Origin of the sequence: Pseudoclavibacter sp. JSM 162008 (genome assembly GCF_041366455.1) — a bacterium.
In the GTDB taxonomy this organism is placed as follows: Bacteria; Actinomycetota; Actinomycetes; order Actinomycetales; family Microbacteriaceae; genus Pseudoclavibacter.
Genome location: NZ_JBEWYX010000022.1, coordinates 1 through 53,735 on the forward strand (window position 1 = coordinate 1; position 53,735 = coordinate 53,735).

Annotated in this window: 51 protein-coding genes; 27 read left to right on the top strand and 24 right to left on the bottom strand. The window is 68.9% G+C overall.

The annotated features are described in order from the left end of the window. Positions 1 to 476: 476 nt before the first annotated feature. From ABVF28_RS15290 to ABVF28_RS15310, 5 genes are all read left to right on the top strand, one after another. Positions 477 to 1,115 carry a hypothetical protein gene (locus ABVF28_RS15290; protein ID WP_371031146.1) on the top strand — a complete coding sequence of 213 codons (639 nt, stop codon included), beginning with the start codon at positions 477 to 479 and terminating at the stop codon, positions 1,113 to 1,115. Between the two features lie 27 nt (positions 1,116 to 1,142). After that, positions 1,143 to 1,457, top strand: coding sequence for a hypothetical protein (locus tag ABVF28_RS15295; RefSeq protein ID WP_371031147.1), 315 nt, complete (start codon positions 1,143 to 1,145; stop codon positions 1,455 to 1,457). 8 nt (positions 1,458 to 1,465) lie between these two features. Then, positions 1,466 to 1,828, top strand: a complete 363-nt coding sequence (locus ABVF28_RS15300; protein WP_371031148.1) for a hypothetical protein — start codon at positions 1,466 to 1,468, stop codon at positions 1,826 to 1,828. 381 nt (positions 1,829 to 2,209) lie between these two features. Next, complete coding sequence (locus ABVF28_RS15305) at positions 2,210 to 2,428, top strand: hypothetical protein (protein WP_371031149.1); 219 nt, start codon at positions 2,210 to 2,212, stop codon at positions 2,426 to 2,428. Between the two features lie 4 nt (positions 2,429 to 2,432). After that, positions 2,433 to 3,653 (top strand): MFS transporter, encoded by a 1,221-nt coding sequence (locus tag ABVF28_RS15310; protein ID WP_371031150.1) that lies wholly within the window; start codon positions 2,433 to 2,435, stop codon positions 3,651 to 3,653. A 12-nt stretch (positions 3,654 to 3,665) separates the two neighbouring features. Here the strand turns inward: ABVF28_RS15310 and ABVF28_RS15315 are convergent, their stop codons facing one another. Next, positions 3,666 to 4,289 carry a TetR/AcrR family transcriptional regulator gene (locus ABVF28_RS15315; RefSeq protein WP_371031151.1) on the bottom strand — a complete coding sequence of 208 codons (624 nt, stop codon included), beginning with the start codon at positions 4,287 to 4,289 and terminating at the stop codon, positions 3,666 to 3,668. Positions 4,290 to 4,452: 163 nt separating this feature from the next. On the opposite strand from ABVF28_RS15315, the gene ABVF28_RS15320 reads away from it, so the two are divergent. The 4 genes from ABVF28_RS15320 (at position 4,453) to ABVF28_RS15335 (ending at position 11,748) form a co-directional block, all read left to right on the top strand. Next, entirely contained in the window at positions 4,453 to 7,953 is a 3,501-nt protein-coding gene (locus tag ABVF28_RS15320) for a glycosyl hydrolase (protein WP_371031152.1), read from the top strand. A 245-nt stretch (positions 7,954 to 8,198) separates the two neighbouring features. Further along, positions 8,199 to 9,263 (top strand): NADPH:quinone oxidoreductase family protein, encoded by a 1,065-nt coding sequence (locus ABVF28_RS15325; protein WP_371031153.1) that lies wholly within the window; start codon positions 8,199 to 8,201, stop codon positions 9,261 to 9,263. Positions 9,264 to 9,344: 81 nt separating this feature from the next. After that, positions 9,345 to 10,508, top strand: coding sequence for a Gfo/Idh/MocA family protein (locus ABVF28_RS15330; RefSeq protein WP_371031154.1), 1,164 nt, complete (start codon positions 9,345 to 9,347; stop codon positions 10,506 to 10,508). A gap of 10 nt (positions 10,509 to 10,518) precedes the next feature. Beyond that, entirely contained in the window at positions 10,519 to 11,748 is a 1,230-nt protein-coding gene (locus ABVF28_RS15335) for an MFS transporter (RefSeq protein WP_371031155.1), read from the top strand. A 62-nt stretch (positions 11,749 to 11,810) separates the two neighbouring features. On the opposite strand, the gene ABVF28_RS15340 is transcribed toward ABVF28_RS15335, so the two are convergent. Beyond that, positions 11,811 to 12,755, bottom strand: a complete 945-nt coding sequence (locus ABVF28_RS15340; RefSeq protein WP_371031156.1) for a DMT family transporter — start codon at positions 12,753 to 12,755, stop codon at positions 11,811 to 11,813. A gap of 245 nt (positions 12,756 to 13,000) precedes the next feature. Between ABVF28_RS15340 and ABVF28_RS15345 the strand changes: the two genes are divergently transcribed. The 4 genes from ABVF28_RS15345 (at position 13,001) to ABVF28_RS15360 (ending at position 15,776) form a co-directional block, all read left to right on the top strand. Further along, positions 13,001 to 13,765 (top strand): DUF429 domain-containing protein, encoded by a 765-nt coding sequence (locus ABVF28_RS15345; protein WP_371031157.1) that lies wholly within the window; start codon positions 13,001 to 13,003, stop codon positions 13,763 to 13,765. Then, a complete protein-coding gene (locus ABVF28_RS15350) occupies positions 13,762 to 14,457 on the top strand; it encodes an esterase/lipase family protein (RefSeq protein ID WP_371031158.1) in 696 nt (231 codons plus the stop codon). Before ABVF28_RS15345 ends, ABVF28_RS15350 begins: the two co-directional genes overlap by 4 nt. A gap of 37 nt (positions 14,458 to 14,494) precedes the next feature. Continuing rightward, complete coding sequence (locus tag ABVF28_RS15355) at positions 14,495 to 15,268, top strand: class I SAM-dependent methyltransferase (RefSeq protein ID WP_371031159.1); 774 nt, start codon at positions 14,495 to 14,497, stop codon at positions 15,266 to 15,268. A gap of 70 nt (positions 15,269 to 15,338) precedes the next feature. Further along, positions 15,339 to 15,776 (top strand): VOC family protein, encoded by a 438-nt coding sequence (locus tag ABVF28_RS15360; protein WP_104310568.1) that lies wholly within the window; start codon positions 15,339 to 15,341, stop codon positions 15,774 to 15,776. A 15-nt stretch (positions 15,777 to 15,791) separates the two neighbouring features. On the opposite strand, the gene ABVF28_RS15365 is transcribed toward ABVF28_RS15360, so the two are convergent. The 3 genes from ABVF28_RS15365 to ABVF28_RS15375 are packed head-to-tail and all read right to left on the bottom strand — an operon-like array spanning position 15,792 to position 17,399. Continuing rightward, positions 15,792 to 16,403, bottom strand: a complete 612-nt coding sequence (locus ABVF28_RS15365; RefSeq protein ID WP_371031160.1) for a hypothetical protein — start codon at positions 16,401 to 16,403, stop codon at positions 15,792 to 15,794. A gap of 47 nt (positions 16,404 to 16,450) precedes the next feature. Next, positions 16,451 to 17,065, bottom strand: coding sequence for a hypothetical protein (locus ABVF28_RS15370; RefSeq protein ID WP_371031161.1), 615 nt, complete (start codon positions 17,063 to 17,065; stop codon positions 16,451 to 16,453). Then, positions 17,031 to 17,399 (bottom strand): winged helix-turn-helix transcriptional regulator, encoded by a 369-nt coding sequence (locus tag ABVF28_RS15375; RefSeq protein ID WP_371031162.1) that lies wholly within the window; start codon positions 17,397 to 17,399, stop codon positions 17,031 to 17,033. Before ABVF28_RS15375 ends, ABVF28_RS15370 begins: the two co-directional genes overlap by 35 nt. Positions 17,400 to 17,577: 178 nt before the next feature. On the opposite strand from ABVF28_RS15375, the gene ABVF28_RS15380 reads away from it, so the two are divergent. After that, the gene (locus tag ABVF28_RS15380; protein WP_371031163.1) at positions 17,578 to 18,222 is read left to right on the top strand and encodes an NAD(P)-dependent oxidoreductase; all 645 of its coding nucleotides are present in this window, start codon (positions 17,578 to 17,580) and stop codon (positions 18,220 to 18,222) included. Between the two features lie 123 nt (positions 18,223 to 18,345). On the opposite strand, the gene ABVF28_RS15385 is transcribed toward ABVF28_RS15380, so the two are convergent. The 4 genes from ABVF28_RS15385 to ABVF28_RS15400 form a co-directional block, all read right to left on the bottom strand. Further along, complete coding sequence (locus ABVF28_RS15385) at positions 18,346 to 19,371, bottom strand: NAD(P)-dependent alcohol dehydrogenase (protein WP_371031164.1); 1,026 nt, start codon at positions 19,369 to 19,371, stop codon at positions 18,346 to 18,348. Further along, on the bottom strand, positions 19,368 to 20,021 hold the full coding sequence (locus ABVF28_RS15390; RefSeq protein WP_371031165.1) for a hypothetical protein: 654 nt from the start codon (positions 20,019 to 20,021) through the stop codon (positions 19,368 to 19,370). Before ABVF28_RS15390 ends, ABVF28_RS15385 begins: the two co-directional genes overlap by 4 nt. Before the next feature lie 41 nt (positions 20,022 to 20,062). Next, on the bottom strand, positions 20,063 to 20,725 hold the full coding sequence (locus ABVF28_RS15395; RefSeq protein WP_371031166.1) for a GAP family protein: 663 nt from the start codon (positions 20,723 to 20,725) through the stop codon (positions 20,063 to 20,065). 291 nt (positions 20,726 to 21,016) lie between these two features. After that, entirely contained in the window at positions 21,017 to 22,348 is a 1,332-nt protein-coding gene (locus ABVF28_RS15400) for an aspartate aminotransferase family protein (RefSeq protein ID WP_371031167.1), read from the bottom strand. Between the two features lie 235 nt (positions 22,349 to 22,583). Between ABVF28_RS15400 and ABVF28_RS15405 the strand changes: the two genes are divergently transcribed. From ABVF28_RS15405 to ABVF28_RS15415, 3 genes are all read left to right on the top strand, one after another. After that, on the top strand, positions 22,584 to 23,633 hold the full coding sequence (locus ABVF28_RS15405; RefSeq protein WP_371031168.1) for a phosphotransferase enzyme family protein: 1,050 nt from the start codon (positions 22,584 to 22,586) through the stop codon (positions 23,631 to 23,633). A gap of 82 nt (positions 23,634 to 23,715) precedes the next feature. Then, positions 23,716 to 24,969, top strand: a complete 1,254-nt coding sequence (locus tag ABVF28_RS15410; RefSeq protein WP_151424981.1) for an ammonium transporter — start codon at positions 23,716 to 23,718, stop codon at positions 24,967 to 24,969. Between the two features lie 121 nt (positions 24,970 to 25,090). Continuing rightward, entirely contained in the window at positions 25,091 to 25,429 is a 339-nt protein-coding gene (locus ABVF28_RS15415; RefSeq protein WP_104254769.1) for a P-II family nitrogen regulator, read from the top strand. A gap of 106 nt (positions 25,430 to 25,535) precedes the next feature. Here the strand turns inward: ABVF28_RS15415 and ABVF28_RS15420 are convergent, their stop codons facing one another. Continuing rightward, entirely contained in the window at positions 25,536 to 26,081 is a 546-nt protein-coding gene (locus tag ABVF28_RS15420; RefSeq protein WP_371031169.1) for a CGNR zinc finger domain-containing protein, read from the bottom strand. A gap of 38 nt (positions 26,082 to 26,119) precedes the next feature. On the opposite strand from ABVF28_RS15420, the gene ABVF28_RS15425 reads away from it, so the two are divergent. After that, positions 26,120 to 27,133, top strand: coding sequence for a DMT family transporter (locus tag ABVF28_RS15425; protein WP_371031170.1), 1,014 nt, complete (start codon positions 26,120 to 26,122; stop codon positions 27,131 to 27,133). Positions 27,134 to 27,308: 175 nt separating this feature from the next. Here the strand turns inward: ABVF28_RS15425 and ABVF28_RS15430 are convergent, their stop codons facing one another. From ABVF28_RS15430 to ABVF28_RS15440, 3 genes are all read right to left on the bottom strand, one after another. Then, a complete protein-coding gene (locus ABVF28_RS15430) occupies positions 27,309 to 27,938 on the bottom strand; it encodes a 2'-5' RNA ligase family protein (protein ID WP_371031171.1) in 630 nt (209 codons plus the stop codon). A 145-nt stretch (positions 27,939 to 28,083) separates the two neighbouring features. Then, the gene (locus ABVF28_RS15435; RefSeq protein ID WP_258067802.1) at positions 28,084 to 28,977 is read right to left on the bottom strand and encodes a dihydrodipicolinate synthase family protein; all 894 of its coding nucleotides are present in this window, start codon (positions 28,975 to 28,977) and stop codon (positions 28,084 to 28,086) included. After that, the gene (locus ABVF28_RS15440) at positions 28,970 to 29,668 is read right to left on the bottom strand and encodes an NUDIX domain-containing protein (RefSeq protein WP_104310137.1); all 699 of its coding nucleotides are present in this window, start codon (positions 29,666 to 29,668) and stop codon (positions 28,970 to 28,972) included. Before ABVF28_RS15440 ends, ABVF28_RS15435 begins: the two co-directional genes overlap by 8 nt. Before the next feature lie 170 nt (positions 29,669 to 29,838). Here ABVF28_RS15440 and ABVF28_RS15445 point away from each other — a divergent pair, with 170 nt between their 5' ends. Both ABVF28_RS15445 and ABVF28_RS15450 read left to right on the top strand, forming a co-directional pair. After that, the gene (locus ABVF28_RS15445; RefSeq protein ID WP_179555724.1) at positions 29,839 to 30,420 is read left to right on the top strand and encodes a nitroreductase family protein; all 582 of its coding nucleotides are present in this window, start codon (positions 29,839 to 29,841) and stop codon (positions 30,418 to 30,420) included. A 124-nt stretch (positions 30,421 to 30,544) separates the two neighbouring features. Beyond that, entirely contained in the window at positions 30,545 to 31,324 is a 780-nt protein-coding gene (locus ABVF28_RS15450) for an isocitrate lyase/phosphoenolpyruvate mutase family protein (protein ID WP_371031172.1), read from the top strand. 105 nt (positions 31,325 to 31,429) lie between these two features. On the opposite strand, the gene ABVF28_RS15455 is transcribed toward ABVF28_RS15450, so the two are convergent. Next, positions 31,430 to 31,957: a hypothetical protein gene (locus tag ABVF28_RS15455; protein ID WP_371031173.1), complete on the bottom strand. Its 528-nt coding sequence runs from the start codon at positions 31,955 to 31,957 to the stop codon at positions 31,430 to 31,432. 100 nt (positions 31,958 to 32,057) lie between these two features. Next, positions 32,058 to 34,229 (bottom strand): ATP-dependent Clp protease ATP-binding subunit, encoded by a 2,172-nt coding sequence (locus tag ABVF28_RS15460; protein ID WP_179555721.1) that lies wholly within the window; start codon positions 34,227 to 34,229, stop codon positions 32,058 to 32,060. Between the two features lie 188 nt (positions 34,230 to 34,417). Between ABVF28_RS15460 and ABVF28_RS15465 the strand changes: the two genes are divergently transcribed. Further along, positions 34,418 to 34,969 carry a methylated-DNA--[protein]-cysteine S-methyltransferase gene (locus ABVF28_RS15465; RefSeq protein WP_371031174.1) on the top strand — a complete coding sequence of 184 codons (552 nt, stop codon included), beginning with the start codon at positions 34,418 to 34,420 and terminating at the stop codon, positions 34,967 to 34,969. Positions 34,970 to 34,972: 3 nt separating this feature from the next. Here the strand turns inward: ABVF28_RS15465 and ABVF28_RS15470 are convergent, their stop codons facing one another. After that, positions 34,973 to 36,061 (bottom strand): substrate-binding domain-containing protein, encoded by a 1,089-nt coding sequence (locus ABVF28_RS15470; protein WP_371031185.1) that lies wholly within the window; start codon positions 36,059 to 36,061, stop codon positions 34,973 to 34,975. 240 nt (positions 36,062 to 36,301) lie between these two features. Here ABVF28_RS15470 and ABVF28_RS15475 point away from each other — a divergent pair, with 240 nt between their 5' ends. After that, a complete protein-coding gene (locus ABVF28_RS15475; RefSeq protein ID WP_371031175.1) occupies positions 36,302 to 41,704 on the top strand; it encodes a fibronectin type III domain-containing protein in 5,403 nt (1,800 codons plus the stop codon). A 131-nt stretch (positions 41,705 to 41,835) separates the two neighbouring features. Beyond that, entirely contained in the window at positions 41,836 to 42,729 is an 894-nt protein-coding gene (locus tag ABVF28_RS15480; protein ID WP_371031176.1) for a hypothetical protein, read from the top strand. Between the two features lie 11 nt (positions 42,730 to 42,740). On the opposite strand, the gene ABVF28_RS15485 is transcribed toward ABVF28_RS15480, so the two are convergent. Next, positions 42,741 to 43,691: a hypothetical protein gene (locus ABVF28_RS15485; protein WP_371031177.1), complete on the bottom strand. Its 951-nt coding sequence runs from the start codon at positions 43,689 to 43,691 to the stop codon at positions 42,741 to 42,743. A gap of 145 nt (positions 43,692 to 43,836) precedes the next feature. Between ABVF28_RS15485 and ABVF28_RS15490 the strand changes: the two genes are divergently transcribed. Then, positions 43,837 to 44,616, top strand: a complete 780-nt coding sequence (locus ABVF28_RS15490) for an L-threonylcarbamoyladenylate synthase (RefSeq protein WP_371031178.1) — start codon at positions 43,837 to 43,839, stop codon at positions 44,614 to 44,616. 87 nt (positions 44,617 to 44,703) lie between these two features. Further along, positions 44,704 to 46,041 (top strand): alpha/beta hydrolase, encoded by a 1,338-nt coding sequence (locus ABVF28_RS15495; RefSeq protein WP_371031179.1) that lies wholly within the window; start codon positions 44,704 to 44,706, stop codon positions 46,039 to 46,041. A 31-nt stretch (positions 46,042 to 46,072) separates the two neighbouring features. On the opposite strand, the gene ABVF28_RS15500 is transcribed toward ABVF28_RS15495, so the two are convergent. The 6 genes from ABVF28_RS15500 to ABVF28_RS15525 form a co-directional block, all read right to left on the bottom strand. Then, positions 46,073 to 47,200 (bottom strand): zeta toxin family protein, encoded by a 1,128-nt coding sequence (locus ABVF28_RS15500; protein WP_371031180.1) that lies wholly within the window; start codon positions 47,198 to 47,200, stop codon positions 46,073 to 46,075. Then, on the bottom strand, positions 47,197 to 47,484 hold the full coding sequence (locus tag ABVF28_RS15505; RefSeq protein ID WP_179555714.1) for a hypothetical protein: 288 nt from the start codon (positions 47,482 to 47,484) through the stop codon (positions 47,197 to 47,199). The genes ABVF28_RS15500 and ABVF28_RS15505 overlap by 4 nt, the downstream gene beginning before the upstream one ends. A 44-nt stretch (positions 47,485 to 47,528) precedes the next feature. Continuing rightward, a complete protein-coding gene (locus ABVF28_RS15510; RefSeq protein WP_146080676.1) occupies positions 47,529 to 47,855 on the bottom strand; it encodes a hypothetical protein in 327 nt (108 codons plus the stop codon). Positions 47,856 to 48,003: 148 nt separating this feature from the next. Further along, the gene (locus ABVF28_RS15515) at positions 48,004 to 49,560 is read right to left on the bottom strand and encodes an aminoglycoside phosphotransferase (protein WP_371031181.1); all 1,557 of its coding nucleotides are present in this window, start codon (positions 49,558 to 49,560) and stop codon (positions 48,004 to 48,006) included. A 94-nt stretch (positions 49,561 to 49,654) separates the two neighbouring features. Next, complete coding sequence (locus ABVF28_RS15520; RefSeq protein ID WP_371031182.1) at positions 49,655 to 50,770, bottom strand: class I SAM-dependent methyltransferase; 1,116 nt, start codon at positions 50,768 to 50,770, stop codon at positions 49,655 to 49,657. Positions 50,771 to 50,772: 2 nt separating this feature from the next. Further along, complete coding sequence (locus ABVF28_RS15525) at positions 50,773 to 51,213, bottom strand: pyridoxamine 5'-phosphate oxidase family protein (RefSeq protein ID WP_371031183.1); 441 nt, start codon at positions 51,211 to 51,213, stop codon at positions 50,773 to 50,775. Positions 51,214 to 51,365: 152 nt separating this feature from the next. Between ABVF28_RS15525 and ABVF28_RS15530 the strand changes: the two genes are divergently transcribed. Then, positions 51,366 to 51,614, top strand: a complete 249-nt coding sequence (locus tag ABVF28_RS15530) for a DUF6458 family protein (RefSeq protein WP_104310118.1) — start codon at positions 51,366 to 51,368, stop codon at positions 51,612 to 51,614. A gap of 35 nt (positions 51,615 to 51,649) precedes the next feature. Here the strand turns inward: ABVF28_RS15530 and ABVF28_RS15535 are convergent, their stop codons facing one another. Further along, positions 51,650 to 53,026 carry an NAD-dependent succinate-semialdehyde dehydrogenase gene (locus ABVF28_RS15535; RefSeq protein ID WP_104310564.1) on the bottom strand — a complete coding sequence of 459 codons (1,377 nt, stop codon included), beginning with the start codon at positions 53,024 to 53,026 and terminating at the stop codon, positions 51,650 to 51,652. A gap of 189 nt (positions 53,027 to 53,215) precedes the next feature. Between ABVF28_RS15535 and ABVF28_RS15540 the strand changes: the two genes are divergently transcribed. Beyond that, positions 53,216 to 53,735: aldehyde dehydrogenase family protein (locus tag ABVF28_RS15540; protein ID WP_371031184.1), on the top strand; the 520-nt coding region annotated here is incomplete at its 3' end.

Consider the following 53,735-nt stretch of genomic DNA (forward strand, 5'->3'; position numbering starts at 1 on the left):
GAGGGTAGCGTTACGCATGTCGAGGTCTCTCGGATGGGTGTGTAGGAACTTCCATCATGGGAGACCTCGACCTCTACCAGCGCAACGACGCACTCCCCCACTCCTACACTCTCAAACGCGATGAGCCAGATTCCTCGGGCAAATTTCGATTCCGAGTGCGGGGTTTCTATTAAAGTTCAGTCATGGGTTGGTTGTTGCCCGGGTCATTAGATGTCGAATTCTGCCTACTGTCGCGCGACAATACGGATTGTTGACAGCAATGTTCATGCTGGCGAGTTCCGTCGGGGCCACGCGTCCACTACGATCCAAGAAATCGTTACCGAGCGGGAAGAGGATTCATGCGTCGAGTTTCGTTCATTGTCAATGGTGATGATTCAGAAGGTTCCAGGGTCAGGCTGCGAATCGCAGCAGTTTCATTCATCTGTCTTATGGCTGGCCTAGTGGCTCCTTCGCCTGCATTCGCGGAGGAAGAGCCTGTGGCTCCGACTGAGCCTGAGGCGGTAGCGGCTATCGAGGCAGTCGCACCCGAGGTCTTCGAGGGTACTCACCCAGACCTGGTCGTCGAAGGTGAGCAAGTTACAGGTGTCGTTGAGGATCCACTCACTGGCGAATCGAACGGCGTCATCACGCTCGACGCCGACAATGCGACAGCAAGCGTTCAAGGTGTTCTGGGGCCAGAGGTCACACTCGAATACCAGGTTGTCGAACCTGCAACGACGGCCATCACCGAGAATGCTGAACTCGTCGTAGAGAACGCTACCGGTGTAACTACAATCAGTAATGTCACCGACGACGCCTCAGTGAGAGTCACTTCCACAATCGCGTCTCCTGAGTCAGACCACGTCATCCCCTACGCGTTTTCGGCCGACGGCATGACGTCAATCGTCGAGATCGAAGGAGGGTCGCTCCTTTTCCTGGACGAGAACGAAGAGATGATCGGTGGAGTCGCGCCGGCCTGGGCGCTCGACGCAGCAGGCGTGTCCGTCCCCACACGGTACGAGATCGACGGCCTCAACGTGACGCAGGTGGTCGACGTCTCGGCAGGCAGCTTCGAGTACCCAATCGTCGCTGACCCGCTCTGGGGGACGAACCTGTTCAGTATCGTTGATTACTAATGGGCACCCGATTCCAAGCACTACCTGGTGAAGTCTGGCTGGGGCCAATCCGTGCACGCGGGTGTGCCCGTTGGAGCCACCCTGCAGTGGGGAATCACGGTCCTGAGCAACCAAGGCTGGGCGGAGTTCGTTTACCGCTCCCCGGTTCAGTCGTTGATCTTCCACACCGTTCGACAGCAGTACTACTGCCACTCGGGCTACGGCCTCGGGAACCTCGGCGGACCGAGCTGGGACCTCGAAATCCGACGCGTTGAGCGCACCGACCCCATCGCCGTTTACCTGTCGCCCGCTTACATCGCGGGACACCAGTGCAACTGGGACACCCCCAACATGCCGTGGTAGAAAGTCTTATGCCAAAGACCAAACGTCTCGGCCTGTTAATCGGAGCTTCTGCTCTCGTATTAGCGGGTTGCACCCCAGCTTGGAACGTCAATCTCAACCTGATTTGGGACACCGAAGCAAGCGATGTGCTGACGAATCAGCGCGACGCTACCAGCGAGATTTGCGGTATCTCGTCGGAGTGCACTCAGGCGCTGAGCTCCGATCAGGGAACGATACTTAAGTTCGACTCCGCTGAAAAAGCTTCTTCCGAAGCAGAGGAGACGGATCAGGTGGTCCGGGAAGTTTTTCTGTTCCGGTGGGACGCCGAGACTCCGCAGCTTGATCGAGAGATCGTCGTCGAGGTGCTCAACGCTACTGAGCGCTCGGCCTAACGTTGACGAGGCAACCCTCGGATCATTGCGATCCGAGGGTTGCCTCGTGTGTGCGCGCCACCGCGCTACTGCGGCACTGAATTCGGGTACTTCCCCCGTGTCAGATCTTCGTCGTTTATGTCCTAAAGACGGGCTATCGGAACCGTGAGTCCATGCAAGGCGGGAGGGTGCGTCCCTCCCGTGACCTCGGGTGGTTCGGCTGCCGGTGGTTCGGCGGCCCGCAAGCGCCGGTAGAGCGTTGCGTGTGAGAGGCCGAGGTTGCGGGCGACTTCGGCCACCGGTATGTCGGCTGCGACCAGGTGCGCGGCGTTGCTCAGTTGGCTATCGCTGATCTTCCGGGGGCCTCCCCCGAGATTCGCGACAGCCATCGCGCGGCCCGCCTTGGCCGGCGACGTCGACGCCGCGCGCGCAGCATCCAACCGCCACCAGCCACTCTGGGATGCCCTCGCGAAGCACGGCAGCCTGCGCGTCACGGCCGCGATCGCCGAGCATCTCGGGCTCGTCACCAGGAGCAGCCTGCCCCGCCCGATCCTCGGTCTCAGCACCGAAGAGCGCCTGGACGTAGCGAAACTCGTCACAGACCTCGGCCTCCAGAACTGACGCGATGACCGACGACACCTCCGCCGCGCGTCCGAGATGGGGGCTGACCCGCTACGTCACCGCCGCCACGCTCGCCGGCAGCGCCGACGGCGGGGGCGTCGTCGCCATCGTGCTCATCGTCACCGCGAGCGGCGCCCCGGGCTGGCTTGCAGGCGTCCTCGGCGCGAGCCTGACTGCCCCGCACCTGCTCGGCCCGCTCATCGCCCGCCGCCTGGATACGGCGCGCGATGGCCGAAACGTCATCGCAATCGCCTGCGTCGTCCACGGCGCAACGCTCGCAGCCGCCGTGCTCCTGTATCCGCTGACCTGGGCCATCGTCCCCGCGGGGCTCCTGGCGATCTCCGGCCTCTTCGGCCCTTTCCTCACCGGTGGCATCAGCAGCCGCCTCCCCGCGATCGCGGGGGTGGATCGGGTGAGCCAGCGACGCGCCCAAGGATGGGATGTGGCCACCTACGGTCTCGGTGGCACGCTCGGGCCCAGCGTCGTGGCGGCCATCGCAGCCTGGTCGACGCCGACCGCGGCCGCGCTCGTGCTCGCCGCTGGCACGTTCGTCGCGGCAGTGCTCGTGCGATTCCTCCCACCTGCGCCCGCAGCCGGTGCAGGAGCAGATGTCCCCCGGCCATTCCGGACCCTCCGCCTCATGCTTTGGTCCGGCCGACTCCGCCGCAAGCTCTCGCTGACCGTGATCGTCGCATTCTCCGTCGCGACCCTGCCGATCGTCGCGGTCGCCAGCACGGCCACCCTCGACACCGCGGCCTCCGCAGCCGCAGTCCTCACCGCCGCGTACGGAGTCGGCAACCTTCTGGGTTCCGCCGGCGTGACGATCCGCCCCCTGCGAGGGGAGGCGGATGCCCTCCTGCCAAAGCTCGCCGCAGCGACCGCACTCGGTCTGCTCGCCGTGATGCTGTCGCCCAGCTTCTGGTTCTCGGTGGCCGCGTACGCCGCGGTCGGCGTCGCGAATGCCTGCTTCTTCGCGGCGACGCTCGCAGCCCGGAGCGAGTACTCGCCACCGGAGGCCCGCGGCCAGGTGTTCGTCTGGGTCGGTGCGCTCAAGATCACCGCCGGATCGGCTGGGACGGCCGCCACGGGAGCCATCATCGGGGTTGCCGCGGCGCTGCCGCTGCTCGGCATCATCGTGGCCATCTTCGTCGCCAGCGCCGTCGCGGTGCTGGAACGGGTCCGGGAGTCACGTCGCGGCCTGCGCGCCGGCCACGGCGCCGCCTGAGCGAGTCCGACCTCAGAGTCGTTCGGTCACGTACGACTGCAGCTGCACGCGGAATGCTGCGACCGCATCCACCTCGGGCGCCAGGAGCCACTGCTGCGTCAGCCCTGCCCTGAGGCCGGCGATCTGGACGGCCGCGAGCTCCAGCGGAACGTCGGCGCGAGCGTAGAGCCCCTTCTCCTGCAGGTCCGTGAGCGCGTCGAATGCCGTCGAGCGCAGGAACTCGTACCAGCGCGCTATCGAGGCGTGTGCTGGATGCGTGGGCGCCAGGGCCTCTGCGGACACGATGCTGAACATGAGAACCCCCTCCGGCTTCTCGACGTCGCGAGTGGCGAGCGCGAGCAGTCCTCTGAGGTAGGAGACCCCGGTGGAGAAGTCGAGGCCGACCTCCGCGGCGGCGCGCTGGCCGCGGCGCTCGAGGAGCGTCTCGAGTAGCACGGCCTTGTCGGGGAAGTGGTGGAGCACGCCGGTGTGGGACATGCCAGCCTCGACGGCGATCTCGCGGATCGATGCCGCGTTGAAGCCCTTGACCGTGAACACCCGAGTCGCCGCATCCAGGATCTCGTCGCGTCGCGGATGCGGGGTGATGTCCCGTCTCGAGTACCGCGGTATGGAGGTGTCGCTGGGGCCTGGAGGCATGTCCTCATTGTCTCTTGCCGCGTTCCCTAACACGTGTTAGGTTCACCCGTGAATCGATTCAATCGAAGCGATTCGCGCCGCACACCGGAGCTATCCCCCACGGTGCGCACCCGCGCGACAGTTCACACCCCGTCATTGGCAACGATGCCAGAGAGGTCCAAAGATGAACGATCAACGAAGAAGAGGGCGACGGGCGCTTGCGCTCGGGGCGGCCTTCTCCGTGGCCTGCACGCTCGCGGTCGCGGGCCCCGCCATCGGAGACGAGCACTCCACGACGACCAGCGCCATCGACCCCACCGAGTTCGCCGAGCCGGGCGTCGACTTCCGGCCCGGCGTGCGCTGGTGGTGGCCGGGCAACGCGGCCAGCCAGGAAGACCTGCTCGCCCAGGTTGACTACCTGCACGAGAACGGCTTCGGCGCGGTCGAGATCGTCGCCTTCTCCAAGGGATTCCTCACCGAGGAGGGCATCGCCGGCAACGGAGGCAACGGCGGTTCGATCTACGACGCCGCCGCGGGTCACGACACCGAGGCGATCCTCGGCTACGAGTCGCCCGAGTACTTCGCGAAGCTCGACGCGGTCGTCGCCCGCGCGAACGAGCTCGGCATCACGGTCGACCTCAACATCGGCAGCGGGTACCTGGCGAGCGATGACTCCATCGCCCTCGAGGACAGCCAGAACACGATGGCGCTTGGCCGGGCCACCGTACGAGTGGATGCGGCTGGAGCGCTCACCCTCGTGTCAGGTGACGTGTCGGTTCCCTCTGGGACGGGACAGGTCTCCCTCGGCATCCCGAAGGCGGAGGTCAGCCCGCTCTTCGCCTCCGAGAAGTTCGGCTTCGACTTCGGCGAGTGGGACCCGGCGAACGTGCACCTCAACTCCGTCATGCTCGCCCCGATCACCGGTCAGGGCGCCGACCTGACCACGGCGAACCAGACACTCACCTCCGATCTCAGCACCGTCAAGACCTACGAGCAGCAGCCCGTCCTCGACCTCGACGCCGCCCAGCTCTCCTACCCGAGCGACGGGCAGACGACCTTCGGCGTCGACACCTCGAAGCTCGAAGCCGGCGACTACGAGGTCGTCGCGCTCTACAGCGCCGCGACGGGCGCCTACGGCTTCAACTCGATCATCGAGAACACGACGACGGACAAGCGCAACTACGTCGTCGACCACCTCAACCCGGTCGCCATCACGAAGCTCGTCGACGGCTGGCTCGGCGAAGCGGCGCTGAACGACATCGTCGAGTCGCGCGACATCCGCGCGGCCTTCAACGACAGCTACGAGTTCTACACCGACCGCCACTACAACGACCTCATTCAGGCCGCGGCGGAGTCGCAGGAGCTGCTCGGCTACGACATCACCCCGTACCTCCCCTCCCTCTACTCGCTCTACCAGGACTCGTTCCTCATCGACGGCACCCCGACGGTCAAGCCCGAGTACGCGGCCCTCGGGATGCAGACCCCCGAGGTCAGCCGCTTCGGCGGCGGCAGCGGAGTCCCGCTCCTCGCCTCGAACCTCAGCGAGGAGGAGTCGCAGCGAATCGTGCACGACTACGGCGTGCTCCTCAACGACTCGTTCCTGCAGGGCCTCGAGGCCTTCTCGACGACCCTCGGCGAGTACGGCATCGACTACCGCCAGCAGGCGTACAACCCACCCATCGACACCCTCAAGTCGTCGCAGTACGTCGACATCCCGGAGACGGAGGGGCTCGACGAGTACTCGCTGAAGCGCGTCGCATCCGGAGCGCACCTCTACGGCAAGAACCTCGTCACCTCCGAGGTCTTCACGCTGGGTTCGGTGCCGTTCCAGATCACGCCCGAGTTCATGAAGCAGGGCTACGACCTCATGGCCACGAGCGGCGTGAACAACTTCTTCTACCACGGCCTCAGCGCCACCTACAGCGGCAACGACGACCCCGCCTTCACCTCCGACGACAACCTCTACGCCGAGGAGGGCTGGCGCGCCTGGCCCACGATCGGCGTCGAGATGGCCGACACCGCGGGCATCGCCGACTACTACGCGTCGATGAACTCCTACGCCTCGCGTGCGAACTACCTGATGCAGTCCGGCACCAACAGCAGCGACGTCGCCATCTACATGCCGCTCTTCGGGGCGCTGGCCAGCGGCGGCGGGTTCGGTGGCGGCTCCACGCCGCTCGCATCCGTCACCACGGCCCAGGCGAACGGCTGGGCGTGGGATGCGATCAACGACGACACGATCCAGACCGGTCTCAGCTGGGACGGCTCGCACCTCGTCGCGAACGGCGGCAACGCATCCTTCGACGCGATGCTCGTCGAGAGCGGCACCGTGCCGCTCGAGACGATGCAGGCGCTGCAGAAGCTCAAGGACGCGGGCGCTCCGATCGTCTTCGTGGGCGCCGCTCCCGCCGCGCAGCCCGGCTACGCGGGCGGCGACTACGCAGCCCTGGACGCACAGGTCGGCGAGATCGCCGCGGCCATGGGCGGCGCCGTCGATGCGGCTGCCGTCCCCGCGGCCCTCGCGGCCTCGGTCGACGCACCCATCTCCTACGAGGAGAACACGGACGTCCGCTTCGGGCGTCGCACGCTCCCGACCGGAGGCGAGCTCGCCTACGTGCGCAACACCTCCGCGGAAGCGGCCACGGGTGTGAACCTCACCGTCGGCGACGGCCTCGACGCGTGCTGGTGGCTCGACCCTGAGACGGGCGAGATCTTCGACGCACAGGTCGACGGCAACGTCGTCTCGGCGACGCTCGACGCGAGCGGAGCGGTCGCCCTGCTCTGCGAGCCAGCCGGCACCGGCATCGCCGACGCCGCCGTCTCCGACGGAAGTCCGTCGTCGATCGACACCACCGAACGCGGCGTCGCCCACGAGCTCGGGGCGTTCTCGCTCGAGGTGACGGCCGACAACATCGGCTCGAACGCGCCAGGCGAGGCGAGCACGTCCGAGTACACCGGCGAGGTGCTCGGCGACTGGAGCGCCGACGGCTTCCTCGGCAACGAGCTTCGGTACGTCACCGACTCGGGCACCTACCGCACTTCAGTCGAGATTCCGGATGCAGCCGACCTGCTCGAAGGCGGAGCGGTGCTGAACCTCGGCACCGTGCACAACGCCGCGACGGTGCGCGTGAACCCCGGCACCGAGCACGAGTTCGTGACGCAGCTGTACGCCGCACCCTACGAAGTCGACATCGCGCCGGCACTCGTGAACGGCTCCAACGTCATCGAGGTCGACGTGCAGCCCGTGCAGAGCAACCGCCGCGAAGGCCTCAAGGAGCTCTACAACAGCGACCCCACCGCGAACGTGAAGTACCAGGCGTACAACAGCGTGCATGGCGGGTCCGGCCTCATCCCGGCTGGCCTCACAGGTCCCGTCACGCTGAACAGCGCAGTCGAGAGCATCGCCGAACCGGGGCCGGAGCCGACCGGCACGACCGAGCCGACGCCGCAGCCGACCTCGACTGACGGCACCGGCACGACCGCGCCAACGTCGAGCCCCGGAAACGGTGACGGCTCTGGCGACGGCAACGGCGGCTCTGATGCCGGAGGCAAGGACGGCGACCTCGCCACGACGGGCGTCGACGGCAGCCTCGCCGGCTTCCTCGCACTCCTCGGGGTCGTCCTCGCGGGCACCGGGGCGGCGTTCCTCATCAAGAAGCGCCGAGGACGCGTGACGAGCGAGTAGCACTCGCGCGCATCACAACTGCGGCCCCGCGCATCCACCTCACGGTGGATGCGCGGGGCCGCGGTCGTCTACGCCCTACGCCCCGCGCCACTCCCTCTCCCACTCCCCGTGAGTCGCCTCAAATGGTCGCCTTGGAGCCCTCCTGAACAACCATTTGGGGGATCTCGCGCCGGGAGGAGCACGACCAGCGACCATTCGGGGCAGCTCGCGGGCGAGCTCGCAACGCAGCGGCTACCGTGGCAGTCATGTCGGATGCGCAGCCAGACCAGCCCACGCATCACCCGACGCTCGACCCCGACCGCGAGCCCGCGCACGCGCACGGCCGTGCCGGCTCGATGCGTGCGATCGTGAACTCGACGGATGGCGGGCCGAGCAGCCTCGAGCTCCGCGATCTGCCCGTCCCGCTCCGGCCGCCCGGCCACGTGCTCGTCGAGGTGCGTGCGGCCGGCGTCGCGTTCCCGGATGTGCTGCAGTCGCGCAGCGAGTACCAGCACCGCATCCCGACCCCGTTTGCGCTGGGCAGCGAGTTCGCGGGCATCGTCGCCGAGGCTGGCAAAGGCTCCGGGTTCGCAGAAGGCGACCGGGTCTTCGGCGTCGCGAGCCACGGAACCTTCGCCGACTACGTCGTCGCTCCGGCCGACCGCGTGCTGCCCCTACCCGACTCGATCGGCTTCGTCGACGCCGCCGCGCTGCCCATCAACCTCCTCAGCGCCGACTTCGCGCTCCGCGACCGCGGGCAGGTGCAGCCCGGCGAGACCGTCCTCATCCAAGGCGCCGCCGGCGGTCTCGGCGTCGCCCTCATCCAGCAGGCGAAGCTCATCGGCGCCACCGTCATCGCTGTCGTCTCGACCGAGGAGAAAGCCGCGCTCGCCGAGGCGGTCGGCGCCGACCACACGGTGTTCGCGGCCGATTTCCTGACCGAGGTCCGCCAGCTCACCGACCACCGCGGCGTCGACGTCGTCCTCGACCCCGTCGGCGGTGACCGCTTCACCGACTCCCTGCGCTGCCTCGCGAAGCGCGGCCGCCTCGTCGTCCTCGGCTTCACCGGCGGCAGCATCCCGACCGTGAAGACCAACCGACTGCTGCTGAACAACATCTCCGTCATCGGCGCCGCCTGGGAGGGGCTCATGCCCGAGTGCCTCGTCTCGCTGCCCGAGCAGTGGGCCAGGCTCTCACCCGCCGTGGAGCGCGGTGAGCTGCGCGCTTCCATCAGCGAGGTCGTACCGCTCGGGCAGGTCCCCGAGGCCGTCGCGAGCCTCGACGAGCGCCGGGCCCGCGGCAAGATCGTCATCGACCTGGGGCTGGGGTAGGCAGACAGTGCGAGCCCGCGAGCATCCGCGTGCCGGATCCGCTCCTCGACTGGCACCATGCTCCCCTGCCAGACTCGAACGATGACCTCCACCACCTCCCCCGCGTTCGTCGCCGAGCTCCCCACCCCCATCGCCCGCCTCGCGGAGGGCGTCGAGCTGCTCGACCCGGTGGATGCGCCCCCGCTGCGCTGGGGGATCCTCGGGGCCGGCCACATCGCGCGCAGGTTCGCGCGGGAGGTTCCCGCGCACACCCGGTCGACGATCGCGGCGGTCGGAGCGCGCGAGCTGTCACGCGCCCAGGTGTTCGCCGACGAGCTGGCCATCGAGCGCGCGCACGGCTCTTACGCCGACCTCATCGCCGACCCGGACGTCGACGCCATCTACCTCGCCACCATCAACTCGACCCACCGCGACCTCGCGCTCGCGTGCATCCGCGCCGGCAAGCCGGTGCTCGTCGAGAAGCCTTTCGCCCTCAACGCCGCCGAGACCCGCGACGTCTTCGCCGCCGCAGAAGAGCATGGAGTGCTGGTCGTCGACGGCATGTGGACCCGGTTCCTCCCCCAGTTCACGGTGGCGAGGCAGATCGCCGCCAACGGGCTGCTCGGCCGCCTCGTCACGGCGCACGCGAACTTCGCCGGGATCATGCACGCTCCCGTCCCGCGCATCGTCGACGTCGAACAGGGCGGGGGCGCGTTGCTCGACATCGGCGTCTACTCGATCGCCGCCGTGCACGACCTCCTCGGCCCGCCCGTCGAGGTCGCCGCAGCCGGCAACCTGCTGCCAGGGTACGCCGTCGACGGCTCCGCATCCGTCATCATGCGCACCGCGAGCGCCGTCGGCACAGCCCGTTGCAGCTTCGAAGGGCGGGCCCCCTCGAGGGCGGAGTTCGTGTTCGAGCGCGGCGTCGTCGAGCTGCCCGCCGAGTTCTTCGTCCCCGGGATGCTGCGCGTGAGCGAGTTCGACCGCGACGGTTCCGAGCAGGCGTCCGACGAGTCGACCGACGGCGTCAGCGGTGCGCTCACCACCGAGTGGGATGCGACCGTACCGGGCGGCTTCCAGTTCGAGGCCGCGGAGTTCGCGCGCCTTCTCACGAGCGGCTCCACGCAGTCACCGGTGATGCCCTGGCAGGCATCCATCGAGATCATGGAGGTGCTCGACCAGGCTCGAGCCGCCATCGGCGTCGTCTACCCGGGGAAGCCACCGCGTCGTGAGGCGTCGCTAGGCTGGAGCCTCTCCCCAGCCTGAAACGGACCCCATGTCCCCCTCCCCCCAGCGGCGCCGCATCGCGCTGTTCGTGCTCTTCTTCCTCCCCGGCATCACCATCGCCTCCTGGGTGACCCGCACCCCGGATGTTCGGGATGCGCTCGGCGCCTCGACCGCGGAAATGGGGCTGATCCTCTTCGGCCTGTCGGTCGGGTCGATGGTCGGCATCCTCAGCTCCGGCAGGCTCGTCAGCAGGTTCGGCGCCCGCCCCGTCATCACCGTGGGCATGTCGCTCGTCGCCGCGAGCGCCCTCACCATCGGGGCGGGCGCAGCACTGGCGTCCGGGGCCGTCGTGGCGCTCGGCCTCGCACTCTTCGGCCTCGGCATGGGCGGCGCCGAGGTGGCCCTCAACATCGAGGGCGCCGACGTGGAAAGGCAGCTCGGCAAGTCCACGCTGCCGGCCATGCACGGCTTCTTCAGCCTCGGCACGACCATCGGCGCCGTCGGCGGCATCGTGGCCACGGCCACGTCGTTCCCGGTCTTGCTGCACCTCAGCATCGCGGCGGTGGTCGTCGCGGCCGGGCTCGTGGCGTCCATCCGCCTCCTGCCGCCGGCCACCGGGAAGGCTGCGACCACCGTGAGCACCGACGAGCGAGCCGCGCCTGCGAGCCGCCCGCTCTGGCGAGACAGGACGCTGCTGCTCATCGGCGTCATCGTGCTCGCGCTCGCCATGGCCGAAGGAAGCGCCAACGACTGGCTGCCCCTCGTCATGGTCGACGGCCACGGCTTCGACGCCGCCTGGGGCTCCGGGATCTTCGCGGTCTTCGCCCTGTCGATGACCGTCGGTCGCTTCGTGGGCGGCTCGTTCGTCGACCGCTTCGGCCGGCCAGCAGTGCTGTGCGCGAGCGCGCTCATCGGGGCGGCGGGCCTGGCACTCATCATCTTCGTCGACAACCAGGCGGTCGCCGCCGGCGCCGCGATCCTGTGGGGCCTCGGCACCGCACTCGGCTTCCCCGTCGCGCTGTCGGCAGCCGGAGCATCAGGCGACCGGCCGGATGCCCGCGTCGCGTTCGCCGCCACCCTCGGGTACATCGCGTTCCTCGTCGGCCCGCCCGCGCTCGGCTTCCTCGGCGAGGACTTCGGGCTCAGGTCCGCGCTCATCGCCGTGCTGGTGCTGGTCGCCCTGGCAGCCGTCTCCAGCTGGCTGGTCGGCCGCGGGAAGCCGACGCGCGAACACCCGGCGGAAGCCCCGACGGCGCCCGCAGGCACACGAGCCGACTGAGCGCATCCGAGCTTCTCCCGACCTCGCCGCAGTGAAGACGCGCGCGCTGGCAAGCCAGCTGATCAGGAGATCCGCGGATGCGGCTCCCCCGGCCGCCGGAACGCCTCGGCGTTCGCGACCACCACGCCGACGATCACGACGCCGCCTCCCACCAGCTGTCCGACCGTGAACGGCTGGCCCGCCAGCAGGGTGAACGCGACCGTGAACACCGTGATCAGGTTCAGGAACACCCCCGCTCGAGCCGCCGGGATCACCGCGAGCGCGCGGTTCCAGAGCAGGTAGGACAGCACCGACGGGAACACGGCGATCAGCGCCAGCGAGGTGGCCGCATCCGCTGACACCGGGAGCTGCGGACCACCCGTCGCGAAGGTGACGGGCGCGACCAGGAGCACCGTGATGACCGCCTGGATCGACGTCGACGTGATCGGCGGCAGCGGCGGTGACCTGCGGCCGATGATCGTGTAGGCCGTCCAGATGCCGACAGCGCCGAACATGAGCATCTGCCCGACGCCGAACCCCGTCTCCAGGAATGCACCGACGTCGCCGCCGCTCACCACGACGAACACCCCGACCAGGGCGATCACCACGCCGGCGACACCGGTCCGCGTGAGGCGCTGCCTGAGAAAGATCGCCGCCGCCACCGCGATCACGGCAGGGTTGAACGCGTTGATGAGCGACGCGCTGAAGGCGTCGCTGTACTGCAACGCCGCGTAGAGCGTCAGGTTGTACCCGGCCAGGCCAGTGCAGCTGAGCGCCAGCAGCCACGGCCACGCCCGCAGCACCTCGCGCCAATCCGGGCGCTCCACGAAGTGCGCGATCGCGAGCAGCGGCACGGCTGCGAGCGTCCACCGCCACAGCACGAGACTGAGCGGGTCCATCGTCTCGAGCACGGCCGCGCCGACGATGTAATTGCTCGCCCAGAAGAGCGTGGCTCCGAGCAGCGAGAAGACCGCGATCAGCAGCGAACGGCGAGCCGCCGCCTCCGGTCCCGCGGTACTCGACCCCACGCTCACGAGCGCCCCTCTCTGACCTCGCGCAGCGGAGCGCGCCTCGACGACGCCAGCCTAGCCAGGTGCCGCCGAGCAGACCGCCCCGCAGCAGAGCCCTCGGTGCGCGCGCCGAGCTGCCAGCCACGGTGACGACACGGCCCGATCACGCTTCCCGGGGACAGAAATCGCGCTGTCGTCACCGTGACTGTCAACCCCGCGGGAGCTGAGCACCGACCAGAGCACGTTCGCGTAGCGTGGCGCGGGTGAAAACCGTTGGCGTCGACCTGGCAGCAGAACCCACGCGCACGGCGCTCGCCAGCATCGAGTGGGGCGCCAGTACGGGTGCAGATGCAGGCGCAGCACGCCTCACCCAGTTGCAGCTCGGCATCTCGGACAGCGAGATCATCGAGCTGGCCGAAGACGCGGCGAGCATCGGCATCGACTGCGCGTTCGGCTGGCCGATCGAGTTCGTGGAGTTCGTCTCGGCGCACGCCGCCCAGCGGCCAGAGCCGCCGACCGCGACCGGCATCGAGCTACGCCGCCGCCTCGCGTACCGGCACACCGACCGGGTCGTGCGAGAGCAGACTGGCCGCTGGCCGCTGAGCGTCTCGACCGACCGCCTCGGCATGACGGCCATCCACTGCGCCGAGCTGCTCGACGGGTTCGCGGCCGCGGGAGAGCAGGTCGACCGCTCCGGCGGCGGTCGCCTCGCCGAGGTGTACCCGGCGGCCGCGCTGCGCGCGTGGGGCCTGCTGACCCCCGGCTACAAGACCAAGCCGGAAGCGCGCGTCCTGGCCGCGCAGATGCTGCTCGAGGCGCTTCCCTGGCTCGAGACGACTCAGGAGCAGCAGGCGCTCCTGGGCAGCTCCGACGATGCGCTCGACGCCGTCGCGGCCTCCCTCATCGCGCGAGCTCACGCGCTCGGCAAGACGCTGCCGGTCCCGCCCGAACTGCTCGACGCAGCGAAGATCGAGGGGTGGGTTGCACTGCCAACCTGCGGCATCGGCGAGCTCGCGGGCGCGGCATGATCCGCGCCATCCGCCGTTCAGCCACGCGCCTCTGGTGGTGGGCCCTCGACTACGCCTACGTCGTCGCGCAGCAGGCACGCGCCGCACTCGATCGCACGGACCCGGCGGCATTCCTCGACGGCCACCGTGCCCCCGTCGTCGTGATCCCCGGGGTGTACGAGCCGTGGCGCTTCATGCTGCCGGCCATCCGCGCCATCCACGCGACGGGACACCCGGTGCATGTCCTCGACCCGCTCGGCTTCAACCGGAAGCCCGTGCCGGACGCGGCCGCGCACCTCGTCGAGGCGCTCGAGCGCCACGACCTCGACGACGTCATCATCGTCGCCCACAGCAAGGGCGGACTCGTCGGCAAGTACGCGATGACGCAGGGCGCGGGGGTGCCGCGTATCCGCTCGATGCTCGCCGTGGCGACACCCTTCGGAGGATCCTCGTACGCGCGCCTCCTGTTCACCCCGAGCCTGCGGATCTTCTCGCCGCGCGACCGCACGATCCTGGCGCTCTCCCTCGAGGAGGAGGTGAACTCCCGGATCGTGTCGGTCTACGGCTGCTTCGACCCGCATATCCCGAAGGGAAGCTTCCTGCTGGGCGCCGAGAACGTGCAGCTGCACACGGGTGGGCATTTCCGCGTGCTCGAGCACCCGCGCGTCCAGCTGGAGTTCGAACGACTCGCCGCGGAGACCGCCGCGGGGTGACCGTGGCGCGTCCAGCTGTCCGGCCTAGCATCACGGCATGACCCCGGATGCACGCAACTGGTTCGACGAGGGCGGACAGGCGTACGCCCGCTTCCGCCCCAGCTACCCGGCCTCGCTCGCGGCCGACCTCGCACGGCTCGCCCCGCGCACGGACCTCGCCGTCGATGTCGGATGCGGGAACGGCCAGTTCACGACGACGCTCGGGGGAGCTTTCGACCGGGTGATCGGTGTCGACCCGAGCGCGGAGCAGATCGCGAACGCGGCTCCGCATCCGGACGTGGAGTACCAGCAGGCACCGGCGGAGTTGTTGCCTGCTGGCATCGGCAGCTGCTCCGTCGGACTGGTCAGCGCCGCTCAGGCCGCGCACTGGTTCGAGCTGCCCAGGTTCTATGACGAGGTCATCCGTGTGAGCGCCGATGGCGGTGTGATCGCGCTCCTCTGCTACGGCGTCCTCAGCATCGAGGACCCCGCCATCGACGAACGAGCACAGCGCTTCTACGCCGACGACCTCGACGCGTACTGGCCACCGTCCCGGCGGCTGGTCGAGCGCGAATACCGCGACCTGCCGTTTCCGTTCGAGGAGCTCGACTTCCGGGCCCCGAGCATCCGGAAGCGGCTGACCCTAGACGGGCTGCTCGGGTACTTCTCGACGTGGTCGGCCGTCCGCGCCGCGCGGGAGGCGGGCCGGGCGGGCCTGCTGGAGGACGTCGGCCGTGACCTGACGGCCCTCTGGGGCGACCCGGCGACGGAGCGGCTCACGACCTGGCCCATCGGCGGCCGCGTCGGTCGGGTGAGAGCCAGCGGCGTCTGAACCCCGCCCGCGGCGACCGCCCCACCCGGGCTTCCGCATCCGCTCGACAGCGCTGAGTAGCATGCGGACCATGCCCATCAGACTTGAGAACGTCGGCATCGCCGTCCGAGACATCGAAGCCACCATCGCCTTCTTCACCGACCTCGGCCTGACGGTGCTCGGGCGCGACGAGGTGAGCGGCGAATGGGCGTCCACCGCCGTGGGCCTCGACGGCAACCACGCCAAGATCGCCGTGCTGCAGACGCCGGATGGGCACGGGCAGCTCGAGCTGTTCGAGTACCTCCACCCGGAAGCCATCGAGACGGAGCCGACGCTGCCGAACGAGATCGGGATGCACCGCGTCGCGTTCTCCGTCGACGACATCGACGAGTCGCTCGCGATCGCCGCGAAGCACGGCTGCCACCCGCTGCGAGGCGTCGCCAACTACCAGGATGTGTACAAGCTCACGTACCTGCGGGGCCCGAGCGGCATCATCGTGATGCTCGCGCAGGACCTCACGAAGAGCTGACGCGCCGCGCAAGCGCTACTCGCTCGGCTCGAGCGGCACGATCTGCTGGAACGGCGGGATCTTCTCCCCGCTCTGGTCGCCGCCGAAGACCGTGCTCTCGCCGCGGTCGTAGACCAGGTCGAACTGCGTGTAGTCATCGCGCAGCCACGCTCCGACCCAGCCGGTCACCGTCTCACCCGGCTGGACGCTGTTGATCGGCGTGTACCCGGCGGCGGTCATCGCCGGCGCGAGCGTCTCCGGGTTCGTCAGGCCGAGCGAGACGTAGTCGAGGTTGACGTCGCGGTCGGTGATGGAGACCAGCGTCGGCCTCTCCGCGCCGCCGTACTCGTCGCCCGCAGTGAAGCGGACCTTCACGAGCACCGCCTGGAGCCCGTCGGAGACGGACGCGTTCGCCGCGGACTCGAAATCTGTCACCATCGCGAGCGTGGTGACGGACGTTCCCGTGAGCTCGTCCGTGATCGTCTGCTCGACGATCGGGGTGCTCGGGGGCTCCGCGATCGTCGGCGTCGGGGACGCCGCCTCAGGGGACGAGCCCCCAGAGGTTCCCGTCCCCGTGCAGCCACTGAGTGTGAGCGCCGCGGCGACAAGCGCGGAAACGAGAGCGAGGCGAGCGGCTGCGAACGTCATCGAAAGATTCTCGCATCGAGCACCGCCTCCTGCGTTCCTGACGCCCGCTACTCCTCCGCCAGGTATGCCGCGAACGTCAGCGGCGGCCGGCCGGTGACGCGCTCGACGTCACCGGTCACTCGAGACAGCTCGCCGCTCGCGATGGCCGTGTACGTGCTGACCCAGGCGTCGTTCTGCCAGGCGGGCGCACCCCACTTCGCCCGCGACTCGTACGCCTCCTCGATGCTCTCGTCGTGGAAGGTCACCGCCGTGCCCCGAGCGTGCGAGATCGCCGCGGCGATCTCGGTCGCCGTGAGCGACTCAGGGCCGGTCAGGTCGTAGGTCGCCCCGCGGTGCGCATCCGGTGCGAGCAGCACGCTCGACGCGACCGCCGCCACGTCGGCGCGGCTCACGACCGACACCCGGCCGTCGCCAGCTGGCCCACGCAGTACGCCGTCGTGGCCGACGAACATCGGCATGACGTCCATGTAGAAGTTGTCCCTGAGGAAGGTCCACGTCATCCCGGAGGCCTTGAGGTGCTCTTCCGTCGCGAAGTGGTCGCGAGCGAGCGTGAACGTCGAGTCCGGCGAGGCGCCGAAGAAGGACGTGTAGACGACGTGCTCGCTCGTCTGGGCTCCGGCGGGCCGCTCATCCGCGCGCCGCGTCGTACTCGAGCTGCGCATCCGCGACGCCGGACATGTGCTCGGTCGCCCACTCGGTGAGCACGCGCAGCGGGCCGAGCAAGCTGCGTCCGACATCCGTCAGCTTGTAGTCGACGCGGGGTGGGACCTGCGGAAACACGGTGCGCGTGACGAGGCCGTCGCGCTCGAGTCCGCGGAGCGTCTGGGTGAGCATCTTCTGGGAGACACCCTCGACCGCGGCCTGGATCTCCGAGAAGCGCTTCGGCCCCTCGTGCAGCGTGCCGACGACGAGCACCGTCCACCGGTCGCCGATGCGGTCCAGCAGGCGGCGCGACGGGCAGTCGCGCACGTACGGGTCCCAGAGCGGTTCGGACATGCCCCACCTTTCTTTGGTAACTGCACGGTACTCAGTCACCGAGAGAGACTCAAGGGCTACGCCACAGGCACTTTGCGGTAACCGACGCTCCCTGAAGTGCCTTCTTCCCCTCCCCGCAGTCGGTCTCCTACGGTGACTGTCGGCGCCCGACACCGGTCGCCGAGACGAAAGGACCACCATGGCCAAGATCACCATCCTCGGCGGAACCGGATACGCCGGAAGCAACCTCGTCAAGGCGGCAGCGTCCGCGGGCCACGAGGTCACCTCGTTCAGCCGCTCGCGCCCGGAAGAAGAGATCGAGGGCGTCGCCTACGTCAGCGCCAGCGTCCTCGAGGACGGCACGCTCGAGCACGCCATCGACGGCGCCGACGTCGTGGTCTCCGCACTCGCGCCTCGCGGCGACCTGGAAGGCCGAACCCGCGGCGTGCTCGCGCAGGCCGCGGCACTCGCCGCCGCGAAGGGCGTGCGCTTCGGCGTCGTCGGCGGCGCCGGTTCGCTCTTCGTCGCCGAGGGCGGCCCACGGCTGTTCGACACGGAGGGCTTCCCGGATGCGATCAAGCCGGAAGCCGCCGAGATGGCGGGCGTGCTCGACGACCTCCGCGCATCCGCCCCTGAACTCGACTGGTTCTACGTCAGCCCCGCCGCCGCGTTCGGCGCCTGGGCACCCGGTGAGGCGACGGGCGAGTACCGCATCGGCGGCGACGTGCTCCTCACCGATGCGAACGGCGACTCGAACATCTCCGGCGCCGACTTCGCAACCGCGATCATCGCCGAGATCGAGCACCCCGCCCACCGTCGCGCGCGCTTCGGCGTCGCGTACTGAACCGCGGCACCGGCAGGCCTGGGGGTTGCGCATGCTCCTGGCTCAACCACCATGCACAACCCCCAGGTCTACGGGCGGCGCAGCGGGGAGGCGGACCGGGAGGCGGGAGCGAGCTGGCGCGAGCTACGGGACGATGACGGCGCGACCGCGGATCTCGCCAGCGTGCAGCTTCTCGTAGGCGGCGGGTGCCTCGTCGAGCGAGAACTGCTCGACGTGGATGTTGATGGCGCCGCGCTTCGCGAGCTCCACGACCTCCATGAGCTCCGTCCTGGAGCCCCAGTTGATGGCGCGGCCCGTGACGTCGAGGGGCACCGTCGTCTGACCGATGGGCACGGCGCCGCTCGCGACACCCACGACCACGACCGAGCCGGCGGCCGCGACCATCTTCGCCGACAGGTCGGCCGTCGGCTGGATGCCGACGAAGTCGAACACGACGGTCGCCCCGAGGCCGCGGGTGAGGTCCTTGACCGCTGAGATCGCGTCCGGGTTCGACAGGAACGTGTGGTCCGCACCGACGGTGCGGGCGAGCCCGAGCTGCGCCTCGCCGACGTCGAGCACGACCACCGTCGCGGCCGACAGCGCCTTGAGCAGCTGGATGGCGACGTGGCCGAGGCCGCCGGAGCCGATGACGACCGCGGTCGAGCCGGGAACGAGCTTGGGCAGCGCCGACTTCGCGGCGCGGTACGGGGTGAGCCCAGCGTCCGTGAGCGACACGTTCTTGACCGGGTCGAGGTCGCCGATAGGCACGAGGTGGCGCGCGTCGTCGACGATCATGTAATCGGCCATGCCGCCGTCGCTGAAGATGCCGGGCGCGCGCATCCCCTTCTCGCAGTTCTGCTCGGCCCCGCTCGCGCAGTGATAGCAGCGGCCGCAGCCCCACGGCCCGTAGACGATGACGGATTCACCGATCTCGACGTCGTGGACGCCGCTGCCGATCGCCTCGACGACGCCAGCGACCTCGTGGCCGAGCGTGAGCGGCAGCGGCTTGAAGGAGTAGTCGTCCTCGGATGCGCCCATGATGAACTCGTCCGAATGGCAGGCACCGGCGGCCGTCACCTTGAGCAGGATCTCGCCGGCGGCCGGCGTGGGGGTGTCGATCTCGACGAGTTCGGGGCGCGAGCCGATCGTGCGGTACTGCAGTGCTCTCATGGCGCTGCCTCTCTCCGGGCGGAGCGACAGCCCGGCGTCAGTGTGCGACGCGAAGCGCCGCGATCCCGGAAGTGGGGTTCCGTCCGATGCTTCGCCTCGCTATGTGGTGAGTCAGCGAATTCCGGCTGGGCGAGCACAGCGCGACGGCCCCACCAAGCCCTCACGCCGCTCCTGACGCCCACCAAGACCGCGAGCAGGAGCAAGACCAGCGCGGCGCATCCGCTCGTCGCGTAGATCACCGAGTCCCAGCCAGTGTGGTCGCCACCGCTGGTGCCGAACGCGTCGGCGACATTCATACCAACGCCTAGCGACGCCCAGAAGAAAGGAAGTCCACCGAGGAACAGGAGGCCCGCTGCCACGGCAGCGCTCTGGACCCACGTCGCGCCCCGCCTGAGGGAGAGCACAAGACTTCCGAACCCCAGCAGCAGCCCCGGACCCAGGAGCATGACAACCACCCAGACGTGAATGGTCTCGTTGGAGCGAGCTGCGTGGATGTAGATCTCCTCGAGGATCATGTCGGGGACCGCCGCGAGAGGGTCGAGCACAAGACCCTGCAGCATCCCGAGGCCCGCGTACCCAGCCACAATCAGGAACCCGACACAGCCGACCACGATGGCAGCGGCCGACCGCTCCGGCTTTTCGACGCTCATGTGAGTGAGACTACCCATGGCCGCCACGATGCCAACACTGCTCACACGAAGAAGGCGGCGACTGCGACGCAGACGGCCGCGAGCGTGAAGTGCAGCCCGGCCATGGGTCGGCTCGCGCTCACCTCGCCGCTCGTGAGGCGCGTGTACACCGCGCGGAACCCGTCGCGGGGGCGATCCTTGAGCACGATGCCGACCACCAGCACCGCCACGGTCGGCACGGCGTAGATCACGGTGTACCCCGCGAGAGCAGCAACAGCCGCGGCGCTTGGAACCCCGGCGTCGATGAGCCGCTCCACCGCGAAGAACATGGGGAACGCGTTCGGGAGGTCGGCGAGCGTCGCGACGACACCGAGTGGGAACGCGGTGAGGGGATTCACCCAGCGCAGCAGCGGATAGCCGCGGCGCTCGCGCGTGCGGAAGCGTCGAACCCCGAACACGACGAACATGACCCCGAAGCCCACGAAGATGATGCGCCGCATCCACGTCGCCAGATCCTCGACGAGCGTGCCCGCGAAGCTCGCCCCGAAGTACACGAGCATCGTCAGCCCGAAGAACGCGACGACCGCGCCTGCCGCGTAGACCCAACCGGTCGCGGCGGGCCGTTGCACGGTGAGCAGGATGAGGATCACGACGGCGATCGTCGACAGGTTCAGCGAGTCGACGACCGCGAGGCCGATGAGCGCCGCGATGAGACCGCCGCTCACTGCTCGCTTCCCCGCATGCCGTGGACTCTACCGGGCGCGGGCCCCCTCAAAGGTCTCTCGCCCCTCGCGACGTGGCACCCCGACAACGCATGCGTGGAGGCCAGCCGTGCGCGGCGAGGCGAGGCCCCCAGGAGGCGCCTCTGATTGCTGCCCGCGCAGTCAGGGTGACGTGGCACACGGATCGATCGCAGACTGCGCAAAACACACCCCACGTCACCTTGAGTGTCAGCCCGGCGACCCAGAGCGTCCCGATGAGCGCCGCAGACGCGGCACTCCATCGACGCAGTCGCCTCAGCGCGCCGGCACGTCCGCGAGCGCCGCGGCGAGCGCATCCGTGAACCGGTCGATGTCGTGCTCCTGGAACGACAGTGGGGGTCGCACCTTGAGCACGTTGTTGTTCGGCCCGGCGGTCGAGGTGAGCACTCGGTGCTCGCGCAGCGCGTTGACCAGCGCGAGCGCGGTCGCACCGTCCGGGGTCTTCGAGGCGGGGTCGGCCACGATCTCGACTCCCGTGAACTGGCCTGCCCCGCGCACGTCGCCGATGCGCGAATCCCCCACCGAACGGATCGCGGCGCGCAGCTGATCGCCGACAACTGCCGCGCGCTCTGGCAGACCCTCGTCGCGCAGCACGTCGAGCACCGCCTGCGCGGCCGCGATCGCGACCGGGTTGCCGCCGAAGGTGTTGAAGTACGGGATCCCCGTGGCGAACGGTTCGAGCACCTCGGGCCGCGCGGCCATGCCGGAGACGGGGATGCCGTTGCCCATGGGCTTCCCCATGGTCACGATGTCGGGCACGATGTCGTGCCGGGCGAAGCCCCACATTCGCGGGCCGAGGCGACCGAAGCCGGGCTGCACCTCGTCCGCGATCCAAACGCCACCCGCTTCGTGCACGGCGTCGAACGCGGGCCTGAGGAAGCCAGCCGGGTCGGCGGCGACGCCGTCTGAGGAGAACACGGAGTCGGCGAGGAACGCCGAGAACTTCACCCCGTGCTTGGCCAGGTCGGCGATCGCGGCGCGGATATCGGCGGCGAGCTTCTCCCCGACCAGCTCCGGCGCGGTGCGGTAGGTGTCGGGCCCCGGCACCGTGCGCACCTCGAGGCCGAGCGTCTGGCCGCTGCCGAGCGCGGGCGAGACGGCCGAGGTGAGCCCGGACGTGCCGTGGTACGCCTCGCTCGTGACGATGACGCCGCTGCCACCCGTGTAGGCGGCCGCGACGCGCAGCGCCAGATCGTTCGCCTCCGAGCCGGTGCACTGGTACATGACCTGGCCGATCTCGGCGGGCATGGTCGAGAGCAGGTCCTCGGTGTAGTCGAGGATCGCCTCGTGCAGGTAGCGCGTGTGCGTGTTGAGCGTGCCGGCCTGCGCCGCCATCGCCTCCACGACCCGCGGATGCGCGTGGCCGAGGCTCGCGACGTTGTTGTACATGTCGAGGTACTCCACGCCGTCGCTGTCGTAGAGGTATGTGCCGCTGCCGCGAACGAGGTGCACGGGGTTCGAGTAGAAGAGCCGGTAGGAGGGCCCGAGCAGCCGCGTTCGCCGCTCGATCATGGCCGAGGTGCCGGCCGCCGCAGAGGACTCCCCCACCCGGTAGCTGTTGCCGTCCATGATCGTCGATCTGCTCACGTGACGTGTCCTCTCCCGCGGGCGTACTTCGCCCGTTCGGCGCTCCGATCCTGACCGGCGCAGACAAGCGCACTGTTTCCTCCCGGTAAATCGTGTGTAACGAGTGCCCATCTGGGCCGCATCTTCAGCGAATCAGCACCTAGACATGGAGCACCCCGCACTCAGCCGGCACACACCAGAGCCGCCGCGACCCGCGCATCCGCCGCTCGGATCGCCCCAGCCCGAGGAGACGACCATGATCGAGGCAACGCTCAAACAGCCCGTCTCGGGGCTGCGCGTCTTCGACGCTCTCGTCAAGGGTGAGCCTGCTCCCAGCTGGCTGCACGACGGGATGCTCGCCGCGTTCGGGATCCCCCCGGAGGCCTCGACGAAGCTCATCTCCGTCTCCGAGAACGCGTCGTACCTCGTCGAGCTCGGCGGCCAGCCCGTCGGCGTCGTCCGCCTCCAGCAGCCCGGCTACCAGGAGGGCGACGAGCAGCTCCGCTCGGAGATGCTCTGGGTCGAGGCCATCCGCGACTCCGGATGCGCGGAGGTCCCGTCGCCGATTCCCGGGGCGGACGGGCAGGTGACGCAGCGCATCCCGTCGCCGGACGGGCTGACGCTGAAAGCCGTCTACTTCGAGCACGTGACGGGGTCGATCCTGCAGGACGTCGACGACGCCGCCCCGTGGTTCACGGAGCTCGGGCAGATCACGGCACGCCTGCACGACCACGCCCGCAGCTGGCGGCGGCCCGCGGGCTTCGACCGCTTCACCTGGGGCCTCCCCGACCTGCTCGGGTCCACCGCACGGTGGGGCGACTGGCGACGCGCCTCGCTGACGCCGGCGCAGCTCGACCACCTCGAGCGCGCCGAGATGGCGGCGCTCATGCGCGTGCAATGCGCGCCAGCCGGCTGGCAGGACTGGGGCCTCGTCCACTCAGACCTCCGCCCGACCAACGTGATCCGCGACGGCGAGCGCCTCATCGTCATCGACTTCGACGACTCGGGCTTCAGCTGGTTCCTCTACGACTTCGCGTCTGCCCTCACCTTCCAGGAGCACAAGCCTGAAGTGCGCACCATGGCCCGCAACTGGATCGACGGATATCGATCCGAGGGGCAGCTCACCAGGGCGCAGCTCGAGCTCGGCTGCGCACTCTCGATGGTGCGCACCCTCACGATGCTCGGCTGGAGCACCACGCACCGCGACGAAGCCCTCCCGCCGGACCTGCAGGGCGGTGGCGTCATCGACGCTGCCATCCTCGCCGCCGACAACTTCCTCGCCTCGCCCACCTGGCTCGTCGACTGACTTCGGGGCGACCACGCCCCGACTGCTCCACCCGTGCATCCCGCACGCCCCTCTCCCATGACCCCAACCCAAGGAGCCATGTATGCCCGCTGCCGATCTCGCCTGGATGCTCGCCGCATTCGGTCTCGTCCTCCTGATGTTCCCCGGAATCTCGTTCTTCTACGGAGGAATGCTCAACAGCAAGAACATGCTCAACATGGCCATGATGGTCTTCGGATCCATGGCCGTGGTCGCCGTCATCTACGTGCTCTTCGTGCACGGCATGGTGCTCGGCAACTCGGTTGGCGGTGCCGGAATCATCGGCGACCCGCTCGCGTTCGTCGGCATGGAGTCGTTCATGACCGACGCGTCCGAGGGCGACATCATCTCCGTCGACGCGTACTGGGGCGCCTTCTACATCCTGTTCGCCGCCATCAGCATCGCGATCGTCGCGTCAGGCGCCGCCGGCCGCATGAAGTACTGGGCGTGGCTGATCTTCGCCGCGCTCTGGACGATCCTCGTCTACGCGCCCCTCGCCCACTGGGTGTTCGCGTTCACGAGCGACGACGGCGAGACGGTCGGCGGGTGGATGCGCAACGTCCTCGGCCTGCACGACTACGCCGGCGGCACGGCCGTGCACATGAACGCCGGGGCTTCCGCCGTCGCACTCGCGATGGTGCTCGGCCGCCGCAAGAACACGGAGCTGCGACCCCACAACATGCCGCTGGTGCTGCTCGGCGCGGGCCTCCTGTTCTTCGGCTGGATCGGCTTCAACGGCGGCACGGCCGCTGGCGCGAACTTCCTCGCCGGCTACGTCGTGCTCACCACCACCCTCTCCGCGCTGACCGGCGCCTTGGGCTACCTGCTCATCGAGCGCATCCGCGACAAGCACGCCACAACACTCGGCATGGCGACCGGCATGATCTCGGGCCTCGTCGGCATCACCCCCGCAGCGGATGCGGTCACGCCGGTCGGAGCCCTCGCGCTCGGCTTCATCACCGGTGCCGTCGTCGCGCTCTGCATCGGCTGGAAGAACCGCGCGAAGGTCGACGACGCGCTCGATGCGTTCTCCGTGCACGGCATCGGCGGCATCGTCGGAGCCCTGTTCGTCGTGTTCCTCGGCGCAGCCGCGGCACCGGCCGGCATCGCTGGCGTCTTCTTCGGCGGCGACCCGAGCCTCCTCTGGCGCGAGCTGATCGCCATCGTCGTGACCTGCGTGTACGCGTTCGTCGTGACCTACCTCATCGCGTGGGTCATGAACAAGATCGTGCCCATCCGCGTGCCGGACGACGTGGAAGCGGTCGGCCTCGACCGGGGCATCCACGCCGAGCGAGCGTACGAGATGGAGACTCGCTGACCATGATGGGTGCATCCGCCCGACCACAGTTCGCCCCGCGCGACCAGAACACGCAGACACCCCGCGTCCCGCACGACCAGAACACGCAGACAACGCCCGCACAGAAGAGGAGCGCCCGCCGATGAAGCTCGTGACCGCAGTGATCCAGCCGACCAAGGTCGACGACGTGAAGGACGCCCTCGAGGCGGCAGGCTTCACGGGCCTCACCATCACGGAGGTGGAGGGGCACGGCCACCAGAAGGGGCTCACCGAGTACTACCGGGGTCAGGCCGTGAAGGTCTCGTTCCGCGCCAAGACGCGCGTGGAGGTGCTCGTCGCCGACGAGACCCTCGACAAGGCGCTCGAGGTCGTCGTCGAGGCGGCCCGCACCGGCAACGTCGGCGACGGCAAGGTGTGGGTGACGGATGTGAGCCACGTCATCCGCGTCCGCACCGGTGAGTCCGGGCCCGCCGCCGTGTAGCTCGCGCCGGCCGGCTCCCCCAAGAGCGTTGTGGCCCGTTGTTGTTCCCGGCACTGGGAGCAGCAACGGGCCACAACTTCGCGCCTCGGCGTTGGTTCCCGGAGCCTCAGGCGTGCGGATGCTCGCGGCGGCGGGCGCGGTAGGCCGCGACAGCCGTGCGGTTCGCGCAGCGCGTCGAGCAGAAGCGCTTCGCGCGGTTGCGGGTGAGGTCGACGACGATGCCGTCGCAGCCGTCGGCGCTGCAGATGCCGAGGCGCGACATCTCGTCGGCGCGGATGAGGTCGACGACCGCGAGCGCCGTCTCGACCGAGACGCGCTCGTCGAAGGGACGGTCGGCGCCGACGGCGTGCAGGTGCCAGTCGTGCGTGTCGTGGCGGACGAGCTGCGGGGTGGCGTCGTACTCGACGAGCGTCTGGTTGACGAGGGCCGCGGCCGAGTCCCGGTCGGCGGTGAGCAGCTCCCGCAGGCGAGGTCGGATCGCGCGGACGCGCTCGAACTCGGCGTCGTCCCCGTCGAAGCGGCCCGTGTAGCCGAGGTCGCGGAAGAAATCCGCGAGCTCGTCCCGGGTGCGGAGCGTGCGCGGCTCGACGTCGCTGTTGACGATCGCCGCGGCTGCAGCGAGCGCCTCCTCCGTGTCATTGGTGAAAAGCACCTTTGCAGATTACCAAACGCGAGCTAGTGTCATGTTCTATGAAGGCAAACGCCAATGACTCGACGACCGCAGCCGCCGCGGCGAGCACGCCTGCGCCGAACACGGCACCGCTTGCGCGCCTCGCGCCTGCGGCCAACTCTCGCCTCGCATCCGGCCTCGTCTTCGCCCTGATCTCGGCGGGCGCCTTCGCCCTGTCCGGCCCCTTCGCTCGCGGACTCCTCGATGCCGGCTGGACACCCGGTGCCGCCGTCACGGCACGCGTCTCCCTCGCCGCACTCGCGCTGGCCCCCGTGGCGCTCCTGGCGCTGCGCGGCCGCTGGCACCTTCTCGCCGACCGCGGCAACCTGATTCGCCTCGGCGTCTACGGAGCCATCGCCGTCGCCGGCACGCAGCTCGCCTACTTCACGGCCGTCGCGACCCTGCAGGTCGGCGTCGCCCTGCTCATCGAGTACACGGCACCGGCCATCGTCGTGCTGTGGATGTGGCTGCGGCACCGCCAGCGCCCCCACGCCCTCACGCTCATCGGCGCGGGCATCGCGGCCGGCGGACTGCTGCTCGTGCTGCAGATCTTCGGTGGCGTCCAGCTCGATCTGGTCGGCGTGCTCTGGGCGCTCGGCGCGATGCTCGGCGTCGCCTTCTACTTCGTCATGTCGGCCGACACCGACACCGAGCTCCCAGCGACCGTGCTCGCGGGTGGAGGACTGCTTGTCGGAGCCATCGTGCTCGGACTCGCCGGGCTGGTCGGCGTGCTGCCGATGACCGTGACGGATGCGCCGGTCCAGCTCGGCGGGGCGTCCATGCCATGGTGGGCCGCGGTCCTCATGCTCGGGCTCGTGACTGCGGCGGGGGCCTACGTCACCGGCATCGCGGCCGCGCGCCGCCTCGGTCCGCGACTGACCTCGTTTGTCGGGCTCTCCGAGGTCGTCGGCGCCGTGCTGTTCGCGTGGCTGCTGCTCGGCGAGCTCCCCAACCCGGTGCAGCTGGCCGGCGGCGCGCTGATCCTCGTCGGCGTGGTCGTCGTCCGGCTCGGCGAAGCTCGCATCACCCGCTGACCTGCACGATTCGTTCGGCTCGCTCGGCTCGTTCGGCTCGCTCGGCTCGCTCGGCTCGCTCGGCTCGCGACGGCGGGTCAGCCGCGGGCGGCGGGCGCTCTGACCAACATCAGTGCGATATCGCTCGAAAACCGGCGCAAACCGGCCGCGCGGGCCGATTCTGCACTCATGTTGGTCAGGCGAGCTGGTGCGCGGTGCCGACGTGCGCGTCCCAGAGCCGCAGCTCGGTGGCCTGCGCCTCGATCGGCTCCAGCTCGAGCGCCGAGAGTGCGCGATCCAGGTCGGTCAGCTTCAGGCGTCGGGCAAGGGTGACGTGCGGCGTCCAGCTTCCCGGCGTCGTGTGCGGCAGATCCGAGGCGGCCGAGACCGCTCCGGAGAGCACGTGCACCTCGGCGTGGAGCTCAAGCAAGCCGCTCGTCGGCAGCACGGTCCGGGCGAGCACCGCGCGGTCGCCGTGCCGGAACAGCAGGGGCGCACCCAACGTCACCGCCAGGGGGAGGCGACCGGATGCTCGGCGCACTTCGGCAGACACGAGCGGAGGATGCACCGTCGCAGCATCGGGCTCGGACTCCGCGGCGGCGCCAGCACCAACACCAACACCAACACCAACACCAACATTCAGCCCTGCAGCGTCGACCGGGGCGACGCCGCCGCGCACCAGCAGCGACAGATGCGGACGGTTGCTGGCACTCGTGTGGGCGCCCAAGCTGGACACGCCGAGCTCCTGCAGCACGCGCCACTCGTCCCGGATACGGGCCTCGGTCACGGGGTCGAAGAGCAGCTCGAGGCTGACGATCTCACTCACGCGTCACCCGCCGATCCGGAGATCCAACAGCCAGGCAACCCCCTGATCCAGTGATCCAGTGATCCACTCATCCAACAGACCACCGACCCGCGAACCCACTGCCGGGTCGCCGCCTGCCGGGTCGCCACCCGCCGACCGCCCCACCTCAGATCGCGCGGAGCGCCGCCGCGACGGCACGCTGACCCGAAGCATCGAGCTCGTGCACGGGCCTCGGCAGGTTGACGGTTGGCACGAGTTCGAGCTGGGCGGCGATGGCGGATGCGACGCGGTAGCTGCCGTGGGCGCGGAACAGCTCCCAGAGCGGGTCGAGTCGCGCCGAGAGGCTGAGCGCGAGCTCCGCCTCGCCCCGGAGCGCGGCCCGGGTGATGGCGAGGCACTCGGTGGGGAGAACGCCGGCGAGCACCGAGTACCAGACGTCGCATCCGCCGAGCAGGCCGGCCGCGGCGTAGGGGTCGCCGCTGATGCCGACGGAGATGGGCCGGCCGACTGCGTCGCGGAGCGCGGTGACTCGCGAGCTCACCTGTGCCACGTCCAGCGATGCTGGCGGGATCTTGATCGACCGTACGAGGTCGAGGCCGGCGATGCGCGCGTGCAGGGCGTCGCTCACGACGATCCCCGTGGTGGTGGGGTTGTCGTAGACGATGATCGGCAGGCTCGAGGTGGCGGCGACGTCTTCGTAGAGCCCGTAGACCTCGTCCTCGGTGAGCGGCTGGTACGACACCGGGGCGAGGAGGACGGCCGCGGCGCCGGCATCTTCTGCCGAGCGGAGGTTCTCGAGCACATCGCGGGTCCGGAGCGCGCCGATGCCGACGATGACGGGCACGGGCCCGGCGTGCTGCACGGTGAGCTTCGCGACGGATGCCCGCTCGGCGACGTCGAGGTACGCGTAGCTGCCGGTCGAGCCAAGCGCGCTGATGGAGTCGACCCCGGCCGCCTGCATCCGCTCGACGAGCCCGGCGTAGCGGGCCGCGTCGACGCCTGTTGATGTGATGGGTGTGAGGGGGAAGGCGCTGAGGCCCTCGAACAACGGGTCAGACATGGGTTCCTCCTCGCGAGGCGGGCCAGGGCAGGTTCAAGGCCGCCCACTGCAGCAGCAGCACGGTCTTCGCGTCTTGGATCTCGCCGCTCGCGATCATCCGCAGCGCCTCGTCGAAGTCGAGGGCGACCGATTCGATCTCCTCGCCCTCCTCTTCGACGCCGCCACCGCCGGTGACTGACGCGTCGGCCGACCAGGGGGCTGCGAAGAAGTGGATGCTCTCGGTCACCGACCCTGGGCTCATGAACAGCTCGAAGACCGGGGTGACCTGGCCGACGACGACGCCGAGCTCCTCCTCGGCTTCGCGGCGGATCGCGTCCTCCGGGGAGTCGCCATCGAGCAGGCCGGCGGCGGTCTCGAGGAGCATGCCGTCTTCGTGTCCGTTGACGTAGACGGGGTAGCGGAACTGGCGGCCGAGGAGCACTTTGCGTGCGTCGAGGTCGTAGAGCAGGATCGTGGCGCCGTTGCCGCGGTCGTAGGTCTCGCGCTGCTGCGTCGCCCATTCGCCGTCGCGTCCGCGGTACCGGAACGTCGTGCGCCGCAGCACGTGCCAGCCGTCGGACGTGACCTCGACGTTCTCGACCTCGACGTTGGGGTTGCGGGTCAGGTCACGTCCGACACGATCGAGGCCCGTGCGACCGCGGCTGTCGGGCACGTCGACGCCGAGATGCCCGTGGGTGTGTGGATGCGACATGCCCCAAAGATACGCACGGGCTTGGGCGGGCGCATCTGGAAATACGCCGTAACCCTGATCGCTCCGCACAGCTCGGGGGAATAGCTTGCAACTACAACTGGTTGTTGCCGTACGGGTGGCCACGGCCACCTCCCCCGCAGACCCGCGCATCGCGCCAAGAACGGAGTCACATGACCGAGCAGCTGACCGTCCGCAACGAGACTTCCGTCCCGATCCTCGACGCCCTCTCCGATCGTTGGAGCCCGCGCGGTTTCGACGCGAACCATGAGATCTCCGATGAGGACCTCACGGCGATCTTCGAAGCCGGGCGGTGGGCGCCCTCGGCGAGCAACACGCAGCCGACGACCCTCGTCGCTGGGGCCCGTGGCACGGCGACGTTCGACAAGATCTACGGCGCCCTCATGGACTTCAACCTAGCCTGGGCGGACCGTGCCTCGCTCCTCATCGCCGTCACCGTCGAGCATGAGCGCGACGGGAAGGCGCTGCGCTGGGCCGAGTACGACGCGGGCGCAGTCGCCGCGCACCTCTCGATCGAGGCGCAGTCGCGTGGCCTCCACACGCACCAGATGGGCGGCTTCCACGTGGATGCGCTCGCCGAGGCGCTCGAGCTGCCCGCCGGTCGGACCCCGATCACGGTCATCGCCGTCGGCCAGCACGACGACTCGGACGCCGTGAACGAGAAGATCCGCGCCCGCGACACGTCGCCGCGCTCACGACGCGAGCTCAGCGACTTCGCGTCGATCGAGCGCTGAGCCGCGGCCCGACGAGGCTCACCGCCCGGCATCAGCCGGGTGCCGTAAGAACAGTGACCGTGGCCGCACGGCCATATCGCTCGGGTCGCCCCGGCCCGCATCACCAGAAGCAGAGGACAGCACGATGACGGATGTCAGCACAGCAGACCGCGCCAATCGCTTGGCAGAACTTCACCAGGCCCGGGAGATCCTCCGAGTCGTGAACGTGTGGGACGCGATCAGCGCCCAGACCGTCGCGGCCCTTCCCGAGACGAAGGCCATCGCGACCGCGGGCCACTCCATCGCCGCCTCCCACGGCTACGCCGACGGCACCATGCCCCTCGACGTCGCCCTCGCGGGCGCCAAGGTCATCGTCGACGCCGTCGACCTACCCGTGACGGCCGACCTCGACGACGGCTTCGAGGACCCGGCCGAGACCATCCGCCGCGCCATCGGGCTCGGCATCGTGGGCGCCAACGTCGAGGACCGCCTGCGTCCGTTCGACGAGTCGGTCGCCCGCGTCGCCGCCATCATCCGCGCAGCCGAGGGCGAGGGCGTCAACTTCCAGCTGAACGCGCGCACCGACGCCATCGTGCGCGGCGGCGAGCGCCCCATCTCCGAGAGCATCGACGACGCGATCGCCCGCGGTCGCGCGTTCCTCGACGCTGGCGCATCCCTCGTCTTCGTCCCGGGCGCCGTCAACCGTGAGACGGTCGAGCCGCTCGTCGAGGGCCTCGGCGTCGGCAAGCTGTCCGTCATCGGACTCCCAGGCGCGCTGACGGCGGCAGAGTTCCAGGAGCTCGGCGTCGCCCGCGTCTCCTACGGCCCGCTCACGCAGCGCGTCGCACTGCGCGCGCTTCGCGACCTCGCCACCGACCTGTACCGCACGGGCGTCATCCCGGAGGACACGCCCGCGCTCAACTAGTCGCGACGCCCCTGTCGGGGCCAGCACAGAGCGGCCTTGTGGTCGTCAGAACTGAGTCCTGACGACCACAAGGCCGCTCTCTGCGTTCAGGCGGTGACGCTGCGTTCAGGCGGTGACGCCGACCTCGCCGGTCGCGGTCGCCTCGGCGATGGCGCGCTTGCCCGCCCGGGCGCCGAGCGTGGCACGGAACCACAGCGCGCCCGCGACGGCGAGGCACACCATGAACGCGACGAGCGCGCCGACGACCGGCACGAGCGCCTCGCTCGGACCCGCGACGAACGGCATGAACGCGACGACGAAGAACGCGACGACCGCGATGGCCGGTGAGAACAGCAGCGGCAGCATCCACGCCTTGAAGAGCGGGGTCTCACGGAGCGCGATCCACCCGAACGTCGTCCCGACGGCGTAGACGGCGTAGGCGATGAGCCCGACGATGGAGACCAGCAGCACCAGCGGCACCAGCGTGCCGAGGAAGAACTGGTACGCGTCCCGGCCGAAGAGCACCATGACGTCGTCGCTGGCGACCGGCACGGAGGTCAGCCTCCGCAGCGACAGCGCGATGACGCCGACGATGCCGAGCACAGCCACGACGGGTGCGGCGATGAGAGGCAGTATCCAGCGCAGGTGCTCCATGCCGCTCAAGATAAGCGGGGTAGTGGATGCATGGCGCGCGCGACGCGCCCGAGTTACCCACCAGAGATCTCCGGCACCACGCTCCCCCGCCGCCAGCCGCCTACTCCACGGCGGCCGAATGCGGCGTCGTCGACTGCACGTTGAGCGAGTCGCCGTCGCTCGCCACGACCACCGAGACGGTGTCGCCGTCGCGCACGGTTCCCGCGAGGAGCGCCCGCGCGAGACGGTCGTCGATCTCGCGCTGCATGAGGCGCCGCAGCGGCCGGGCCCCGTAGATGGGGTCGTAGCCGCGCTCGGCGAGCCAGGCCCGCGCATCGTCGTCGACTTTGATCGTGAGCCTCCGCTCACCAAGCCTGCGCTGTAGGCGGTCGATGTAGAGCGCCACGATCTGCGCCAGCTCGTCCTGCGAGAGCGCACTGAACACGACGATGTCGTCGAGGCGGTTCACGAACTCCGGCTTGAACGACTGCCGGACAGCCGCCATGACGCGGTCCTCGCGCTCCTCCTGGGAGAGGAGCGGGTCGATCAGGAACTGCGAGCCCAGGTTGGAGGTGAGGATGAGGATGACGTTGCGGAAGTCGACCGTGCGGCCCTGCCCGTCGGTGAGCCGCCCGTCGTCGAGCACCTGCAGGAGGATGTCGAAGACCTCCGGATGCGCCTTCTCGACCTCGTCGAACAGCACCACCGAGTACGGCCTGCGCCGCACGGCCTCCGTGAGCTGCCCGCCCTGCTCGTAGCCGACGTACCCGGGAGGGGCGCCGACGAGTCGAGCGACGGAGTGCTTCTCGCCGTACTCCGACATGTCGATGCGGATCATGGCCTTCTCGTCGTCGAAGAGGAGCTCGGCGAGCGCACGCGCCAGCTCCGTCTTGCCGACACCGGTCGGGCCGAGGAACAGGAACGAGCCGGTGGGACGGTCGGGGTCTGCGATGCCCGCGCGAGTGCGGCGGATCGCATCCGCCACCGTCGCGGCGGCCTTCTCCTGGCCGACGAGTCGCTTGCCGAGCTCACCCTCCAGGTGGAGGAGCTTCTCCATCTCCCCCTGCAGCAGCCGCCCGACGGGGATGCCCGTCCACGCGGCCACGACCCCGGCGATGTCCTCGGCCGTGACGTGGTCGTTGACGAGCTTGGGCCCGCCATCTTCCGTGGCCTCGGCCTCATGCAGCTGCTTCTGAATGCCAGGCAGCTCACCGTAGAGGAGACGAGAGGCGAGCTCGAGGTTGCCCTCGCGCTGCGCACGGTCGGCGCGCATGCGGATGTTGTCGAGCTGCTCGCGCAGCTCGCCGATGCGGTTGAGGGATGCGCGCTCGACGTTCCAGCGCTCCTTCAGCTCCCCCAGGCGCGCATTCTTGGCGTCGAGGTCGGCACGGAGCGCGGCGAGACGCTGCTTGGACGCGTCGTCGTGCTCCTTCTTGAGCGCCAGCTCCTCGAGGCGAAGCCGGTCGACCTGCCGCTGGAGCGTGTCGACCTCGACCGGCGAGGAGTCGATCTCCATGCGGAGGCGGGACGCAGCCTCGTCGATCAGGTCGATCGCCTTGTCCGGCAGCTTGCGGCCGGTGATGTAGCGATTCGAGAGGGCGGCGGCGGCGACGAGCGCCTGGTCGGCGATCGAGACCTTGTGGTGCGCCTCGTACCGCTCCTTCAGGCCGCGGAGGATGGCGATCGAGTCTTCGACGCTGGGCTCGCCCACGAACACCTGCTGGAAGCGTCGCTCGAGCGCCGCATCCGACTCGATGAACTGGCGGTACTCGTCGAGCGTCGTCGCGCCGATGAGGCGCAGCTCGCCGCGGGCGAGCATGGGCTTGAGCATGTTGGCGGCCGAGATGCTCGACTCGCCGCCGCCAGCGCCCATGAGGGTGTGCAGCTCGTCGATGAAGGTGATGATGCGGCCGTCGGACTCGGTGATCTCCTTGAGCACCGCCTTGAGCCGCTCTTCGAAGTCGCCGCGGTACTTGGCCCCCGCGATGAGCGCCGACATGTCGAGACTCACGAGCTCCTTGTCCTTGAGCGACTCGGCGACGTCGCCGGCGACGATGCGCTGGGCGAGGCCTTCGACGACCGAGGTCTTCCCGACGCCGGGCTCGCCGATCAGCACGGGGTTGTTCTTCGTGCGGCGGGTCAGCACCTGGCTGACGCGGCGGATCTCGGAGTCACGACCGATGACCGGGTCGAGCTTGCCCGAGCGGGCGATGTCGGTGAGGTTGATTCCGTATTGTTCGAGTGCGCTCTTGGCCTCTTCGTCTGGTGCCTGAGCGCCTTGCATGTTTGCCATGGGGCTCCTTGTTGAACGTGTGCTTTCGACTCAGACAAACAAGAGTTGAGCCGTGATGACTCAAGTTTAGAGCCTGGAGCGCGTCAGTGCCACCATCGGCGGCCTCCCTCAGTCAACTCCCAGCGTCGCGCATGCCGCCCTCTTCCGCGCCTGATCAGGACTTCTCCGAACGTGGCAGAGTTCTTGCCATGGCCGATACTCACGACGAGAGAACCGCCCCCTCCTTTTCGCTCCGCGTCGGCAGCGTCGAGCTGCTGGGCGAGCAGTTCTCCGTCGTGAAGGCGGGCGACTCGGACACGGTGCGCGCGGCCGGCTTCGGCAACCCCAGCTCGCTCGCCTACTCGGTGTTCGGCCGCCAGTCGGAGCTCCTCGACGTGCAGGCGCTCGGCGACACCGACCCGGCGCTCGCCGCCGTCCGCGCCTACGACGACGGCGACCCCGCGCTGCTCGAGACCATCGACATCCACCAGGACGGCACCGAGCTGCGCCGCGCCATGTGGCGGGCGGCGAGGCTCGTCGAGCCAGGCACCCTCGCCAGCTACGGCGACGTGGCCGCGATCGCGGGGCATCCCCGCGCCGCCAGGGCTGCCGCGAGCGCCTGCGGGGCCTGCCTCGTCGGCCTCTTCGTGCCCGTCCACCGCATCGTGCGGGCGAGCGGGAAGCTCGCGGGGCACGCCGCCGACATCGCCGTGCGGCAGGCGCTCATCGACCACGAGCGGGCGATGGGGATGGGCCGCTGACGGTCAGGAGGGGACGGCGGTCGACCTGCGCGCGTGCAGCACGGGGAGGACCCGTGTGCGCTGGACCGGGCGGCTCGGCCCCTCGTCGAGGCGAGACACCATCGTCTCGACAGCCAGGCGCCCGATGTGCTGCTTCGGGGGACGCAGCGCCGTAATGGGCGGCTCGGCATTCTGCGCCACCTCATCGTCGTAGGCGATGATCGCGAGGTCTTGCGGAATCGACCAGCCATGGTCGCGGGCGTACTGCTGCAGGAGGACCGCCTGAGGATCCGAGTGGATGAGCAGGGCGCTCACCGAGGCCCGGCGACAGTCGTCGAGCAGTCGGGCGATGAGCTCCTCCCTCGCCTGCCCGTCCATGGCGTCGAGATTCGCGTCGACGTCGACGGCCGTCTCAAGGCCGAGCTCCTTGACGGCGCCGGTCCACCCCTGCCGCAGCTGCGCTGAGGTCGGGGAGCCCGCCGACGTCAGGATGCCGACCCTGCGGTGTCCGAGCGCCGCAAGGTGCTCGGCCGCGAGGGAACCGCCGAAGACGTGGTCCGTGGTGACCCATTCGAGACTCGTGAGCGAGCCGACAGACGCGGCATGGCGTTCCGCCAGCACGACGGGCACCGGGAGAGACTCCAGCCAGTGCAGGAGCGCCCAACCGTCGGGGCCGCTGGTCTCCGGCGCCGCGATGATCCCGTGCAGGCCTCCGGATTCGACGAGGGACGAGATCTGTCGACGCTGATCATCGACGGAGTAGCTGGCGCCGCGGAGCACCAGCTGCACGCCGAGGTCGGTGGCCGCCGCCCGCGCCCCGACGATGACCTGCGGCCAGTAGTAGCTGAGCGAGGGGGTGACCATGCCGACCCGGAAGCGGATCGGGGTGGCCTGTGCTGCGACCGTTGGCACCGACGTGTCGAGGCGACTCCGCAGGGTCGCGCCGCCGTGAACCCTGGTGAGGAGACCTCGGTCGGAGAGGTTCGTGATGTCACGCCGAATCGTGAGCTCGGACACCTCGAGCTGCCGCGCGAGCGCAGCCACTCGTACGGAGCCCGCGCGCCGGAGCTCGCCGAGGATGCGTTCTCGCCTCGTCAGACCGAACTGCGGCATGTCTTCCACGGATCCGAGCGTACAGAGGTGTTCGCTTCGCGTCGAGCACGAACGATCGTGTTCGTTTTGCTGGTCTTTTCCCCGGGCCCCCTCCAAGATCAGCTCGGAAGCACACAGTCGTGCCCGCCGCGCACTCGGTCGACGAGGCAGCGCGGACAGCGCACAGAACGGAGAGCGCACATGCCTCAGGACCAGCGGCTCGATCGAGTCTCGAGCGCCCCGAGAGCTCGCAGGAGGCGGATGAGCCTGTCCCTCATCGCGGCGACGGCGGCGGCGATGATCGCCCCGGTCCTCGTCTCACCGACGCCTGCCCAGGCCGCAGGATCAGACCCGGTCTCGGTCACCATCGACGCCGCAGACGTCGCGGCGGCCGCCGAGAACGTGAACGGGCTCACCTTCAAGGGCTTCGGCGTCCTCACCGCCAACTCGACGAGCGCGCTGCTCCTCGACTACAAGTCGCAGCATCCGGAGAAGTACTGGGAGCTCATCGAGACCCTCTTCGGGGGCGACCGCCCGATCATGAATACCATCAAGATCGAGATGGGCAACGACCGCAACACCTCCACGGGACCGAACCCGTCGACGATGCGCACGCGTGACGAGTACCCCAACGTGCAGCGCGAGCCGGGCTTCCAGCTCGCCGCCGACGCGCAGCTCGTCGCGCACGGCGACGTGCACGTCAGCATCCTGCGCTGGAACCGGCCGGCCTGGGCCACCGACCACGCCGCCCAGTACATCTGGTTCAAGAACACCGTGCTCGCCGCCTACCGCGAGTACGGGATCATGGTCGACTCGATCAACCCGGACGCCAACGAGACGAGGACCCCCGAGATCCAGCTGTACAAGGACTTCTCCGGCTGGCTCCGCGGCGACGAGAAGGGCTACGAGGGTACGAGCTCGGCAGACCCGAACAGCGGCTTCGACTCGGATGAGGAGCAGGACCTCTACCGATCCATCGAGACGGTCGCCGCCGACACGGTCGGCACCCCGCCGGTGTCCTTCGGCAACGAGATGATGTCCCCCACCGATTCCTCGCTGCGCGACGCGGTGGACGTCGTGGGCTTCCACTACTCGAGCGCCGACGACAGCGCCGGCAACCTCAAGAAGGTGGCCGAGCAGCTCGACAAGGAGGTGTGGAACTCGGAGGGCCAGTCCACGTTCTCCAACTCGGCCGACCGCCCGAACAACACCAACAGCGACGAGCAGGGCGGAACGGGCACCGGATTCGGCGGGCCGAACAGCGCTCTCGAGATGGGCAACTGGGTGACGACCGGGTTCGACGAGTCGCGACGCACCCTCAACATCTTCCAGCCCGCGATCGGCTCGTTCTACGACGGGTTCCAGTACTCGTCCAAGGAGCTCGTGAGCGCTCGCGACCCGTGGTCCGGTTGGCTGTACTACGACGGCGGTCTCGCCATGATCGAGCAGTTCACCAAGTTCGCGAAGCTCGGCTGGGAGAACGACGACAACACCGCCGGCATCTGGCGTGCCATCCCGCAGGCTTCCGACAGCCAGCTCGGAAAGGGCAACCCGCCGGACGGCGCACGTCTCGGAGGCGCGTCCTACACGACCCTGGCGGCTCCAGATGCCAGCGACTTCTCGACCGTCATCATCAACGACAGCAGCTTCACGAAGAGCTACCGCATCACGGCGAAGGACATGGCCCTCGGCGCAGACCGCACGGCCGAGCTCTGGGAGACTCGCGCCGCGGATGCCGGGCAGGCGTACAACGCCAACTACCTCGCACCCGTCGGGGAGATCGAGCCGAACGGGGACGGGCTCTACACCGTCGAGGTCAAGCCCTGGTCCTCGATGACCCTCACGACGCTCGACCAGGTGACAGCAGCAGCCGACGGCACGCTGACCGCCAAGGACGGCTACGCGAGCGCGCTGCCCACGTCCCCCGAATACACGGACCCGGCCGGCGGCCGTGACGTCCTGGACACGGACTCGACCGGCGCCCAGAACGGTGCCGCCGACGACACGTTCCTCTACGCCGACGACTTCGACTACGCCAGCACCGGCAACATCAGCGGCTACGACCCGGCCACCGGATCGCTCGTCGACTCCGGGGAGTCATTCCTGGACAGCCGCGGCGCGAAGGAGAAGCCGAGCGGGACGCCAGCCCTGCAGCCAGAAGATCAGGGCGTGACGCCCCGCTATACCAACGACACCAACGGCGCATTCGAGTCGGTCGCAACGGCGGATGCCGCCCACGGCCGCGTGCTCAGGCAGCAGGTGGGCCCAGGCATGGCCGGAGGCGCCTGGAACAGCGGCGACCCCAAGACGACGATCGGCGACGCCCGCTGGGCGAACTACACCGTGTCGGCCGACGTGCTCTTCGAAGCCGCGGGGGCGCAGTACGCGACCATCGGCGCCCGAGAGCAGGGCGGCACGGCGAACGGGCAGAACGTCTCGGCAGCCGAGCTCAAGGTCGAGCCCACCGGAGCGTGGACCTTCACCCGCTACGGCACGACGCTCGCCACGGGCACCGTGGCAGGCAATGCGGACGTCGCGTTCAACGCGGGCGCGGGCGTCTGGAACACCATCGCCGTGACCGTCGCCGCCGACACGTACACGGCCTCGATCAACGGCGTGCAGATCGCCACGTACACGGACGCCGCGCCGCAGGCAACCGGGCGCATCCAACTCGGGTCCAGCTTCAACTTCGTGCAGTTCGACAACCTGAAGATCGAGACGCTGCCCGGATACACGCCATACGCCACGCAGATCATCGACGGGATGCACCAGAGCAGCTGGTCGAACACGTCGACGCCGGTGCTCGAGTTCGACGCCAACTGGAGCCACGTCAACGGACAGGGCATGTTCGAGTGGCAGCGAACCGCATCCAAGAGCACCGCCAAGGGCGCCGCGCTGAGCTACTCCTTCACCGGAACGGGCCTGGACATCATCGGCTCCAACCCCGGAACTGCAACGCTCGATGTCGAGGTGGATGGGATCCCCGTCGCCCTCGGAGCCCCGACCTGGAGCGCGGGCAGCGCCCGAACGACGTTCACGCTCCGCGGCCTCGCGAACGGCGCTCACACCGTCGTCGTCAAGACGGCCAACGACAGCTCGCTCAACGTCGACTCGGTCGCCACGATCAGTGCAGTCGCGGATTCGACGCGCGTCGACACGGGAGCACTCACCGAAGCCGTCTCCACCGTCGCGCAGCTCGTCGAGGCTGACTACGCACCCCAGTCATGGGCCCCGTTCGCTGCCGCTCGAACGGCGGCGCAGTCCGCGGTCGCCGACCCGGTCGGGTACGGACTCGACGTCGAAGGCGCGACGGCGATCGAAGCGCGACTCGCATCCGCTGCAGACGCACTCACCCCGAAGGATGTGAGCGCCGACGTGACCGACCTTGGTTCCGTCGCCATCACCACCGCCGAGCGTGCCCTGCCCGGTTCCCTCACGCTCTCGGGGACCGAGGCGGATGTCATCTGGACTGCCGCGTCGAACGCCAGCGCGAAGACCACGGGTGAGCTTGCGACCTTCACGGCCACCGGCCGGACCGCGGAGAAGACCGAAGCCGGCGTCTACCAGCGGTTCTCGGCGAGCGTGCTCGTCATCCCCGCCGACCTCGACTACTTCATCGACTCCGGCTCGAGCGGGTCAGCAGCAGGTTCAGCTCATGCGGCCGCGGCGGCCGTCTCGCCCGAGCTCCGCAACGAGACTGCCGACCAGAAGTGGGACGGCGCGGCCCCAGGCAGCACGTGGGGGTACTCGACCGCGGCGACGACGCTCGCGGGCGGCACCCCACAGGACTGGGGGTCGTCGTACATCGGCGCCGACTTCAACAAGCCGGTGACCTACCACCTCACACTCCCCGCCGGTTCCTACAACATCGTCGGCGTGCAGGCACCCCGTGCCGGACTCACGACGAACCTGTCCGCGAAACTCACCGCGAACGGCGAGACCACCTCGAAGACAGCGGTCTCGACAGGGTCGGCGACGCCGATCGCGCAGACGCTGACGCTCGACGAGGACGCCGTCGTCGAGCTGGAGTTCGGCACCAACGGGACGAGCGGCTACAACGCCCGACTCGCGCTCGTCTACGTGCAGACGCTGCCCCGCGACCTCGGCGTGCAGGGCGTGCTCGACACCGATGACCCGCTCCCCGACACGGTGATGGTCGCAGACGCCGAACGGGCCGTCACGTGGGAGCCAGCCGCCCACGAGCAGGCCCGCACCGAGTACGAGACGATCACGGCGCACGGACGTCTGGACGACAGCGACGCACCGGTCGTCGCGCAGTTCGAGATCGTCCCGCCCGGGCTCGTCTACTTCATCGACGCCGGGACGAACGGCGTCGCCTCGCCGCAGTACGCGGCAGTGTCAGCAGCCGTCGACGGACTGCGAAACGACAAGGTCGACCAGGTCTCCACGTCGGCCGAGCAATGGGGGCATGTCGCGGATGGCATGAAGCTGAAGACCGGAACCGACCTCAAGGACAAGTACTCGACGGGTCTCTACCAGGACACCACCAAGCTGAGCTACCGGCTCCCACTCGAGGCCGGAACCTACACGCTGACCGGTGGCTTCACCGAGTGGTGGAACCTGAGCAGGACCATGTACCAGACCGTGTCGGTCCATGGCACGGAGCTCGCGAAGGGAAGCATCCCGCTCTCCGGCTCCACCCCCAAGCTCTCCGCAGGGCTGACCTTCACGCTCTCGGAGGCAGCCACGGTCGACTACCTCGTGACCAACGAGGGTGCTGGCGGCGAGAAGCCGGTCATCTCCTGGCTGGCAGTCGCCGACGAGACGCTGCCCGGCACCCCGCAGAACGCTGTCGCGGCGCAAGCGGGCGACACCGCCATCACCGTGTCCTGGGACGACCTCGAGGACACCGGTGCAGGGTTCACCGGCTACCGTGTCTACGAGGCGGGCGGTTCGGACCCGGTCTGCGAGGCAACCGAGACGAGCTGCACCGTCGAGGGGCTCGCTCCCGGCTCGACGCATTCCTACGAGGTGACCGGCGTCAACGCCTCCGGAGAGAGCCCCCGCTCGGCGGCGACCGCACCCGTGACCCTGAGCGAAGCTCCCACGGACGACGGTGCGACGAAGGCGCCAGGCAAGGGCGTGCTCTCCTCCAACGACGGCTGGAACACCGGCCTCCGCGACGGCGAGTTCCAGCTGACCATGAACCTGTGGTGGGGCGAGAACGGCTCCGTCTTCCGCCTCTACCAAGACGGCCAGCTGGTCAGCACGACACCGCTCACCATGAACTCCCCGGCGGCACAGTCAGCTGCCGTCGACATCGCCGGCCTGAAGAACGGAACCTACGTCTTCACCGGCGAGCTGGTGAACTCGAAGGGGATCACCGCGACGGAATCGCTCACGGTGACGGTGACCAACGCCTCCCCCGGCGCACCGTCCCTCTCCTCGGACAACTGGGACGGAGACGGCAGCTACACCGTCACCGCGAACCTCTGGTGGGGCACCAACGCCACCTCCTACCGGTTCCTCGAGAACGGTGTCGAGGTCGGCGCCGGCACGCTCACCGCAGCAAGCCCCGCGGCCCAGAAGGCGGTGCTGGAGGTCGAGGGCAATGCCCCTGGCCAGTACGAGTACACGGTCGAGTTCATCAACGCCGCAGGCAGCACGGTGAGCACCACGCACACCGTCTCGGTCACGAAGTAGCCGCACGCACTGGGTGGGCGCCGTATCGCAGGTGGATGCGGCGCCCAGCCAGCGGCGGAGCGACTTCGTTACGGTGGTGTTCGATCGCAGCGCCGAAAGGCTCATCAAGCACGCCGAATCAGGGATGTGGGATGGCAGAGAAGCAGAGACGGCGTCCACTGCTCGCCTTCTGCATCGCGACAGGCGTGTTCTTCGCGATCGTCACGGTGGCGGGACTGCTCGGGGTCGACGGGCGCTGGATGGCCCTCCTGATCTTCGGCGGGCTTCCCTTCCTCTTCGCCTTCGCGGCGATCATCGGCCTACGCGCGACCGATTCGAGGATGGTAAAAGCAGGCCCCGGCGTGCTGTCCGCGCTCGGCCCCGGCGAGATCCGCGAGGTGCCGGTCGCGGCCGAGTCCACGACTCGGCTCGGATGGCGAGCTGCGCTGTCCAACCTCCCCAGACTTCTCCCTCCCCGCCGCCGCTGGGCGCTCGCGGCAGTCGTCGCTGCTGGCGCCGCCGCCGGCGCGGCGCTGGCCAACGCGTTCGTCGAGGACATCGACGACCCCTACCGCACAGGCATCTCTATCGCCATGTTCGCGCTGTGCGGCGCCCTCGCATCCGCAGTGCTGCCGCTCGCGATCTGGATGTGGCTCGCGCACCGCGCATCGCCTCTCCCACGTGAGACGCGCCGGATGATCGACAACTCGATCAACCCCGCCAACGACCGCGTCCGTCTCAATCTCTCCAGGGTGGATGAGATCGAACGGGCCATAGATCAGCGGCGCGCCGTCATCCCGCTGGTGCTGCCCCTCGCACTGTGCATCTCGGGAGCCGCGGCCATGGCCTGCCTCGCCGAGCTCGTCCTCACGAATGGCCAGAGCTTCCCGCGGCTGGCGTCGTTCGTGTGGACATCACTGATGTTCCTGCTGCCCCTCACAGGCCTCGGATTCACGGAGCAGCTCGCACGGGCACTCGACCAGGTACGCGCCGACGAAGACGAATATCGCGCCGCTGAACCGGCGGACCGACCAGATAGGACCTGAGCTCGCAGCCGTCAGCTGTAGTCGAGGCGCAGCCGTAGGCGCTCGCCGACCCCGAACTGCACATCGTCGAGTTTCAACGGGTCGAGCTGCAGGTCGCGCAGGTCGATCGGGTCCTTCAGCTCTTCGCGGACCTGCTTCCGCACGGCGAGCAGCAGCAGCCCGATGAGAGGGTTGTGGCTCGTGAGCGCGGGCTTGAGCAGCCGCAGCTTGAGGTCGTCGCCGAGCTGAGCCTCCGTCGAGAAGAGCAGACTGGCCCCCAGCAGCCCGCGCTTGACCTTGCCCGAGACGTGCACGTGCACTCCGCGAGGCCCTGCCTGCGTCAGCCCGATCTCCAGGCGCGGCACACTGAACCCCTGGCTGGCGGCCGACTCCTGCACCAACTTGACCACGGCGTCCGACACTGCCTGCTGCTGCGCCGAGAGATCGATCGACAGGGCATCGACGGGGAAGACCGTCACGGCCTCACCCCCGGCCGTGCCGCGCTTGAGCGCGAGGGCCAGCTGACCGAGATCGTCCTCCGCCCAGTCGACGTGCACCCCGGTCGCCGTGACCGTCGCATCGACGTCGACGTCTTGGATGCGGATGGGGAGCGCACGCGCACGCACCTCGGCGACCTTCGCATCCGCCCTCGACACCTCGGTGCCGAACGCCGGGAAGTCGGGCGCCGGCGGGGTGTCCACGACCGTCGGATCGAGGGTCACCTCGAGGCCCGAGAAGTCGAGGTCGAGCCCCACGAGGTCACCCGCGAGCGGATGCGCGGTGACGCGCGCCGCATCGAAACCGCGCACGTCCATGGTCGGGTCGAGGGCGAAGATCGGGGGGACCGTCTCGCGTAGAAACCGCTCGAGCACCGCAGCCGCCTCGTCAGACGTGGTCGGGCGGGAGCCGGATGCGACGACCAGCGCCTCGAGCTCGGGCTCCGGAGAAGCACCGTCTTCTGGGACCTGCTGGGGAGTCTCCATGCCCTCAACCCTACGGGCGGAGGCTCCCCCGACCTTGGTCGAGCGCCAACACCAAGTAGGATCGATGCTCGACGCGACCCAAGCGGACGCGACAGTTCACTCCGGCTCGACGAGCCCGAGCACCACTCTCGAGAGAAACGCAGCTATGGACAGCAAATTGATCGCGTGGAACGGCGACGTGCAGCCAGAAGCCGTCGACATCCTCACCGGAGACGGCGGACTCGTCGTCGTCCCGACGAAGGTCGGCTACATCATCATGACCTCCGACAAGGAGGGACTCGAGCGCAAGTTCGAGGCGAAGGAGCGCAACCGCAACAAGCCGGGCGTCGTGCTCTGCGGCTCGCTCGAGCAGCTCCGTGCGCTCGCGCAGCTCACGCCGGAGATCGACGCGTTCTACGAGCGCCACTGGAACGACGACATCCTCCTCGGCTGCATCCTGCCGTGGAAGGAAGAGGCCGTCGCGGCCCTTCCCGATGACGGCACCAAGGAGCTCATGATGGACGGCCGCGGCACGAGCTGCTTCGTCATCAAGTTCGGCGTCCCCGGCGAGAAGCTCGCGAAGGAGCTCTACGAGAAGCACGGCCGCTTCGCGTTCGCCAGCTCCGCGAACCCGTCCGGCAAGGGCAACCGCGGCCTTGTCGAGGGCATCGGCGAGCGCATCCACGAGCGCGCCGACCTCATCATCGAGGCCAACGACTACGTCGCGTCGATCCAGCCGGAGGCGACGACGGAGACGCGCCACGAGCAGGGTGTCATGATCTCGATGGTGGATGCCGACGGCACCCTCATCCCCGAGCAGGGCGGCCAGCGCTCGATCTCGCCGGCGCCCGTCGTGATCCGCAAGGGCCTCGACATCAACCGCATCATGGCGATCCTCGCCGAATCGTTCAACAGCTGGGACTTCCGCCAGGGCGAGTACTACTGATTCTGGCTGGCGCCGGGGGCTGACCGCCTCCTGTGCCTCGGCAGATTCACGTCGTGGATTGTCGGACGGGCTCGCTACGCTTTCTGCGTGCGAGCCCGTTCTTCGTTAGCTGACCTCACCCGCCTGATCGAGTCGAGGCCGATCTCGCGCGGGCGCCTGCGCCGCGTGCTGAACGCGCCGCCCTCGGCCGCGACGACGCGGGAGTGGTGGGGTGCATTGTCTGCCTCGGAGCGGGCGCGGCTGCTGCAGCAGGTGCCGCTGCTCGTCGGCAACCTCGAGGGTATTCCGTGGGCCCTGCGTGTGCGCGCGAATCAGGAATCGCTTGGGCGGGCCATCAAGGCGCTCGAGTCCGGCGCCTCCATCGAGCGGGCTCTCGGTAGTGCGAGCGCGTTCGCGGGTGGCGAGATCAAGAGCATCCTGGCGAACGCGAGCCGGGGTGAGCTGCGTGACCGCGAGCGTCTTGTGCATCAGTTGAAGGAGCTGCACGGCGGTCGCGGTTTCGTGGATCGTGGTGGGAAGCCTCGGTTCGTGCTCGCGTTCGATCCTGAACGGGATTCGATCGTCGAGTACGTGGGGACTGCGATCTCGGAGTCGGAGGATCCCCTGGCTTCTCCGTTTGCGGAGGGTGTCTCCTCGGTGGGCATCTTCGTGCCTGGCAATGAGGCGAGGTTGTTGGACTTCGAGGGCAAGGCGCACACCATGTCGGAGTTGTTGAAGCTCGCACCAGCTGGGGAGGCTGGGCTGGTGGTGTGGCAGGGTGGCCGTTTCCCTCGTGGCCCGCTGGCGTTGTCGGCCGCGATGGCGGATGGCCTCGCCCGCAAGCTCGGGGCGTTCGTGAACGCGATTCCTCGGGATGGACGGGTGGCGTTGACCGCGTTCGGCTTCAGCTTCGGCGGTGGGGTGACGGGGCGTGCCATGTCGTTGGGGATGCGCGTAGATCGGGTCGTGCATGTGTCGAGCGCTGGTCTTGGGCATGGGGTGACGTCGCTTGATGATCTGCCGGCGTCGGCTCGTGTGCCGCACTATGCGTTGCTGTCCCCTGTGGATCCGTCAGTTGGTCCGATTCTCGGCATCAACGTGCATCTCCCGTTCCTGGGTCGGGCGGGGCATTTCGGGCACGGAGCGGATCCGGCGCACGCGCAGGTTGTTGTTCGTCTTGAGACGGGTGTGCTGGGTGCGGCGCAGGAGAAGCGCGCCTCTGGGGCGCCGTTGGCCTTCAGGGACCTGTTGACGGGGCACACGTCGATCTTGGAGCAGTGGGGTACGACCGCGAAGCGCAATCTGGCTGCGGTGCTGGTGGGTGGTGGAGCTGAGGTGGAGCTGGCTCCGGACGCCGGCGTGCTCGGTCGGCTGGCGCAGCGGTTCATGCTGCCGTATGCGCCGTTCCTGCGGGTGCGGGAGCCGGAGCTGCGCCGGGTCGGTTGACCTGACGCAGCCCGGCGACCTCGGTGTCGGTTCAGCGTTCTTGGACAGGGGCTGCTTGCTGCGTGTGCGTGCGCACGGCTTCAGGCTGCAGCCGGGAACTGGTGCCGAGTGTCGTGTCGAGTGTGGTGGTGAGCTGCGACTGCAGCTGCTGCGTGGGCGCAGCGGCAGCTTGGTCGTGCCCTGTCCTGCGTTCCAGAGCGTCTCGCGCTTGGCTGGTTCGCTCGCCGAGGGCTGCGAGCCTGGCGGCTGCGGTGGACGCTGCCGCGCTATTCGGTTCGTGCGCGAGGGGTGCGATTCGGGCTCCGTCGCGGCGGAGGTCCTCGATGGTGGACAGCACGTCGCGGCCCAGGGTGGCGCGGTCGAGGACGTCGTTCGCGTCTCGGTCGAGCGTGCCGAGCCATGAGCGGGCGGAGGCACGGTCGAGGTTCTCGAGCGCCCTGCCGTTGTCGACAGCGGTGCGAGCGTGAGCGCCGTCTCTCGCGTCTGGCGAGCTCGCCAGGGCGGGGTCGATGTCGGCGGCGTAGAGCGTGCGGCCGGTGCGGTCGACGACGAGCGCCCTGTCCACGTAGCCCTCGGAGATCACCCGTTCGAGCGACTTCGGCATCTGCTCGGCGGCGTTGTCGTGGAACTCCTGCGGCGTCCAACGGCCCACTCCCTGGTCGCGCACCTGCTCCGCATAGCGCGACAGCACCCCGAGGCGTGAGACGGCCTCGGGAACGGCAAGCGCACGCACCTCGACGCGGTAGCCAGCATCCCGGAATTCCTTCGCCGTCGCCACGACCGCGTCCGGCTGCCTGAACGTCGTCTCGAACACAACCGACGCCTGGCGCTCCCGCAGGTAGTCGCTCGACATGCGCGCCCACGCACCCGCCGCCTGCGCCGTCACCTCCGGCATCCGCAGCGGATCCTCACGCATGAGACGCGCGTAGTCGGGGTGAAACTGTCGAAGATCGTCCCCCACCACAGCGACGGCGCTGCCCGTATCCCGACTGGCTCGTGAGACGACGCGCGTCTTCCCTGCACCGGGTTGCGCACCGACCAGGACCAAGGTCTCGGGTCCAGGCGCGGCTCGCGCCAAGCGAGCATCCACCCACGGCGTGATTGCTTCGTTGAAGAGCTCGGAAAGCTCCCGCCGGCTGAGCTCGTAACCGGCGCTCATACCTGCTGGTCCTCAGCATGGAACCTTCGCACGAGTTCCGCCCGTTTGGCCTGCACCTCAGCCAGCGAGTAACTGTCAACGGCATCAGCCTCCAGGCTCACGGCGATGTTCTTCTGCAGCCACAGGTCGCGTTCTTCAGTAGTCCTCGCCTGGTGCCAGCGCTCCATGTACAAGCCGCCGAGCCGGTTCGCGGCTTCCCGCATCGCGTCGTAGATCATGGGGTCGTAGTCGTCGGCGGGCTCGACAGGCTCGACGCGCTCGTCGTTCTGGGGTTCCTCGGTCATGCTCGTCCTCTCATCGTGGTTGTCTGCACGCATCGCCGTCGCGGTCAGCTCGCGCCGCGCACGGTGCCCGCCCCTTCGCTGCCGCGCGTCTCGGCGCGGTAGCGCTCGATCAGCTCATTGCGCTTCGCGACGACGCTCACGTTCGACTGCGCATCGACGTCGGCGATCTCCTCGCGGAGCGCGGCGAGCTTGTCCTGCCAGCGCCGGTACTCGTGGGCGCTTCGAGCTCGGGCGGCTCTTGCCGCGTAGAACGAAGCCAGTCGCCCACCCGCGTCGAGCAGCAGGTCGTACACCTCGGGCGAGTAGCCTCCGGCGCTCGGCACCCCTCGCGGGTCGGTCACGAAGCTGTTGAAAGTGTTGTCACGCGTCATGTACGTCCTTCCGGTTGCGTACTCGCGAACGTAGTCGCGAGGACGCACCCGGAACGATGGCGTGCCTGATCTGTGGATAACTTCGTCTGCATCCCAAACCGACGACCAGACATCAGGTACCAGGGGCCGAGCGGCAACCCGCCTCCGCTCAGGCGAGGATGCGTTGCACCGCCCGCACGGGGACCCGCAGCCAGGCCGGCCTCTGTGATGCTTCGTAGATCACTTCGTAGAGGGCCTTGTCGAGTTCGAACACGCGGATGAGCGCAGCAGCCTCGGCAGCGCTCAGCGGTCGATTCTCCGACGCGTCCGGTCGCGGATAGCCGCCTGACGCGCCCTCGCCCGCGCCTTCCCGAGCGCTGCCACCGTCGCGTGCATCCTGCGCCTGTCGGCGGGCCGCCCGTCCGTCAAGGGTGATCGCACCGGTGTGGCGACCGACCCGCGGCTCACCGCTCACTGCTGCCGCGTAGCCGTTGAGGAACGACTGACGCGCCCGCGCGGCCCAATCGCCCGCGACGTTGCGGCCGGTCGTCATCTCGAGCGACCCTGCGACGTAGTCGAAGGAGCGAAGGATTCCGGCGATGTCACGCTGCGGCGCATCCGCCGTGTTGCGCTGCTCGATGCTGCGCAGCGGCTCACCCTCGAAGTCGAGGAACACCCAGCCGCGATCTTCGACGGCCAGCACCTGGCCAAGGTGAAGGTCCCCGTGCACTCGCTGCAGGCGGGGCCAGTTCATGTCCGCCGCGCGCGCGTAGACCTCCTCTGCCGCACCACGCAGGCGCTCCAGCGACGGCGCGACCGCGATGGCCGCATCCAGCCGCTGGCGCATAGCGGCGACCTCGGCCTGCACCTTCGGGGCGGTCGCCTCGACGCTCGGAAGCACGTCGCGCAGCGTGCGATGCACCTCAGCGGTTGCCGTTCCGAGGGTGTACGCGGCGTCACCGAAGTCGTCGCCCGTCTCGGCGGCCCGAAGCGCGACGCGCCAGGCGTCCTCGACACCCGGAAGGAACTCCTGCGCGAACACGAAGTTTCCCGACGCGCGCCCGCTGCTCGTGCGCGGGTCTGGCCAGAAGCCCGAGAGATGCCCGATGGCAGGGGGCACCCGCACCGATCCGGCCGCGGTGAGCGCAGACTGGAGCGTCACCTCCGGATTCTCGCCGTCGTGCAGCATCCGGAACACCTTGAGGATGAGCGGTGGAGCATCGCTGCCATCCGGCAGCCGCATCTCGCAGATGATGGACGTGTTCGACTGCTCGCCCGACAGCACCCGGCTGGTGACGAAGCTGCCGACGACGGCCCCGGGCATCGGCAGACCGTACGCCGCGATGTCGCTTCGCCCGCCAGCGCCGGTCGCATGCCCCTCCCGCTCCAACAGCGCCAGGAGCGCTTTCGCGAACGCGATGTCGTGAGGCCCGTCCACGACGGCGCTCACGCGCCCGGCCGCGTTGCTGATCGACCCGATGTACCCGAGGGCGGGCACACGCGCATCCACCTCGCGGAGCACGATCGGCACCTGGTAGACGACCGGCACGTCCCCGGAGGAATCGAGCATGCACGGCACCGTCACGAGGTGCACACCCGCCTCGCCGTTCGGGTTGGCGAGCACGTAGCTGCCGAGGTGGGTGAGCTGCGGTGCCCGGCCCTCACCGCCCGAGTACCAGCGCTGCTTCGGCATCCAGTCGCGAAGCATGTGGATGAGATCGGTCATTGCGCCTCCGGTTCAGATGATCAGCCTACCGACCGGATGCCCGCCGGTTTGCGTCGATCCGCCGCTGTGTTGCCTGGCACGGCGCAGGCGACGATCAGTCGCGTCTTCGGCTGAGGACAACGGTGAACTTCGCGCCTCGAGCGACCTGCGCGCTCGGGCCGACGATCCGCTCGAGCGCGGCACGATGCGCGAGACCGGAGTTGAACACCGTCAGCATGGCGCCGCCGGGCTTCAGCATGCGCGCAGCCTGCTCGAAGAGCGGATGCGCCATGTCCTCGACGACCTCGTGGCGGTCGTGGAAGGGCGGGTTGAGCAGCACCAGGTCGACCGTCTCGGTCTCGATGCTGGACCCCGCGTCCTCCCGACGCACCTCCACCCGGTCCTCGACGCCCGCCAGCCGCACCGTCTCACGGGCGGAGGCGGCCGCAGCCCAGGAGCGGTCGCTCGCGATGACCTCCAGCCGAGGGCGTAGCCTCGCGAGCGACACCGCGAGCACTCCGGTGCCGCAACCGAGGTCCACCGCGAGACCAGACTCCGGAAGCGCGTCGGCGGGAAGGTCGCGGAGGGTGGCGAGCAGCTCGCGCGTTCCAAGGTCGAGGCGGGGGCCGGCGAACGCGCCGCCGTGGCTCGCGATCGCGAACCCGAGCTCCTCGGACCTCTGCACGACCGGGTACACGGATGGCGCACCACGCAACTCGGCCCGCGGGACGCTCGCGTGCAGCACCCTCGACTTCTGCCTGCCGAGGCTCGCTGTGACGACGTCGAACGAGCGCTCCAACGTCTCGTTCATGCCGCGACTCATGTGCTTGATGCGACCACCCGCGACGATCCGCACGTCGGGATGCGCGTGCGCGGCGGCGAGCCGCACGATCTCGTCGAGCTCGGCGAGCGACTTCGGGAGGCGCAGCAGCACGAGCCGCACGCCGTCGAACAGCGCCGGCTCGAGACCGAAGCGAACGGCCTTCAGAGAGCGGAAGCTCGCACGCACGGCCTCGTCGCTGGCGCGCTCCTCAGAGAGTGCGTCGTGGAAGGTGCGGATCGTGTCGAGGTCGAACCGCTCCGCGGCCGCGACGGCAAGCGCGCCGGTGACATCACCGACGACCGCGAGCGGCGCATCCACGCCACCCAGGTCGGCGGCCTCGTCCAGGATGAGGCGGTCGACGGGATCAGGCGCGCCGGCAGGTGCCGTGCCCAGGTTGGAGTCGGCCATTCCTAGGCGACGGTGTCGATGAGCGGCTCTGCCTCTTCACCGGTGATGTAGCGGCGGCCCGAGACCTCGGCCACGGTGATGGCGACATACTCGTTCTTCGGCGTCGCGATGAGGGGGCGCACGCCGAGCTGCTCTGCCCGTTCGAGCTCCGCCTCGGTACTGAGCACCCTCGCTCCACCGCGCGCGACGAGGCTCGTCGCGAACCCGTCGCCGAGGGCGTCGGACTGGAACACGACTTCCTTGGCGATGGACGCTCCCGCGAGCTTGAAACCCGGCGCAGATTTGAAGACGATCTCGCCGTCGCGTTCGCTGAACACGACGTTGATCGGATAGATCTCCACGCGGCCGTTCACGGCGAACGCGATGCGCCCGAACGTCGTCGACCGCAACAGGCGGCGGCTTTCTTCGTCGCTCAGGACGGTGATGAGCTGATCGTCTTCCATGCGTCCATCATGGCCTGATCCGCACGACGCCGCCTGATCGATTCGCCCACTCACGTTCGAATCGGCATCCGGGAGTCGATATACGCCGCGAGCGGTGCGAAACTTGATGCACCCCGAGCGACGTCCGCTCGATCCGACACGGAGGTCATCCCATGGGCTACGGCAGCGGCATCGCACTCATCGTCATCGGCGCCATCCTGGCGTTCGCCATCAACATCGACCTCGACGGCTTCGTCGACCTGAAGACGATCGGCTACATCCTCATGGGAGCGGGTGCCGTCGTGTTCATCATCAGCCTCGTGACCGCCCTCCGCCGCAAGCAGTCGACCTCCACGACCCGCAAGGTCATCGACCCCAACACGGGCCAGGAAGTCATCGAGCGCACGAACCGCAGCAACTGACCGGCGCCAACGCCTGAGCGGGGCGCCCGCCCGGTTCAGGCGGAGACGAAGAACAGGCGCTTGTTGGCGAACTCCCCGATGCCGATGGGGCCCATCTCGCGACCGAACCCGGAGTTCTTGACGCCGCCGAATGGCAGCTCGGCGGCCTCCGCGGCGATCGTGTTCACATGCGCCATCCCGACCTCGAGTCGCTGGGCGACGCGGGTGGCTCGCGCTTCGTCGGTCGAGAAGACCGAGCCGCCCAGGCCGAGGGCGCAGTCGTTCGCGAGCTCGAGGGCCTCCTCGTCGCTCGACACCCGGTAGACGGTGGCGACGGGGCCGAACATCTCGACACCGTACGACTCGGAGTCGCGCGGGACACCCGTGAGCACGGCTGGCGAGTAGTAGGCGCCAGGTCCGTCTGACAGCACTCCGCCGACCTCGAGGGTCGCGCCCTCTGCCACGGCCTTCTGCACCTGGGCGTGCACCGTCTCGGCGGCTGTCCGGCTCGACATGGGCGAGAAGGCGCCATCGGCGAGGTCGAGCTGGTCGCCGGGCACGAGCCCCGTGGCGAGCTTCTTGAGCTCCTCCACGAACTCGTCGTAGATGTCATCCATGACGATGAGGCGCTTGTTCGAGTTGCAGACCTGGCCGACGTTGTAGACGCGGAAGTCCCACGCCTGCTGCGCGACGGCCGCGACGTCGTCAGAGTCGAGCACCACCATCGGGTCGATGCCCCCGAGCTCGAGCACGCACTTCTTGAGGTTGCGGCCCGCCTGGGCGCCGATGATCGCGCCGGCACGCTCGGATCCCGTCAGCGAGATGCCCTGCACGCGGTCGTCCGCGATGAGGGTCGCGATCTGGTCGTGGGATGCGAAGACGTTCTGGTAGCCACCGACCGGCACGCCAGCCTGCTCCATGATCTCCTGGATGGTCAGCGCAGACCGCGCGCAGATGTCGGCGTGCTTGAGCAGGATGGTGTTGCCGAGCACGAGGTTCGGGGCAGCGAAGCGCGCCACCTGGTAGTACGGGAAGTTCCACGGCATGACGCCGAGCAGGGTGCCGACGGGGCGGTGCTCGACGTACGCCTTGCCCGGGATCGTGCTCGGGATCTCGAAGTCGGTGATGAGGCTCGGGCCGTGCACGCCGTAGTAGTCGATGATCGACGCCGCAAACTCGACCTCGTCGATCGACTCCTGCACCGACTTGCCCATCTCGACGGCGATGAGGTGCGCGAGCTCGTCCTTGCGCTCGAGGAAGATCTCGGCGACCCGCCGCACGACGGCGGCGCGATCCTGCACGCTGCGCTCCCGCCACTCGCGGTAGACGGCGTCCGCGCTCGCGACGGCCTGCTCGATCTGCGCATCCGTCGCGTCGTCGAAGGTCTCGATGATCTCGCCAGTCGCAGGATTCTGCACTCGGTACTCGGACATGTCGCTCCTCAGCTCGGCCATCGTGTCGAAGCCAGTCTGACGCAAAACCCGTTGCCAGTTTGGTCGAATACTGACCCTCGGATCTACAAAGCCGCCAGTCGGGCGTCGGTGGCCGTCCGTAGTCTGACCATGCTTCTGCTCCGCAGACACCAGCCATCCCACCAGCCAAGCAAGCCCGAGGAGTAACACGTGGACTCTGCACTTCCCACGATCCAGCACTGGATCGACGGCGCCCTCGCAACGACGACGCCGGCTCGCACGGCCCCGGTCTTCAACCCGGCCCTGGGTGTCCCCACCGCGAACGTCGCGCTGGCCGAACAGTCGGAGATCGACGCGGCCGTCGCGGCGGCGAAGGCCGCGTTCCCCGGCTGGTCGAACGCCTCCGTCGCGAAGCGCCAGGGGGTGCTGTTCCGCTTCCGTGAGCTGCTGAACGAGCGGAAGCTCGAGCTCGCGAAGATCATCACGTCCGAGCACGGCAAGGTCGTGTCCGACGCGGCCGGTGAGATCCAGCGGGGCCTCGAGGTCGTGGAACTCGCGACCGGGTTCCCCCACATCATGAAGGGCGACTTCACCGAGAACGCGTCCACCGGTGTGGATGTGTTCTCCATCAAGCAGGCGCTCGGCGTGGTCGGCATCATCAGCCCCTTCAACTTCCCCGCGATGGTGCCCATGTGGTTCTTCCCCATCGCGATCGCCGTCGGCAACACGG

Bases quoted from the DNA above. Each gene is read 5' to 3' on its own strand.
- ABVF28_RS15355 (WP_371031159.1), top strand. From the start codon at position 14,495: ATGACCCCGGATGCACGCAACTGGTTCGACGAGGGCGGACAGGCGTAC.
- ABVF28_RS15440 (WP_104310137.1), bottom strand. From the start codon at position 29,668: ATGTCGCATCCACACACCCACGGGCATCTCGGCGTCGACGTGCCCGAC.
- ABVF28_RS15350 (WP_371031158.1), top strand. From the start codon at position 13,762: ATGATCCGCGCCATCCGCCGTTCAGCCACGCGCCTCTGGTGGTGGGCC.
- ABVF28_RS15475 (WP_371031175.1), top strand. From the start codon at position 36,302: ATGAGCCTGTCCCTCATCGCGGCGACGGCGGCGGCGATGATCGCCCCG.
- ABVF28_RS15490 (WP_371031178.1), top strand. From the start codon at position 43,837: ATGGACAGCAAATTGATCGCGTGGAACGGCGACGTGCAGCCAGAAGCC.
- ABVF28_RS15330 (WP_371031154.1), top strand. From the start codon at position 9,345: ATGACCTCCACCACCTCCCCCGCGTTCGTCGCCGAGCTCCCCACCCCC.
- ABVF28_RS15390 (WP_371031165.1), bottom strand. From the start codon at position 20,021: ATGAGCGTCGAAAAGCCGGAGCGGTCGGCCGCTGCCATCGTGGTCGGC.
- ABVF28_RS15535 (WP_104310564.1), bottom strand. From the start codon at position 53,026: ATGTCCGAGTACCGAGTGCAGAATCCTGCGACTGGCGAGATCATCGAG.
- ABVF28_RS15300 (WP_371031148.1), top strand. From the start codon at position 1,466: ATGCCAAAGACCAAACGTCTCGGCCTGTTAATCGGAGCTTCTGCTCTC.
- ABVF28_RS15315 (WP_371031151.1), bottom strand. From the start codon at position 4,289: ATGCCTCCAGGCCCCAGCGACACCTCCATACCGCGGTACTCGAGACGG.
- ABVF28_RS15485 (WP_371031177.1), bottom strand. From the start codon at position 43,691: ATGGAGACTCCCCAGCAGGTCCCAGAAGACGGTGCTTCTCCGGAGCCC.
- ABVF28_RS15435 (WP_258067802.1), bottom strand. From the start codon at position 28,977: ATGTCTGACCCGTTGTTCGAGGGCCTCAGCGCCTTCCCCCTCACACCC.
- ABVF28_RS15505 (WP_179555714.1), bottom strand. From the start codon at position 47,484: ATGACCGAGGAACCCCAGAACGACGAGCGCGTCGAGCCTGTCGAGCCC.
- ABVF28_RS15325 (WP_371031153.1), top strand. From the start codon at position 8,199: ATGTCGGATGCGCAGCCAGACCAGCCCACGCATCACCCGACGCTCGAC.
- ABVF28_RS15530 (WP_104310118.1), top strand. From the start codon at position 51,366: ATGGGCTACGGCAGCGGCATCGCACTCATCGTCATCGGCGCCATCCTG.
- ABVF28_RS15320 (WP_371031152.1), top strand. From the start codon at position 4,453: ATGAACGATCAACGAAGAAGAGGGCGACGGGCGCTTGCGCTCGGGGCG.
- ABVF28_RS15525 (WP_371031183.1), bottom strand. From the start codon at position 51,213: ATGGAAGACGATCAGCTCATCACCGTCCTGAGCGACGAAGAAAGCCGC.
- ABVF28_RS15510 (WP_146080676.1), bottom strand. From the start codon at position 47,855: ATGACGCGTGACAACACTTTCAACAGCTTCGTGACCGACCCGCGAGGG.
- ABVF28_RS15450 (WP_371031172.1), top strand. From the start codon at position 30,545: ATGACGGATGTCAGCACAGCAGACCGCGCCAATCGCTTGGCAGAACTT.
- ABVF28_RS15515 (WP_371031181.1), bottom strand. From the start codon at position 49,560: ATGACCGATCTCATCCACATGCTTCGCGACTGGATGCCGAAGCAGCGC.
- ABVF28_RS15470 (WP_371031185.1), bottom strand. From the start codon at position 36,061: ATGCCGCAGTTCGGTCTGACGAGGCGAGAACGCATCCTCGGCGAGCTC.
- ABVF28_RS15415 (WP_104254769.1), top strand. From the start codon at position 25,091: ATGAAGCTCGTGACCGCAGTGATCCAGCCGACCAAGGTCGACGACGTG.
- ABVF28_RS15455 (WP_371031173.1), bottom strand. From the start codon at position 31,957: ATGGAGCACCTGCGCTGGATACTGCCTCTCATCGCCGCACCCGTCGTG.
- ABVF28_RS15405 (WP_371031168.1), top strand. From the start codon at position 22,584: ATGATCGAGGCAACGCTCAAACAGCCCGTCTCGGGGCTGCGCGTCTTC.
- ABVF28_RS15500 (WP_371031180.1), bottom strand. From the start codon at position 47,200: ATGAGCGCCGGTTACGAGCTCAGCCGGCGGGAGCTTTCCGAGCTCTTC.
- ABVF28_RS15480 (WP_371031176.1), top strand. From the start codon at position 41,836: ATGGCAGAGAAGCAGAGACGGCGTCCACTGCTCGCCTTCTGCATCGCG.
- ABVF28_RS15520 (WP_371031182.1), bottom strand. From the start codon at position 50,770: ATGGCCGACTCCAACCTGGGCACGGCACCTGCCGGCGCGCCTGATCCC.
- ABVF28_RS15460 (WP_179555721.1), bottom strand. From the start codon at position 34,229: ATGGCAAACATGCAAGGCGCTCAGGCACCAGACGAAGAGGCCAAGAGC.
- ABVF28_RS15385 (WP_371031164.1), bottom strand. From the start codon at position 19,371: ATGAGAGCACTGCAGTACCGCACGATCGGCTCGCGCCCCGAACTCGTC.
- ABVF28_RS15445 (WP_179555724.1), top strand. From the start codon at position 29,839: ATGACCGAGCAGCTGACCGTCCGCAACGAGACTTCCGTCCCGATCCTC.
- ABVF28_RS15425 (WP_371031170.1), top strand. From the start codon at position 26,120: ATGAAGGCAAACGCCAATGACTCGACGACCGCAGCCGCCGCGGCGAGC.
- ABVF28_RS15360 (WP_104310568.1), top strand. From the start codon at position 15,339: ATGCCCATCAGACTTGAGAACGTCGGCATCGCCGTCCGAGACATCGAA.
- ABVF28_RS15375 (WP_371031162.1), bottom strand. From the start codon at position 17,399: ATGTCCGAACCGCTCTGGGACCCGTACGTGCGCGACTGCCCGTCGCGC.
- ABVF28_RS15380 (WP_371031163.1), top strand. From the start codon at position 17,578: ATGGCCAAGATCACCATCCTCGGCGGAACCGGATACGCCGGAAGCAAC.
- ABVF28_RS15335 (WP_371031155.1), top strand. From the start codon at position 10,519: ATGTCCCCCTCCCCCCAGCGGCGCCGCATCGCGCTGTTCGTGCTCTTC.
- ABVF28_RS15310 (WP_371031150.1), top strand. From the start codon at position 2,433: ATGACCGACGACACCTCCGCCGCGCGTCCGAGATGGGGGCTGACCCGC.
- ABVF28_RS15365 (WP_371031160.1), bottom strand. From the start codon at position 16,403: ATGACGTTCGCAGCCGCTCGCCTCGCTCTCGTTTCCGCGCTTGTCGCC.
- ABVF28_RS15410 (WP_151424981.1), top strand. From the start codon at position 23,716: ATGCCCGCTGCCGATCTCGCCTGGATGCTCGCCGCATTCGGTCTCGTC.
- ABVF28_RS15465 (WP_371031174.1), top strand. From the start codon at position 34,418: ATGGCCGATACTCACGACGAGAGAACCGCCCCCTCCTTTTCGCTCCGC.
- ABVF28_RS15370 (WP_371031161.1), bottom strand. From the start codon at position 17,065: ATGCGCAGCTCGAGTACGACGCGGCGCGCGGATGAGCGGCCCGCCGGA.